Origin of the sequence: Spongiibacter thalassae (assembly GCF_012272835.1) — a bacterium.
GTDB classification, from domain to species: Bacteria; Pseudomonadota; Gammaproteobacteria; order Pseudomonadales; family Spongiibacteraceae; genus Spongiibacter; species Spongiibacter thalassae.
Window position 1 is genome coordinate 230,687 of sequence record NZ_JAAWWK010000003.1, and the last position, 57,671, is coordinate 288,357.

The 57,671-nt window shown below is 56.9% G+C and carries 38 protein-coding genes (2 of these 38 running past the window's edge); 25 read left to right on the plus strand and 13 right to left on the minus strand.

Features of this window, described 5'->3' with window-relative positions; genetic code table 11:
• Window positions 1-10,723 carry the 5' portion of a neutral/alkaline non-lysosomal ceramidase N-terminal domain-containing protein gene (locus tag HCU74_RS20000; protein ID WP_246864565.1) on the minus strand. Its footprint begins 347 nt before the window's first position, so 10,723 of the gene's 11,070 nt are visible here — the first part of the coding sequence; the start codon lies at window positions 10,721-10,723; its stop codon lies off the left edge, out of view.
• Window positions 10,724-11,081: 358 nt separating this feature from the next.
• Complete coding sequence (locus HCU74_RS09865) at window positions 11,082-12,590, minus strand: protein adenylyltransferase SelO (RefSeq protein ID WP_168450269.1); 1,509 nt, start codon at window positions 12,588-12,590, stop codon at window positions 11,082-11,084.
• Between the two features lie 197 nt (window positions 12,591-12,787).
• Here HCU74_RS09865 and plsB point away from each other — a divergent pair, with 197 nt between their 5' ends.
• The 5 genes from plsB (at window position 12,788) to olsF (ending at window position 20,466) form a co-directional block, all read left to right on the plus strand.
• Window positions 12,788-15,298, plus strand: a complete 2,511-nt coding sequence (plsB, locus tag HCU74_RS09870; RefSeq protein ID WP_168450270.1) for a glycerol-3-phosphate 1-O-acyltransferase PlsB — start codon at window positions 12,788-12,790, stop codon at window positions 15,296-15,298.
• Between the two features lie 79 nt (window positions 15,299-15,377).
• A complete protein-coding gene (locus HCU74_RS09875) occupies window positions 15,378-17,366 on the plus strand; it encodes a sensor histidine kinase (protein ID WP_168450271.1) in 1,989 nt (662 codons plus the stop codon).
• Complete coding sequence (locus HCU74_RS09880) at window positions 17,353-17,787, plus strand: response regulator (protein ID WP_168450272.1); 435 nt, start codon at window positions 17,353-17,355, stop codon at window positions 17,785-17,787. Before HCU74_RS09875 ends, HCU74_RS09880 begins: the two co-directional genes overlap by 14 nt.
• A 142-nt stretch (window positions 17,788-17,929) precedes the next feature.
• The gene (locus tag HCU74_RS09885; protein ID WP_168450273.1) at window positions 17,930-18,730 is read left to right on the plus strand and encodes a metallophosphoesterase; all 801 of its coding nucleotides are present in this window, start codon (window positions 17,930-17,932) and stop codon (window positions 18,728-18,730) included.
• 32 nt (window positions 18,731-18,762) lie between these two features.
• Window positions 18,763-20,466 (plus strand): bifunctional ornithine lipid synthase OlsF, encoded by a 1,704-nt coding sequence (gene olsF, locus HCU74_RS09890; RefSeq protein ID WP_168450274.1) that lies wholly within the window; start codon window positions 18,763-18,765, stop codon window positions 20,464-20,466.
• Window positions 20,467-20,602: 136 nt separating this feature from the next.
• Here the strand turns inward: olsF and HCU74_RS09895 are convergent, their stop codons facing one another.
• From HCU74_RS09895 to HCU74_RS09920, 6 genes are all read right to left on the minus strand, one after another.
• A complete protein-coding gene (locus HCU74_RS09895) occupies window positions 20,603-20,797 on the minus strand; it encodes a hypothetical protein (protein ID WP_168450080.1) in 195 nt (64 codons plus the stop codon).
• Window positions 20,761-21,513, minus strand: a complete 753-nt coding sequence (locus tag HCU74_RS09900) for an alpha/beta fold hydrolase (RefSeq protein WP_168450275.1) — start codon at window positions 21,511-21,513, stop codon at window positions 20,761-20,763. The genes HCU74_RS09895 and HCU74_RS09900 overlap by 37 nt, the downstream gene beginning before the upstream one ends.
• A gap of 6 nt (window positions 21,514-21,519) precedes the next feature.
• Window positions 21,520-22,677, minus strand: coding sequence for a DUF2817 domain-containing protein (locus tag HCU74_RS09905; RefSeq protein WP_168450276.1), 1,158 nt, complete (start codon window positions 22,675-22,677; stop codon window positions 21,520-21,522).
• A 9-nt stretch (window positions 22,678-22,686) separates the two neighbouring features.
• Window positions 22,687-23,742 carry an MJ1255/VC2487 family glycosyltransferase gene (locus HCU74_RS09910; RefSeq protein WP_168450277.1) on the minus strand — a complete coding sequence of 352 codons (1,056 nt, stop codon included), beginning with the start codon at window positions 23,740-23,742 and terminating at the stop codon, window positions 22,687-22,689.
• A 37-nt stretch (window positions 23,743-23,779) separates the two neighbouring features.
• Complete coding sequence (locus HCU74_RS09915; RefSeq protein WP_168450278.1) at window positions 23,780-24,310, minus strand: phosphatase PAP2 family protein; 531 nt, start codon at window positions 24,308-24,310, stop codon at window positions 23,780-23,782.
• A gap of 81 nt (window positions 24,311-24,391) precedes the next feature.
• Window positions 24,392-25,036 (minus strand): class I SAM-dependent methyltransferase, encoded by a 645-nt coding sequence (locus HCU74_RS09920; RefSeq protein ID WP_168450279.1) that lies wholly within the window; start codon window positions 25,034-25,036, stop codon window positions 24,392-24,394.
• Between the two features lie 91 nt (window positions 25,037-25,127).
• Between HCU74_RS09920 and sthA the strand changes: the two genes are divergently transcribed.
• The 3 genes from sthA (at window position 25,128) to HCU74_RS09935 (ending at window position 27,923) form a co-directional block, all read left to right on the plus strand.
• Window positions 25,128-26,567 carry a Si-specific NAD(P)(+) transhydrogenase gene (gene sthA, locus HCU74_RS09925; RefSeq protein ID WP_168450280.1) on the plus strand — a complete coding sequence of 480 codons (1,440 nt, stop codon included), beginning with the start codon at window positions 25,128-25,130 and terminating at the stop codon, window positions 26,565-26,567.
• Between the two features lie 166 nt (window positions 26,568-26,733).
• The gene (locus HCU74_RS09930) at window positions 26,734-26,928 is read left to right on the plus strand and encodes a hypothetical protein (RefSeq protein WP_168450281.1); all 195 of its coding nucleotides are present in this window, start codon (window positions 26,734-26,736) and stop codon (window positions 26,926-26,928) included.
• A 209-nt stretch (window positions 26,929-27,137) separates the two neighbouring features.
• Window positions 27,138-27,923 carry a DUF3014 domain-containing protein gene (locus HCU74_RS09935; RefSeq protein WP_168450282.1) on the plus strand — a complete coding sequence of 262 codons (786 nt, stop codon included), beginning with the start codon at window positions 27,138-27,140 and terminating at the stop codon, window positions 27,921-27,923.
• 99 nt (window positions 27,924-28,022) lie between these two features.
• Here the strand turns inward: HCU74_RS09935 and HCU74_RS09940 are convergent, their stop codons facing one another.
• Window positions 28,023-28,907: a MaoC/PaaZ C-terminal domain-containing protein gene (locus HCU74_RS09940; protein WP_168450283.1), complete on the minus strand. Its 885-nt coding sequence runs from the start codon at window positions 28,905-28,907 to the stop codon at window positions 28,023-28,025.
• A gap of 154 nt (window positions 28,908-29,061) precedes the next feature.
• On the opposite strand from HCU74_RS09940, the gene HCU74_RS09945 reads away from it, so the two are divergent.
• The gene (locus tag HCU74_RS09945) at window positions 29,062-30,099 is read left to right on the plus strand and encodes an AraC family transcriptional regulator (RefSeq protein ID WP_168450284.1); all 1,038 of its coding nucleotides are present in this window, start codon (window positions 29,062-29,064) and stop codon (window positions 30,097-30,099) included.
• 36 nt (window positions 30,100-30,135) lie between these two features.
• On the opposite strand, the gene HCU74_RS09950 is transcribed toward HCU74_RS09945, so the two are convergent.
• The gene (locus HCU74_RS09950; RefSeq protein ID WP_168450285.1) at window positions 30,136-31,521 is read right to left on the minus strand and encodes a 3-oxoacyl-ACP reductase; all 1,386 of its coding nucleotides are present in this window, start codon (window positions 31,519-31,521) and stop codon (window positions 30,136-30,138) included.
• 180 nt (window positions 31,522-31,701) lie between these two features.
• Between HCU74_RS09950 and HCU74_RS09955 the strand changes: the two genes are divergently transcribed.
• Window positions 31,702-33,000 carry an acetyl-CoA C-acetyltransferase gene (locus tag HCU74_RS09955; protein WP_168450286.1) on the plus strand — a complete coding sequence of 433 codons (1,299 nt, stop codon included), beginning with the start codon at window positions 31,702-31,704 and terminating at the stop codon, window positions 32,998-33,000.
• A 40-nt stretch (window positions 33,001-33,040) separates the two neighbouring features.
• Here the strand turns inward: HCU74_RS09955 and HCU74_RS09960 are convergent, their stop codons facing one another.
• On the minus strand, window positions 33,041-33,364 hold the full coding sequence (locus HCU74_RS09960) for a Kazal-type serine protease inhibitor family protein (RefSeq protein ID WP_168450287.1): 324 nt from the start codon (window positions 33,362-33,364) through the stop codon (window positions 33,041-33,043).
• A 244-nt stretch (window positions 33,365-33,608) separates the two neighbouring features.
• On the opposite strand from HCU74_RS09960, the gene HCU74_RS09965 reads away from it, so the two are divergent.
• Complete coding sequence (locus HCU74_RS09965; RefSeq protein WP_168450288.1) at window positions 33,609-34,079, plus strand: Dps family protein; 471 nt, start codon at window positions 33,609-33,611, stop codon at window positions 34,077-34,079.
• A 43-nt stretch (window positions 34,080-34,122) separates the two neighbouring features.
• Here the strand turns inward: HCU74_RS09965 and HCU74_RS09970 are convergent, their stop codons facing one another.
• Complete coding sequence (locus tag HCU74_RS09970) at window positions 34,123-35,262, minus strand: GGDEF domain-containing protein (protein WP_168450289.1); 1,140 nt, start codon at window positions 35,260-35,262, stop codon at window positions 34,123-34,125.
• A 246-nt stretch (window positions 35,263-35,508) separates the two neighbouring features.
• On the opposite strand from HCU74_RS09970, the gene HCU74_RS09975 reads away from it, so the two are divergent.
• The 6 genes from HCU74_RS09975 to nadA all read left to right on the plus strand — a co-directional run bounded on the left by HCU74_RS09975 (window position 35,509) and on the right by nadA (window position 41,814).
• Entirely contained in the window at window positions 35,509-37,662 is a 2,154-nt protein-coding gene (locus HCU74_RS09975) for an FAD-dependent oxidoreductase (RefSeq protein ID WP_168450290.1), read from the plus strand.
• Window positions 37,662-38,348: a TIGR04283 family arsenosugar biosynthesis glycosyltransferase gene (locus HCU74_RS09980; RefSeq protein WP_168450291.1), complete on the plus strand. Its 687-nt coding sequence runs from the start codon at window positions 37,662-37,664 to the stop codon at window positions 38,346-38,348. The genes HCU74_RS09975 and HCU74_RS09980 overlap by 1 nt, the downstream gene beginning before the upstream one ends.
• On the plus strand, window positions 38,348-39,037 hold the full coding sequence (locus HCU74_RS09985) for a TIGR04282 family arsenosugar biosynthesis glycosyltransferase (RefSeq protein ID WP_168450292.1): 690 nt from the start codon (window positions 38,348-38,350) through the stop codon (window positions 39,035-39,037). The genes HCU74_RS09980 and HCU74_RS09985 overlap by 1 nt, the downstream gene beginning before the upstream one ends.
• Window positions 39,037-39,846, plus strand: a complete 810-nt coding sequence (locus tag HCU74_RS09990; protein ID WP_168450293.1) for a sterol desaturase family protein — start codon at window positions 39,037-39,039, stop codon at window positions 39,844-39,846. The genes HCU74_RS09985 and HCU74_RS09990 overlap by 1 nt, the downstream gene beginning before the upstream one ends.
• A 164-nt stretch (window positions 39,847-40,010) precedes the next feature.
• Complete coding sequence (locus HCU74_RS09995) at window positions 40,011-40,637, plus strand: TetR family transcriptional regulator (protein ID WP_168450294.1); 627 nt, start codon at window positions 40,011-40,013, stop codon at window positions 40,635-40,637.
• Between the two features lie 136 nt (window positions 40,638-40,773).
• Window positions 40,774-41,814, plus strand: coding sequence for a quinolinate synthase NadA (gene nadA, locus HCU74_RS10000; RefSeq protein ID WP_168450295.1), 1,041 nt, complete (start codon window positions 40,774-40,776; stop codon window positions 41,812-41,814).
• Between the two features lie 58 nt (window positions 41,815-41,872).
• Here nadA and HCU74_RS10005 read toward each other — a convergent pair whose 3' ends face one another.
• A complete protein-coding gene (locus tag HCU74_RS10005; RefSeq protein WP_168450296.1) occupies window positions 41,873-43,327 on the minus strand; it encodes a M48 family metalloprotease in 1,455 nt (484 codons plus the stop codon).
• Window positions 43,328-43,533: 206 nt separating this feature from the next.
• Here HCU74_RS10005 and HCU74_RS10010 point away from each other — a divergent pair, with 206 nt between their 5' ends.
• From HCU74_RS10010 to HCU74_RS10045, 8 genes are all read left to right on the plus strand, one after another.
• Complete coding sequence (locus HCU74_RS10010; RefSeq protein ID WP_168450297.1) at window positions 43,534-43,764, plus strand: sulfurtransferase TusA family protein; 231 nt, start codon at window positions 43,534-43,536, stop codon at window positions 43,762-43,764.
• Window positions 43,765-43,787: 23 nt separating this feature from the next.
• Complete coding sequence (locus HCU74_RS10015; protein ID WP_168450298.1) at window positions 43,788-44,876, plus strand: AI-2E family transporter; 1,089 nt, start codon at window positions 43,788-43,790, stop codon at window positions 44,874-44,876.
• 25 nt (window positions 44,877-44,901) lie between these two features.
• Window positions 44,902-47,742, plus strand: coding sequence for an insulinase family protein (locus tag HCU74_RS10020; protein ID WP_168450299.1), 2,841 nt, complete (start codon window positions 44,902-44,904; stop codon window positions 47,740-47,742).
• 332 nt (window positions 47,743-48,074) lie between these two features.
• Complete coding sequence (gene aceE / locus HCU74_RS10025; RefSeq protein ID WP_168450300.1) at window positions 48,075-50,738, plus strand: pyruvate dehydrogenase (acetyl-transferring), homodimeric type; 2,664 nt, start codon at window positions 48,075-48,077, stop codon at window positions 50,736-50,738.
• A gap of 14 nt (window positions 50,739-50,752) precedes the next feature.
• On the plus strand, window positions 50,753-52,414 hold the full coding sequence (gene aceF, locus HCU74_RS10030) for a dihydrolipoyllysine-residue acetyltransferase (RefSeq protein ID WP_168450301.1): 1,662 nt from the start codon (window positions 50,753-50,755) through the stop codon (window positions 52,412-52,414).
• A gap of 357 nt (window positions 52,415-52,771) precedes the next feature.
• Window positions 52,772-54,250 carry a circularly permuted type 2 ATP-grasp protein gene (locus HCU74_RS10035; protein ID WP_168450302.1) on the plus strand — a complete coding sequence of 493 codons (1,479 nt, stop codon included), beginning with the start codon at window positions 52,772-52,774 and terminating at the stop codon, window positions 54,248-54,250.
• Entirely contained in the window at window positions 54,250-55,176 is a 927-nt protein-coding gene (locus HCU74_RS10040) for an alpha-E domain-containing protein (protein ID WP_168450303.1), read from the plus strand. The genes HCU74_RS10035 and HCU74_RS10040 overlap by 1 nt, the downstream gene beginning before the upstream one ends.
• Window positions 55,177-55,340: 164 nt before the next feature.
• Window positions 55,341-57,671 carry the 5' portion of a circularly permuted type 2 ATP-grasp protein gene (locus HCU74_RS10045; RefSeq protein ID WP_168450304.1) on the plus strand. It continues 189 nt past the right edge of the window, so only the first 2,331 of its 2,520 coding nucleotides appear in the window; its start codon is at window positions 55,341-55,343; its stop codon lies beyond the right edge, outside the window.

Below are 57,671 nucleotides of genomic sequence, written 5' to 3' on the forward strand. Positions count from 1 at the left end.
CGCGGTAGTAGGGGACAATCAAGGGGTTGCTCAATGCCTGGGCATTTTTCAGCTCAAAGATGTACACCAGCGAGCCAGTGTCGCCCTTGCCGGATACCTGCTCCCAATTATTGAATCCCAGTGCGAGATTAAACGTGGGGTCCGGCGCATCGAAGAAGGCCTGGCAGCGTTCCAGCTCCGCAGTGTCGGGAGCGCCGACGAAGGGTATTGGCAGGGCATCGAGACGCTCGATCACATCAAGAATGCCGTCGCGGATCTCAGGTGGCGTATCGCTGTAGAACTGCTCGCAACCAGGTAGCGAGTCAATCTGGCCGAGTTCGTCGTTAATACCGTCAATAGGCACCCCCTGGGGGCGGAACATGGTGTAGTAGCGCCCCTCGGCCACATTTTCATTGGCCTCGGGCACCATGGCCGAGCGGTTGTAATCCCACGAGGTGTACAAACCATCGGGCGGAATGGGGTGAACCCGGATTCGGTAACGGTAGGTAATCAACTCATTGTAAAAGGTCTCCGTCTTGGTCACGTTGGTGCCTGAGTCGGCGCCCCATACCTCACGAATGGCGCGGACTGCCCCCCGGCGCTCGCCGATCAGCGTGGAGTTAGCTTCCCAGTTCACCTGTTCGTCCTCAAAACCCACCAGAGACACTGTGGAGTCGGGGCTTTGCTGGAAGGCACGCCCTTTCCAGCGGTCGATCAGGTCGGGGCGAGCCGTCCAATAGTCGCTGTCGGTGGTGTTATCTCCCGGGGATTTAATGCGAATATCCCGCACCATCCATCGCCCACTGGCCTCCCAGCGGTAGGTGTCGGTGGTGACCACGGTGCCATCCCGGGGGAATCGGTCGCTGCTGGTGCGGCTGATATTTTCGCCGTCGTCACAAACGCTGCCACTGCGATTAGGGCCGTAGCCGGTGTTGCTGCTGCCGAGTTTTTCCGGGTCGTCGGCGGCGAAAAATCCGCGGTCTATCCACTGGTCGGCATCGGCGTTGCGCTGATAATTGACATAGCCGTTTGCACTGGCAAAGCTGGAGCCGCCATTTTTCTGTACCAGATACACCGCCCGGGGCGGTGCGGCCTCACCCTGCAAGGGGTCGAGTAGAGATACGACCTGTACCGCGTCCCAGTCGTTGGGGAAATTGTTGTCGGCTTTCAGGTCGCCGGCATCGCCGGCCATGAACACCACTTCATCGTCGTCGTCGAGACCACGCACCGGGTCAGGGGTTGCCGGTGCATATTCCGCGGTGCAGCCCTCGCCATAGGCATTCCACATTTCCCGATCCCAGACATAACTGAGCTCGGGGTCTGTCCCCGAATAAAACGAGAAGCTCGAATTGGCGTTGGCCAGGAAGTAGGGCATGCGCTCATCGACCTGAACCGGTATTTCTACAAAGCGGTCTGTGCTGCTGTCGTAGCGGTAGGCGGCGATGCGGTTGACGTCTGCGCCACTGGGGATCTGGTCTTCCATACCGGGGGCGGGATAAATCAAGGTGCCGTTGTGGGCACTGCGATTATCCAACTCGAAGGGGCCGGGAACCGCCCCCGCTTCGCTGACGCCGTCGGGGTAGGGTTTGGCGATTCCTTGAGCTGCTGGCACGCTCCAGCCGGGCAGCTGTGCACCAGTCAGTATTACCGGCTCAATGCGGCGCTCGGCGCTGGCGGCTTGCTGAACACTGCCACTGGCGCTGCTGCCCAGCCCCAGAGCGTTGCCCAGTTCCCTGTCGAAGTCTGCACTGTTGCCGGTGCTGGCGGCGGCAATAGCGGCGTTCACACTGTCAGTGTCGCCGCCCAGAACATTGCCAAGGTCGGCGGCAAATTGGGCAAAGGCTGCCTGAAAGCCGCTGTTAGCGGCGGCGGTGTCGCCAGTGATAAAGAGTTGTATCACTGTGGACATGCTGGCAAAGAAATCGGCGATAGCACCGGTCAGTCCCGTGCCTCGCCCCGCATTCGAAGGAGTCTCGGGTAGCGGTGTGTGATTGCCGTAGATATCGCTGCCGCTGACACTGATGCCGTTGCCAAGGTCGGTTATGTCAGCACGGTAGACCGCCACGGGCTGGCCGTTGCGCATGGTAATTACAGGTAAGTGGCTTTCTACGGTATCGCGACCATTACTGAACACCACTGAACCCGCCCTTACCGGTGCGGGAAGCTTTGGGTCAACATCCCGGTCGATCAGACGGTAGTTGTCGGGGTGCGGGGTATAGGACAGTGTCGCTTCGTAGCGGTGGTCGGCGTAGGCAACGGCCTCTCCGACCACAAGACTGTCACTGGCGGATACGGTAAAGCCGCTGGATTCAATCTTGTAACTGGCATTGCCGGTGTCGATATGTCGCCCGTGTACGACAAAGCGGTAGCGCCCGGTGGGCCAATTAACGGGGGCCTCAAAGGTGGCGCTCCACAGGTGGCTGCCGGCGCTCAAACGGTAGTCGAGATGTATTTCGTAAAGGCTTGCCAGTGCCTCGCCATTGCGCCGGACAACATTCTGCCACTCGCCGTTTTGCTTTTGCTGTTGCAGGGTTACCTTAGGGAGATCGAGCAGTGGGTCGCTACCCTCCCAGGTGAAATAGGTGGTAGCGAATCGCGGAATATCCCCCGGTTGCTGCTGGGCAATCGGGTTGCCGTTGAGGGGCAGGGCGGCCGGTTGGGGAACACTATTGTAGTAATCGCTGTACAGGTCGTAGTCGATACTAAGTTCATCGGTGGGGGCGGCGCTGCCGTCGCGCAGGGCGCGAACAAGGTCGAGTTGGGCGTTGAGCAAGCGTGCGCCTAACTTCCAGCCCCAGAAGGTAGTCGTGCCCTCGGTGCCGCCCAGTTCCCAGTCCGCTTTGATGTCGGGCAAGAGGTAGCCAATATGGTCCTGGGCGTAGCCCCAAATAAAGGTGTCGGTGGCTTGGTAGCCCTCGTTTGCTGCGGCCTCGATCAGGCGCAGGCCTTGCTCAACCAGTGCTTCGCCCGGTTGGGCGAGAAACAGGGCGCTGCCGATTTTAAATGCGGTCAAGCGGGTGTCCTGGGGGACAAAGGCACCGTTTTCGCCGACGCCGTTGTCGGCGAGATCCATGGGGTCAGGCATGGGGGCGGGAAGACAGGCGGGGATGCTTTCGCCGCTGTCCGGGCCGGTTACCGGTACGCCAAGCTCGGGGTTGCACTGGGCAGCACCCCATTCATAGGGAAACTCATCGCCGGAGTAGCCCAGGGTATCTCTGGACAGCACGATACGCTGCGAGACCACGCGAATGTCCGGCGCAAGGTCGAGGTTGTTCACCGAGTGATATATCGCCATGACCTGGGGAGCCATCAGTTTGCCATAGCGCTCCATGCCCTGGAGTTTGGGGCGCGCGACGTTGCGCGGGCTGACATCACCTGCGGCACTTTGCACCAGCATTGCCACTACGGGGCGGTCGAATTGCTGCTCGACTTCACGTTCGATTGCGGCGAGGACATCGCCTGAAAAATGGAGGTTTTCAACATCGAAGGCGATGCCGTGGGCGGAATAGTTCACCACAGTGGCCAGTGGCTCGCCCTGGGCGTCGTCGATGCGCAGTACGCCAATACGCTTGCGCAGCTGATCCTGTTGGGCAACCCGCTCGGCGGTGTAAATGCTGCGGCTGCGGCGAAAGCCGTTGAGCCCCTGTTCATCACTGCCAGTGGCGTAACCGAATTGGGCAGGCTGCTGGTTGCGTACCGATTCGGCTACCACTTCTGCCAATTGGCTTACGATGCGGCGGAACAGTTCGGGTTGATAAAGATCCATTGCCAGCCAGAAGTAGCGGGTGGAGTGATTGGCAATCGCACCGGGGCCATCGTGGGTGTGGGTTGCCGACATCACCAGGCCCTGTTGCAGGCTGCAACCGGCGGGCAGGTCATCACCCAGCAGTGCTTCGGCCTGTTCTGCAACCTTGACTACCACTTCGTCGAGCATACCGATGAAATCGGTTTTGACCATAACGACGCAGTCGCTGCCATCATACAGCGACACCGCTTTGGTAATCAGTGAATCGTAATAGCCCCTTGTGGGTGGTGAGTAGGTGGCGTAGGGGGCATGTACCGCGCGAAGTTCATCGGGAACGCTGGGCAGGGGGTGTCCGTCGTGATCCTGTGCGGGGAGGAAATCGGCAAATTCATCGACAAAGGCCTGGAAGCCTGTAGCGGGGTTTATGTCGGGGAAGTCCTCGAATTCCTGGGCGACTGGAATATAGTCGCCGCCCACGGGAGGGCGCGCGTAGCCACCCAGAGGTGTGCCCACCGGCACGCGCAATTCCCGGCGTGCGGTGCCCGCCATGAGCATAGACGGCGGCGTGCCGTTGTCGCCCTGTTGCGGTGACGGCTCGTCGAGAATGAGTCCGGCGGCAGTGCCGGCCTGCTGGGCGCCAGCGATAGCGATGTCTCCGGCGAAGGCACCGGAACTGCTCTGCAGGGTGTTAATCGCGCTGTTGAAGTCCCCGGCGGCAAAGGCCGCCATGGCATCCCCCAAGCCTGCAGAGAGTGCATTCAGGGCGGCGTCAAAGCCATCTTCGGGTGGCGTGGGCGAGGGCTCGCCAGAGGGTGGTGCCACCGGTGGTGTTCTCGGGCAGTCGCCCGGTGAGCGCACATATTGGGTATGGCGAGTGTCGATAACCCGGCCCTGACGATGCAGGAAGTGGGCTTTCTGACACATACCATGGGCGACGCCTCGGGGGTAACCGTGGGGGTCGTGCTCATCACCTCGCGGGGCAATATTGCCGATGGGCGGGGTGACCGTTTTGCCCTCGTCAAACTCGATAAAGGCCGACTTGTCGCTGCGGCAGCCACTGACGCAGAGACTGCCGGCAGGGCTGTCGTAGGCGGTATTGTCGCGGTCAATCAGCGGCAGTTGCCAGAAATATTCAACGTCGGGATCACGCTCGGTGAAGAAGTCGAATTTGTTGTTGTAGCTGAACGGCACACCATCGCCAGGTGCCCGCTGGTAGAGATCGGCAATCTCGACGCCCACGGTGCGGGCCATGACCTGGGCACTCCAGTGGGTCACCTGATGGTCGGCGAAGGCCGGTTGCAGCAATACCTGGTTATCTGGCCCTTTCAATACGCTGTTGTCGCTGATGTGGTGGGCATAGCCATTGTTTTCACTGCGGTCCCACAGCATCTGCATCAGCGCAAAGCCAACGTCGCGGTCAAGATCGTCGGGGTAGGACAAGTAGAGTGGCATGGCGTAGGGTGGCAGGCCAGGCTGTGTCGGGTTGAACTCACTGTCGAAGTCGACACTGCGGCGCAGCAGGGTGGAGTAGTTCATGCCCACCACACCGAGTACCGCCCGTTGTACGTCCTTGGACACCGCTGCCAGCGCACCGCCGACTATGCCTCCCTGGGAGTTGCTGTCATAGAACACTTCGCTGTTGTCGAATACCGGCTGGCCGTTAAGGCGGAAGGCCTCGTGGGCGCCAAAGCCGTCCTGGTGGCGTAAAGCCCGGGCCAGGAACATATAATTCAACAGGCCCTGTTGGGAGGCGTCGGGGATGACGGCGAAGTTGGACAGGTCGGCCAGTACGCTTAATACATTGGGAACATCGCCAGTAGAAAACCCGAAAAGGTCGACCGCACACAGCAGGAAGTTATAGTCGCGACTGAATTCCGGCACCCGCTCATAGGTCACGGCCTGGTGGCCATCGAGCAGTCCGTGACCATAGATGGCGGCTCTGGCCGGGTTGGTGGCGCTGGCTTGCTCGGGAATCTGGCAGGTAAAGCGTGTTGTCATTGTGCCGGTGCTATCGGGCAGACCGTCGCCGTATTGCTGGTCAGCGGTGCCATCAGCCGGGGAGTAAAACAGACGGTTGGGCGGCACGGAGCCACCATCGGCGATTCCGACGCCCTCGAACAGGGCCTCGCAGCCTGAGCGCATATTGTCTTCGGGAATTCCGGCACAGAGTGTTTCCGCTCGAGTGCTGACGTTGTCGGCTGGCGCAGGGTCAGTGGGGGTCACAAAACTGGGTACGATAATGGTGCCTTCGATGCGACGGGCAATCCCGCTGCGTGGGGCTTCGGTGACCTTGTCAACGGAGAATGTCGGGGCGTTGCCAAGGGCCAGAATATTGCCGTGAGGGTCTTCCTGCTGACCGAGAGACGAAAAGGCTGTGTCTCGCATATGGCGCAGCCGATTCACGGTGTTTTCGGCGCTGGCTACGGTAAAGTCCCAAGCCAGGTAGAGGTCACTGTGGTTTATCGCGATGCCGGCGTTTTCGAGCACGGGTCTTACGTTGGCGTCCCATTGGGCGCAGCGTTCGCCTAGCTGTGGTATCGCGGTAGTTTGCTGGTCACGGCAGGTACGAAATGAGGGCTGGGCGGCAAGGTAGTCGTCGCTGTTGGCGCTGGGGAGTCGTCTCAGCACGGCGACATAGCGTTTGCCGTGATCAAAATTGCGTGCGGGACGAATAATTACCGCCGCGCGCGGTGCTTTGCCTGGGTCGGGGTTGGCCAGGTTACTGCCGGGCAGCAGTAGTCCGGCGTTCAAATCAATTTCTGCCCAAATTGGGTGGGGCTCGCCGGTTTCCGCGTCGAGCACCAGAATTGACGAACCCTCGAGGTCGAGGGATTCGCTGAGATGGGTGAGTCGCGGAGCACCGGGAATGGTGCCGTCTTCATTGGCCGCAAGACCGGGTACGAAGGTCAGCAACATTTGGCCGGGGCTGAAGCCATCGTTGCGATTCCACTCGCTGGGGTCGATGGGTTTGCCGGCGCTATTGCGCGGCATGCCGAGAATATTGAAATTTACCCGGCGGTCACTGCCGCCACGGCTGGCCGATTGAATGCTGCCATCACTGGCGGCCACGGTGAAATGGTCGCTGGGAAACGGAAACAGACAGTGAGAGGGGTCGAGAATATCGCAGCCCTGAACCTGAGCCTGGGCCGCGTGCAACACCACTTCGCCATTGGCCGGCAGCGGTGCGCCGCCATCGACAAGGTTCGCGTAAATCTGGTCTGCGGCGCCCTGCAGCGGTGGCCCCAGTTCGGGAACGGTTGCAATGCAGCGGCTGTTATCCGGGGTACACACCGCAAAACCGGAGGCGTTGGCGAGCTGTTCGGCGCTGCAGCCCGTTTCATCAACGGCGGCACCCTCGGCGGTAGCCGGGCAGTTGTCGCTGTCGTTGGGCACGCCGTCACCATCGGTATCGGGGTCGGCGCCGGGCAAAACCGCGTCCGTCGATTTCGACGGATCCGGTTGCGCGGCGTCGTCTACCGCGTAAAGCGGCAGTGACACCATGCCATCGATGGTCACCGCAGGCAGGGTGACATCCCGTGATGCCGAGCTGGCGAATTGGGGATGCACCGCGTAGAACAGCACCGCAAGTTCATCGCCACTGTTCAGTCGCTCGGCAATGCCGACCAGGTCGATATCGTGTTCGCCGAGGCCACGCACGGGTTGCAGTTGGTCGTCGATCAACACGAAGTTGCCGCCGCCAGGGGCTTTCTTACCAATGCCGACAAAGGTGATGCTGTCGCAGCCGCTGTCGGTTGGCAGCGCCGGGACAGAGCAATCCTGCGCCTGTTCATTACCACCGGCAAGACTCGATACCGTTACCTTAAGGTGGGGTATTCCCGCCAGAACGGCACCATTTCCGGCCTCGATAGTGCCAATCGGAGCGGCCACGGGTAGATTGCCGGTTAAGTTGGCCACGCCACTGCCGCCATTGGGTACGATGGCAGCGCTGATGGCACGGCGGGTGTAGTTGCTGCTGCCCCGAGGGGCAATGACATCCGCAGCCGCCAACTTGACGGTGTCACCATTGGTGCCAAGAGCAAAGCAGGTGTCATTCTCCGGGGTACCCGGCAGCGTTGCGGGGCTGGCGTTCAGTGGCTTGAGTCGTGCGTTGAACCAGGCTTGCTGTTCATTGCTGGAGTAAAATCCGCAGCTCCCTGCGTCCTGGGTGGGTGAATCAGGAGACTGGGCAAAGGGCAGTACGTGGCCGCCGTTGTGGGTGTAAAGGGTGACATTGGCACCGGCGGCACTCAGACACTGGTAGTTCCACCAGGCGTGGTTGTAGTTAAACAGGGTGTCGGTCATGCCCTGGGTTATCAGTACGTCCAGTCCGCTGAATTCAGTCTGCGGATTCAGCGGTTCACGCAGATAGTCGCCATAGGATTCGCGGCCATCTTCACCCCGGGGCGGAACGTTATAGCTATTGCTTACATCCGCCATCGGGACGGTATCGGCACCATAGCTGAGGTAGGGCATTGTGGGCAGGTTGCTGGCTTTACACCAGTGGCCGAGGCCACCGCGGTATTCAAACCAGTCCAGCGACTGCCGGGGCCATTGGTTGACGGCCAGTGCGCGGGCAAAGGTTTCCTGAATAAACGGATCCTGGCCGTCGTCAAAGGCGACATTTTGCCCCGCCATCATTTTTTCGATGGTTTCCGGGCTGACGAGGCTGGCGCTGCCAGCGGCATTACCCAATCCTGACAAGGCCAGGCCCCACAGTGTTTTTACCGCATCGCCGGGGTTCAGCGCATCGCGCAGGTCGTGCCAGGTGATATCCGGTGCAATGGCGTCGAGGCGTTTTTTGGGGTCGGTGGTAAGCAGCAGAAGCTGATAACCGCCGCCGTAGCTGCCGCCCTGGGAGCCTACGAGCAGGTTGTCGCCACCCACAACGCTCGAGGCGTCAAGGGGGCGGCTGACAAACTCGCCGGTGGCTTCGTTGCGCCATGCCAGGTAGTCGAGATTCTGTTCCAGCCAGTCAAGGATGGCGATCAGGTAGCGGCCCTCGAACTCCGGGTCCATCACTCGAATCGAACCCGATGTGTCGCCGTAACCGCGGGGATCCCAGGACACAACGGTATAGCCGTCGCTACGGAAATTATTAAACCCGGAGGTTGAGCGAGAACTGCCATAGCCGGGCCCATGCAACATCAGGGGGTGGGCGCCACGGGCGATGTTGTTGCAGTCAAAGGTGGCGGGTTCAAGCACCTGGAAGCTGACTTGCTGGGTGACACCGGTGGTATCGACCACGGGAATGACCACCTGATAGCTGCGATTACCCGCCAGATTAAACTGATCCGCACAGGAAGCATGGTGAATCTGGTCGGCACTGCAACCGGTGTTATTAACCGGTGCGTCGCTGGCGGTGTTGGGGCAGCTGTCGCTGTTGTCACCCACGCCATCGGCGTCGCTGTCTGACTGTTCCGATTCATCGAAGGGGAAACTGTCGTCTTCATCGGGAGTGCCGTCGTTATCGTCGTCAGGATCGGCGTTGTCGCCGATACCGTCGCCATCGTTATCGGCGGTTTCACTATCATCAAAGGGGAAGGCGTCCTCCTCGTCATTGACGTTGTCATTGTCGTCGTCGGGGTCGGCGTTGTTGCCGATACCATCGCCGTCGTGATCGGCGGATTCACCACTGTCGAAGGGGAAGGCGTCGTCTTCGTCGTTCACGCCATCATTGTCGTCGTCGGGGTCGGCATTGTTGCCAATGCCATCGTCGTCGGAGTCAAGGGATTCGGTGTCGTCAAGGGGAAAGGCGTCATCCTCGTCATTCACGCCGTCATTGTCGTCGTCGGGATCGGCATTGTTGCCAATGCCATCGCCGTCGGTGTCGACGGATTCTGCAGCGTCGAGGGGAAAGGCGTCGTCTTCGTCGTTTACGCCGTCATTGTCGTCATCGGGGTCTGCATTGTTGCCGATGCCGTCGCCGTCGGTGTCTACTGATTCATTGGCGTCGGTGGGAAAGGCGTCGTCGTCATTGGCCACGCCGTCGTTATCACTGTCGATGTCACAGGCATCGCCTTCGCCGTCACCATCGGTGTCCTGTTGATCGCTGTTCGCGATCGTCGGGCAGTTATCGGCGCCATCACTACTGCCGTCGCTGTCGCTGTCGGCGTTAAGTGGGTCGGTTTCGCTCTCGTCGTCGTTGGGTATGCCGTCGCCATCGGCATCGGCATCACAGGCGTCACCGCGCAGATCCCGGTCGAGATCCTGTTGGCCGGGGTTGGCGATATCCGGGCAGTTGTCGTCGATATTCGCGATGCCGTCGTTGTCGGCGTCGCTCTGGCTGTCGGTGTTATCGACACAGCCGTTCTTGTCAACAACAGCGCCAGCGGCGGTGTCGGGACAGCGGTCAACGGCGTCATTGACGCCGTCGTTGTCACTGTCTTTACCGCCATCGTAGTCAAACTGGCCGTCTGCCAGGTCGGCCTCGCTGGCATCAAGGTGGGCTTTGGCGGTGGCTGCGTCGACAACGCTGCGCGGGCCATCATTGTTGGCTTCGGCAGCGAAGGCGGCGAGGGGGCCGTTATCAAAATCGGCAAAATCCACCGCTTCGGCAAAATTGTTCGCCGCGGTCAGCGCGGCGGGGCTGATCTCGATGCCATTTTCGGGGTTGCCATCGGCGTCGATGGTCATTAGAAAACGCGCAATATTGACCCGGATATCGTCGTTACCCCCCGCCAATGAGCTTGGTGTAACGAAGGGCGAATCGGGATCAGGGGTCAGGCTGCCAAGGGAGATGTTGCCCAGACTGAACGCGACGACTTCTCCCGGGATATAACCAAAGGCGCCATCGGCGGGCGTGCTCTGTGCCGGCGGGCGTTGGTTGCGAAGATAATGCAAACCTTTCACCGGACCGTCGATAAAGTAGCCCGTGTGGGTGGCCCGGGGTGAGCTCGGAGTGCTTGGGGTGGAGGAGCTGCTGCTGGAGCTGCCGCTGCCGCAGGCTGTAAGCAAGGTGCTGGTAATGATGAGCGACAGGGGCGCTTTCACGAATCTCATAGGCATTTTTCCGCTTGTGCAGGCTTATTGTTATGTCGCAGCGTCCTCCCGCTCGATGCCGGGACGACGCTGCGCTACAGGCACGAGATCCGATTTTTGGTCGGAATGGGTGCAGTGTTAGCGGTGAATATATTGATCCGCAACGCGCTTTGCAATCGTTGGGTTTAACGAGGAAGGTAGGTGTTTTTACGCCAAATTATCGGGAGTTAGCGCCAATATCCTTTAAAATCAGCGCTATAACACCGAGGGTAAGTTGTGTTTTGGTGTGTATGGATGACGATTAATTAATATTATTGTCTTAAAATAGCGATCAGTTCTCAAAACCCTGAGTGAGCTCAGTCTCGCTGTGTCAGCAAATTCAGGTGCCGCAGAAAGTCGCGGTAACCTGCTCGCCGGGTTGGGCGGACAGGGCATAGTCGCGGTCCCTGGGTCGGTAGGAAAACGGCGCACGCAAGACTTGATGCAAACGATGAAAGGGCTGCAGATCGCCGTTGTAGGCAGCTTGTATCACAGCTTCGACCAGATGGTTGCGGGGAATATACACCGGATTCGCCCGACACATTTGCTGGTAGCGCTGTTCGTCGCCCAAAGTGTCGGTAGCCAAGCGGTCGCGCCAGCGAGCCAGCCACGGGGCGAACGCCTCGGAAAATTCAAAGATGTCGGCGATGTCTGCGTTGCCTTGTTGATCCGGCAGTGCCTCGCCCGCCAGATCGCACAGCCGGCGGAAGCTCTGGGTGAAGTCACACTGATGGGTGGCCAGCAGATCAAGGAAGTCGCGGTAGAGCTGGTCGTCGTCATCGCCGCAGGTGGACAGCCCCAGTTTTTCCGCCATACGCCGACGGTAGGCCGCAGTCATCACTTCATTGAAGGCATCGAAGCGGGGTTGTACCCGTTCGACCGCCGGTTTCAGGTCTTCTTCGCCGGGCTTTGCAAAGAGGGGCAGCATGGCCTGAGCAAGCTGGGCCAGATTCCAATGGGCTATGGCGGGTTGATTGCCAAAGGCGTAACGACCCTGTTGGTCGATAGAGCTGAATACTGTGCCTGGGTGGTATTCTTCCATAAAGGCGCAGGGGCCATAGTCGATGGTCTCGCCGCACAACAGCATATTGTCGGTGTTCATGACGCCGTGGATAAATCCCAGTGCCTGCCATCGCGACACCAGGTCGGCCTGGGCACGAAGGATTTGATCGAACACGTCCAGATAGGGTTGTTCGGACTGTGCACACTCGGGGTAGTGCCGCTGGATTACATGGTCAACAAGGGCGCGCAACGCGTCGATATTTCGTTGGGCGGCAAAATATTGCACGGTGCCAATGCGCAGATGACTGCTGGCGACACGACAGAGAATACCGCCGGCAAGGGGGCCTGTGTCGCGCAGCACCTGCTCGCCGGTTGCCACGGCCGCCAGGGCGCGGGTGGAGGGAACGCCGAGACGGTGCATGGCTTCACTCACAATATACTCGCGGACAACGGGCCCCAGAGGAGACTTGCCGTCGCCGCCTCTGGAGTAGGGGGTGCGCCCCGAGCCCTTCAATTGAAGGTCGTAGCGCCGCCCATTCCGGGCGATGACTTCACCGAGCAGCAGGGCGCGGCCGTCGCCCAGCTGGGGGTTGTAGTTACCAAACTGGTGTCCGGCATACACCGTGGCTACCGGCTCTGCGCCGCTGGGCATTTGGTTGCCAGCGAGCATGGCCAGGCCTTCCTCGCTGGCCAACCACTCACTGTTGATATTGAGGTATTCAGCGAGTTCAGAATTTAGCTCAACAAGCTCGGGGGCGGGTGCGCCGGCGGGAAGCTGGTGCCTGGCGAAGGCTTCGTTGATCGCGGCGTAGCTATTGTTAAAGCGAATTGGCGGATTGTCGCCCATACTGACCCCTGTTGGATGAAGATACCGGTTGGCCATTGTAACGAAAAATGTTCGGCAGTCGCTCGGCAATTGCCGAAGATGCTTCGGGCAGATATATGTTCTCACGGCAGGCGACCTGCGGCAGCCAACGGGTTACCATTGCAACGGCCCGAATCAGGGGCGGGATTGTTTTACTTTGCAGGAGATTAGTTTCGGCCATGCGCTGGTTTACACGTCTGTATTTTTTGCTTTGCCGAATGCTGGCAAGTCCGTTGATTTCGCTGGTGCGGCCGAGTCTTGTGCAGTATCACGAGAACCTGCCTGAGGCCCTGTCCGACCGGCCGGTGTGCTATGTGCTGCGCCAATACAGCTGGACAGATCGCTTCTTGCTTGAAGGTATTTTGCGCAAGGAAGGCCTGCCGGTATTACGTGCCACACCGGGGCGTCTGCCTGAGGTTGGTAAAGCGAGTTGCCTGTATTTACCGGTGCTCACCGGTGCCAAGGGCGGTGAGCGGGGGCGGAAACTGATTACTTCGCTGATTGAGGAGCAGGAAGACGAAGCGTCCTCGGCGGTCGTTCAAGCCCTGCAGATTGTTCCCGTGTCGATATTCTGGGGGCGCGACCCAGGCTCCGAAACGTCGTTTTTACGGCTGCTACTCGGCGATGGCGAGCGCGGCGGGCGACTGCGCAAGTTGCTGGTGATTATTGCCCAGAGAAAGAATGTCATCCTGCATATTGCCGAGCCGGTAAGCTTCGACAAAATTGTCAGTCGCAGCGAAACACCGAGTGATGCGGCAAACCTGCTGTCACGGACCCTCGGTTTTTATTTCAGCCGACGCAAAACTGCCACGCTGGGGCCGAGCTTGCTGGGGCGTCAGCAAATTATGCGCTTGGTGTTGCGCAGGCCTGCAGTCAGAGATGCCATTGCCCAGCTGGCAGAAAGCGAAGGTGTGTCAGCGGCGGCTTTGCACAAGCAGGCAAAGAAAATGGCCGATGAGGTCGCCGCCAATTTCGATTCCCGTATGCTGCGTGTCCTGGACATGATTTTAAGTTGGGTGTTTCGCAAGATCTTCAGCGGAATCCAGTTATTCCACGTCGACCGCCTGAGTCGAGTGGCCAATGATTGCCAATTGATTTACATGCCCAGCCATCGCAGTCATCTCGATTATCTGCTGATTTCCTACAGTCTATACACCCGCGGGCTGGTGCCGCCCCATATTGCGGCGGGGGTCAATTTGAATTTTTGGCCGGTGGGTGGCCTGCTGCGTCGTGGCGGTGCTTTTTATATACGCCGAAGTTTCGCCGGTCAGGCCCTATATGCCGCGGTGTTTCGCAGCTACCTCGATGTGATTCTCGGTCGCGGCTATCCGGTGGAGTTTTTTCCCGAAGGCGGACGCTCGCGCACCGGTCGTCTGCTGCCGCCGAAAAAGGGCATGCTGAGCATGACCGTTGACAGTTTCCTTACCCAGCCCGCACGCAAGGTGGCGTTGGTACCTGTGTATGTTGGTTACGACAAGCTGGTGGAGGGAGCGAGTTACGTCAAGGAGTTGCGCGGCGCCGCCAAGACCAGTGAATCCGCCGGTGGCCTTATCAAGGCACGGAAGATATTCAAATCCTCCTATGGCAGTCCCTATGTCGCCTTTGGTGAGCCGATCAGCTTTGGCGAGTGCCTGAGCCGGGTCGAGCCCCAGTGGCGGGAGAAAGTGATGGCCGGAGATCGCAGCTTTGTCGCAAGAGCAGTGGACTATATCGCCTATGAGAATATGGAGCGAATCAATGCCGCCGCCGTGGTCAATCCGATTGGCCTGGTGTCGATGATACTGCTGTCGAGCCCCCAACGGGCGATGGCGGAAGAGGAGCTATTGGCGCAGATCGATTACTTCATTGTGTTACTCAAGCGGTTACCCTACAGCGCCGATATCAGTTTGCCCGAGGGCACCGCGCGGTCAATTCTGGACACTGCTGCCCGAACCGCCGGGCTGTCGCGCATCGACCACAGCTGGGGGCCGATTATCACTGCTACCGGTAAGGAAGCAGTGATGTTGACCTACTACCGGAACTCGGTAATGCATGTGTTGGCGATTCCAAGCCTGATAGCGCGGTTTTTCCGGCACAGCGCCAGCTGTTCCCGAGAAGAGGTGCTGGCATCCTGTGTGCGCTTGTATCCCTTTCTCAAGCGCGAATTGTTTTTGCGGGTCAGTATTGCGCAAAGTCGCGCGGTGCTGGAGGAGCATATCGACAACCTGATTGAACTCGGGCTGTTGGAGGTCGATGGGCAGGGGCGGTTGTGTCGTGCGGAAGTGGGCACAAAGGCGTATTCAGTGCTGATTGGCCTGGGTCGAATACTGCGCGAAACCTTTGAACGTTACACAATGACGAGCCTTCTGTTGGATTATGAGCTGCGCGATAAAGTCGCACCAAGGGAAAGCATTGAGGCCCATATCATTGAAATGGCGCAGCGGCTGGCCATTGTGAGTGGGCGCGAAGCGCCTGAATACTTTGATAAAAACCTGTTCCGGGTTTATCTTGATACATTAATAGCCGAGGGTTTGCTCAGTGAACAGCAAAACGGTGAGACGCGGGAGTTGAGCAGCAGCCCGGCACTTGGAGAATTTGCCCAGAGCTGGGTCAGTTTGCTCGGCCCGGATGTTCAGCAGAGTATGTTGCAGCTTATTCGCCGGCCGCAACCGTCCCCGAAGGCGCAAGTCAGTGCGGTGGGCAACGGTTAATGAATACAATGGCAGTTACCTGGCGTCACTAACGCTATTAATATAGCATTGCTACATTTATCGCATTGGGCGGGGTCAAATGCCATTCATCACAAGACAAAGGAAGTCTATAGGCTCAAGGATTCTCGCCAGTCTCGTGCTGATGGTGGTGGTGAGTGCCTCGCTGTCGGTGGCCATCACCGTGGCGGAGCTGGATAAGCAATTATTGCGTACCAGCGAGCAGAAGCTCCGCGACGAGGCCTATTTACTCGGTGTGCAATTTCGCGCGCACATTGACGAATTGATGAGAGACGTTGCCTTTGTAAAAGGTATGCCTCCGGTGCAAGGGATGATTCGTGCTGAGCGCCATAAGGGAGTTGACCCGGAAGACGGTTCTACGGAGGCGTTATGGCGGGCGCGGCTGGCAGAGATTTTTTCGCAAATGTTGCTGGCCAAGCCGACGATGGTCCAGGTTCGCTATATACGAGCCAACGGACAGGAATTGGTGCGTGTAGATCGCTACGGCGACAACGGGCAGATTCGCGTTGTCGCAGAGGGGGCCTTGCAGGACAAGTCACTGCGGGATTACGTCAAAAAAACGGTTGCGCTGTCCAGCGGAGAAATCTACCTGTCGAAAATCAGCCTTAACCGGGAAAACGGCGTGGTCATGTTGCCGCGGCAACCGGTGATTCGGGCCGCGACGCCAATCTACACTTCCGGTGGCGAGCTGTTCGGCTTGATCGTAATCAATTACAGCCTCGACACCATCTTTGACACCCTGCGCCAGATCGCCGATTCCGGCCACCAGGCGTATATCGCCGCGGCGAACGGCGAATACCTGATGCACCCTGACGAGAGCAAAACGTTCCGCTTTGAAGAGGGTGAGCAGAGTAATATCGGTGCTGATTTTCCCGCCGCGGTATCGCTACTCGGCAAGGCCGGTAACGGCGATGTGCGCAGTGGCTTTGCGCAGTCGCATGAGGGAGAGCGGGTGTTTGCCCTCCACAGTCTCAATTACAATCCCGACGACCCCAACGCTTCTATAATTATTGCTGTAGCAGACGATTTTGCCGACAGCCTGAAAGTCCGCGATGCCTTGCTGAATCGGATTTTTTATTTCTTGTTATTGATCCTGGCGTGTACTGTGGTGCTGGGACTGGCGGTGTCGCGAAGAATTGCGGCGCCCTTGGAAAAAATGCGCGAAGTCATACAGAGCAAGGGTCGAAATGCGACAGTGGCCGACCTCCCGGTGGATGCCGCCGGGGAAGCGGGTGAACTTGCGCGTGCGTTTAACTCCCTGTTGCGCGACCTGGAGCGGCAGAGGGAAGTACTGGTGAAAGAAGTCAGCGAGCGCCGTCAGGCACAGAGTTTGCTCGAGCAAAATCTCGGGAAAATCGCCCAGGCCAATCTGGAATTGGAGCAATTTACCAATATCGCCTCCCACGATTTACAGGAGCCTCTGCGCACGGTACGCAGTTTTATCGAACTGTTTGAAGACCGTTATGCTGGTCAGTTAGACGAGCAAGCGTCGCTGTTTCTGAGTTATATGAACCAATCTGCCGCGCGTATGGAAGAACTGATCAACGGTCTGCTGGAATACAGCCGCATTGGTAAGGAAGCGCCGATTGTTGATGTAGACTGTGAACTGCTGGTGAGCGACGTTTGCGATGACTTGGCCAGCCTGATTCGTGAAAGCGGCGCAGACATTCAATTCCGCGGCTTGCCGGAAATTCGCGCGAGGGCGATGGGGATGCGTATGCTGTTCCAGAATTTGATCAGCAACGCGATTAAATTCCAGCGGCCCGGCGTGGTCCCTCAGGTGCGTATTCAGTGTGAAAAGCTGTCCTGGGAGTGGAAGTTTAGCGTTCAGGACAATGGTATTGGCATACCGCCGGAGTTTCACGAACGCATTTTCCTGATTTTTCAGCGGCTACACGGGCGTGCTGAATACTCAGGCACCGGGATCGGTTTGGCTCACTGCAAAAAAATTGTGGAGCAACACCACGGAAAAATATGGGTAGAATCACTGCCCCAGCACGGTAGTCGCTTCTACTTCACGATTGCGGAACCAAAAGATGAAAAAGCTTAAAACCATATTGTTAGTCGATGATTGCGAAGCCACCAATCTGATACACCGCTTGATTATCGAGAAATACGGTTGTGTCGAAGAGGTGGTGGAAACACTGAACGGCGCTGAGGCCATGGCCTTTCTAAAAACCAAGCGCAATGGTGCCTACCCTCAGCCGGAGCTGGTATTTCTCGACGTCAATATGCCGGTAATGAACGGTTGGGAGTTTCTTGACGCGTATAGAGAGCTGCCGGAGAGCCAGTTGGCGGGGGTTGTCGTTGTGATGCTGACAACGTCAACCAACCCGGATGATCGCACTCGCGCGCAGGAGCTTAATGAAATCAGCCTGTTTGCGTCAAAACCCTTAAGCATTGATACCATCGATAAGGTGCTGGCGCAGCACTACCCGGATTCGCTGCGCGAAGACTATCCCGCCCGGTAAGGTTCTCTACGTTTTCCCCCAGCCTTTTTATGCTTACGGGAGCGCTTGGCTCTCGCTGTAACAATAGTGTCTTCAAAACGTCCAGCCACTGTCACCTGCCTTCGCTAGTATTGCCCCAATTGACTATTGGGAGAAACGATGGGTGCGATACAAAACGGTATGGTTGTCTGATATTCACCTCGGCTTCAAGGATTGTCGTGCAGAGTATTTGCTCGATTTTTTAGCCAAAGTCGAGTGTGACTCGATTTACCTGATCGGCGATGTAATCGATCTTTGGGCGATGAAACGGAGTCTGTTCTGGCCTTCCTCCCACTACGACGTGCTGCGCAGTCTGTTTAACAAAGCCAATGCCGGCACCCGCATCGTTTATATACCAGGCAATCACGACGAGCCTTTTCGAGACTATGTCGGCAACATCTTCGGCCCCATCGAAATTCGCAAGGACGCCGTTTATACCACCGTCAAAGGCAAACGCCTCCTTATGTTCCACGGCGATTGCCTGGACGAACATATTCAACTGCGCAAGTGGGAAAACCTGATCGGCGATGCCGCCTACGATTTGCTGCTGTTTTTGAATCGCTGGGCAAACTTTTTCCGCCGTCGCTCCGGTCGGCACTATTGGTCACTCGCGACCTATATCAAACAACGCATTCCAAACGCACGACAGGTCATCGAGGTGTTCGAGCAGGCGGCGGTACAAGAGGCTGCAGCGCGAAATCTCGACGGCGTAATTTGCGGCCATATTCACCAGCCCGCGCTGAAAGAAATCGACGGGCTGTTGTACTGCAACGACGGCGATTGGATTGAGAACTGTACGGTGCTTACGGAGGACGACGCCGGAAATATGGAATTGCTGCAGTGGACGGAAAAGCAAACCAGTCTGGATAAATGGTTGGTGAACGAGACCCCGGCCCAAGTGCTGCCGTTGCGGCAGGCCAGTTAGACAACGAAGTTGGTTACAGAGGTAATATTACGATGATCTCGGTGGATTCGGTCATTGACGAACGGTTCCCGCGTATTGCGCAGGGAAATCCGAAAATAAGAAGCACCCTGTCGGCACTGTTGAAGTACCTGTTTCACGAAGCGGAGTTCAAACAGTTCGAACGGGACTACCCCCATTTGCAGGGGCTGGATTTTGTAGAACAGGCGCTGGATTACTTCGATTTTGGCTATGCGATAAGTGCGCTGGACAAGGAGCGGATTCCTGTGAGTGGCAGAGTGGTGATTATTTCCAACCACCCCATAGGTAGCCTGGACGGATTGGCGCTGCTTAAACTGGTCTCGGAGGTGCGCTCGGACGTGAAGGTGGTGGCCAACGAGCTGCTGTATGCTCTCAAGCCTCTGCGCTCCATGCTGCTGCCCGTAGACAATATGAGTGGCAAACGCAATCGCCGGGAGAACCTGCAGGCCATTCATCAGCATATCGAAGGTGAGGGCGCCGTGATCATCTTTCCGGCCGGAGAAGTTTCCCGGGTAAGCCCCAGTGGCATTCGCGATGGTCGCTGGCGCAACGGGTTTATCAAATTTGCCGAGCGCGCCAATGCCCCGATCCTGCCGGTGCATATCAGTGCGCGCAATTCGGTATTTTTCTACGCCTTGTCGCTGCTCGCCAAGCCGCTATCGACCCTATGGTTGATACGGGAAATGTTCAAGCAGAACAACCGCACGGTCAGGGTCAGTATTGGCCCGATGATTGACGCCAATATTTACAAGCAGCTTCCCCTCACCGCTCCGGCAAAGGTGAGATTATTCAAGAAACATGTGTACAAATTGGGCAAACGCAAGCGCAGTGGCGAACCCTGTTTTATGCCTGCGGCCCAGGCGGTCGCTCACCCGGAGGATCGCCAGGAATTACGCCGGGCGATACGCGCCTGTGAGCGTATTGGTGAAACCCGCGACGGTATGGAAATCTACTGCTATCACTACAGCGGTGACTGCACCATCATGCGGGAAATTGGCAGACTGCGGGAGGCGAGCTTTCGAGCGGTGGGCGAGGGTACCGGCCACCGTCGCGATGTCGATGCCTACGACGCGCATTACGACCATATTGTATTGTGGGATGAAACCCAGCTAGAGCTGGTCGGCGCCTACCGTTTGAAGCGTCTGTCGTCGTTGGGGGAGGGCGAGAGCCTCTATAGCGCTACTCTGTTCAACTATAATGACAGTGTCGCCGGTGAGATATTTGCACAGGGTGTGGAGCTGGGCCGCAGCTTTATTCAGCCCCGCTATTGGGGCCGAAATTCCCTTGACTACCTGTGGCAGGGTGTCGGCATGTACCTGTCTCGCTACCCCGAGGTGCGCTACCTGTTTGGCCCGGTAAGCCTGAGTGACAAATTGCCCAAAGCTGCCAAAGACCTGTTATTGCAGTTCTATCAAACGTACTTTTCCGCTAAAGAGCCATGGGCAGTGGCTAAAATGCCCTATAGCCTGGACGAGGGGAAAGGGCGTTTTTCCGGTGATGACTACCGCGCTGAATTCACTCGGTTGAAAACGGAACTGGGTGACATGGGCTGCTCTGTGCCTACCCTGTACAAGCAGTACACGGAATTGTGTGAGCCCGGTGGGGTAAGCTTTGCCGACTTTAATGTTGACCCGGATTTCGCCGATTGTATTGATGGCCTGGTGCTGGTTGATATAGAAAAAATGAAACCAGCGCGTAAAAAGCGCTATTTTAACTAGAGCTTGTTAAAGCTAATTGCATCGCCGCAACCTGCAGGGCTGCGGCGCTTTTATGTCCTGCGAGTACCCCAAGTACTTCGCCGCACACACGGGGCAGGCTCTCAGTCACTTTTGTGCACCCACCACATCACACCCATTACGTCTGGCCGAGCGCCAAAAGCCCCTCCGGCATCGACGATTCATTTAGTATTAACAGGCTCTGGTTTTTTTGTTCGCGGACAATGTCCAGTTGCCCCGCAAATTGTGAGTCCGTCACAGCAAGCAAGAGTTTGCGCAGCGCTGTGAATGTGCTGTTTAGCTCAGCACCAGGGAAAACTGTCGAAGCAGCCATTCAGGCTCGTCGAGCACCAGGTCATGCCCGCCGCTGTCGTGTTTTATATGCTGGCTGCTGTATTTTTTGGCGAGAAAGTCGCTACACCGGGAAGACACCATGCGATCGGCAGTACTGCTTATCAGCAGGGGCGGCGTCGGCAAGGCTGAGGCCGAAGGTGAGGAAAATGCTGCGGCTGCCAATAACTGACGCACGACATTGATTTTTCTCAATGGATGACGGTGACGTATTTGACAATATTGTTCGAGAACGTCGTCGGCGACAGAATGCCGGTTACTGACCAATTGCAGAATATGGCGCTCCTGTACCTTGACACTGCTACTGCCCAGGCTGTGTATCACCGGCCACAGCGAAGCGATTTTTAAGCGGTGATAGAACGGGCAATCCCTGCTGCTGCTATTTATCAGTACACATTTAACGATTTGCTCCGGCGCCGCACGTTGCCAGTCCAGTGCCACCATTCCACCGAGTGAAAGAGCGATAATACCGAAGGGTTTGTCACCGAAGGGGTGTCGCTGCTGTAAATCTGCGCGGATAGCGTGGATGCGGGTCGGCGACAGGCGACGGTGCTCACTGCCAAAACCGGGCAGGTCCAATGCCCTGCAGTCCCAGCCAAGTTCTTCGCTACAACGGTTGATAAAGGCTTGCCAGTGTGCCTGTTCTCGAGACAGGCCTCGTAGAAACAACCAGCGGGTGGGTGCTTGTGGTGACGTCATTTGCTATCAGTTTTCCAGATTGCGATACCAAAGGGTTTGGGCGACCTGCGCCATCTGACGGTCGCGTTCTCCTTCGCTTATCCATTGCTCGCTACTGCGTGTCGCTGCCAGAAAAAAGTCCAGTAGTATCAGGTGGCCCCGCAGCACGCGAGCGTGGCGATGGGGAACCGTTGGGTTGAAGAGTCCGGCAAAGCTGAATACCTGTGCCGGATGCTTTTTTACCCACAACCAGGAACCCATTTCCAGGGTCAGGGGCAGCAAGCGACTGCCATGGTCGCGGCATTGCAGATAGAAATAGTCCCACATGTCGCCGTGACTGAGATAGTGCATGGCCTGTGGCCCAAAAGAGTAATTATGATGGGGAAAATTGCGCTCCCACAGCAGCTTCAGCGCGGTGTAGTTGCCAATGTCATCTATGGGCTCCTTGCGGTAGGCGAAGGGTATCCATATGTGGTCCTGAAGGCCGAAGCCGGAGTGAAAGTCGATCGCTACAGATAAACGCCCTGGGCGGCAATAACGGTAAATGATGTTTTGCAGAGCACTGAATTCGGGCTCAATGTAGTTTGCCCAGTCGCCGCGATACCACGGTAGTTTGCGCCACAGCCGCTGGCCGCCCAACAAAAAGGGTGCTCCGTCCTCGGCATCTATCGGGGCGTGACGATTCAGGTCGACGCCGTTGGGGTTGCAGCGGGAGTCCATTAACATGCCGCCCGGATTAACCAGCGGTATGGCCACGATGGCAATGTCTTCCTCGAATTGCATGTGCCAATGGGCGTCCCAGCGACAGCGTTCGACAACACTTTCCAGCCAGGCAAGCAGCACCTGGGTGCCGATACGTTCTACACCGTGTACCCCTGCGGTGAGAATCAGGCAGGACTTTGCCCTGTCCGGGTTGCCGATAGTGAGGGACACCACCGGCAGTCGAAATTCATCAACGTCGACAATTGCCTCGGTGCGGCTTTGAATAAGCGCGCCCGCATTGCGACACAGTTGCTCAACGGATAACAGTTCACCAAGGCGTCGATGCAAGGCGCCTCGGCATTCATCCATCAACTCGGTAAAGGTGGGAAGGGTGGGGCCGATAAAACCATCGTTATCGGCGGTTTCGCTGGTGTGGGGTAGACAGAAAGGTGCTTGACCGGGCTGAGATGATAATGCGCTCATAAGTCCCTGTCAGGTGCTGAATACACGGTGGCCGGCCGGTAGTGCCAATTGCCAGGTTGACTCGACAAGCTCGCTGGTATCGTGCCAGTTGCCGGACAACAGCCAATCGCAAATCGCCGCGGCCACATCGGGGTAGCGCTGAGGGCGAGGCGCTTCAGGGTGGCTTAGCCAATCGGCGATAATTGCCGGATCGTATTCATACATGATTCGCGCATGGCCAAGGGCCTGCAGCGCAGCGGCATTACCCAGTTGCTCTGATTGGCCTGCCACAGGTTTGGCCAGTACCGGAACCCCCATATGCAGGCATTCGCTGATTAACTCGAAACCGGCGTTACACATAACCGCCCGCGCACTGCACAGGTCGCGCTTGAAGCCGTGAAGACTTGTTTTACGCAGGCTGATATTGCCGTCCTGGCTATCGACCAGTTCAGGCGAATACTGGATAAAACGCGTGTCCGGGAAACTCTTGAGGCTCTCGGTGATGCGCTGCTGATTCTCAAAGGGCAGGTAAACCACCACGTGGTTACCAACAACGCCGGCGCGTTTTTCTGCGGGGTTGATAATCGGCGGCACGATAGGTGCGTTGAAGTGATTCCAGTGGAGGCCGAGACGGTGGGTCACCGGCGCGAACATTTTCATAATAAGGCGGTTGCGCAGGTTTACCCCAGCCTGGGGCACATTGCGATAGCCAAAGGCATATTGGTGACCAACGCCGATGACTGTTTTACCGCGAAGCCGACCAGCCCACGCGGTGACCGGTTCAAAGTCGGTAACGATCAAGTCATAGCCGTCGAGGTCGAGGCCCCTAACATCGCGAACAAATTGAAGCGGCTGTGCTTCGAGCAGGGTTTTAAAAGAGTTTACGGCACCGTTCACCGTGGCAAAGGTCAGGCCCTTTCGCAGCTGATAATCGCCGAAGCACTCCATATCGAAGTATTTATCCGCAGGGCGACCGGAAAATAAAAACTGAACATCAACCTTGCGGCGCGCGAAGTGGCTGGCCATCATGCGAGCGCGGGCAATGTGCCCGTTCCCGGTGCCCTGTACACCATATAAGATTTTCATTGGCTTTGACTCGTTTTCCAAAAAAATGGCGCGCTGACTAGAGGGTGACGACCAGCGCGTGACTGAGGTGGGCAATGCCTATGCCCAGAGCGGCGCCGGCCAGAGTGTCGGTGGGAAAGTGAACGCCAAGCAGAATGCGCGAGGCGCCAACAGCGGTGGCCCAGAGAAACAGCGGTGCACCGGCGGCGCCGTAGAACAGCACGCACAGGGTGGCAAGCAGAAAGGCGGCAGCAGTGTGTCCTGATGGAAAACTAAATTCATCAGAGGCGATAATCGCGGCGTTAAAGCGGGGAATTGCGGCCGGGGGACGACGTCGCCGGCAGGTGTTTTTCAGCACCCAGTATAGGGGTAGCCAGATGGCAAAAGCCGCCGCAACACTCGCAGCGAAAAGCTCGCTATGGTGCAGCCCAAGTGCGTACAGTGCCGCCGGGAGTAACACCTGGGAATAACCGTCGCCGGTTTTGGAGACACCATAGGCAAGGCGACAGAGCTGGCGCTGGTGGCGGGTGTTGACGCAGGCGAGAAACATGCGAACGTCAAACTGATTAATAGACTGTATTAAACGCATAATTTAATCCTCTCAGATCAAAACATACGCCTTGGTGTTTGCAGTTGCGTGACGGTGGTATTGCAGAAATGCGACAGCGAGCTAGCGGTTTTCGATATTTAATATCCAGCCTCGGTGTTGGCGCTGGCTATTGGCGGTGATGGGGTGAATGTCAGCGTAAAAATCCTCGACGCAGGCCTCCGCGACATCGAGAAAGGGCGGCCGACCAGGGTCGGCGATGATAATACGACCACATCCGCCGTGTATTGCCCGCTCGATCATACGGTAGACTTCTTCGGCCATATCGTCCCAGAAGCAAATATCACTGGCGATCAAGGTGTCAAACCGCCCCAATTCCTCAGTGGGAAAAGACTCGAAACGACGCGGTTCTGTCGTCAGCGTGAGGCCGTTTGCGGCAGCCTGGGCGTTCAGAAAGGGAAACACCGCTGGGTCGCCGTCGGTGGCGAGGGCGTCGCAATGGAAGTGTTTAACGCAAAACAGGCTGCCCAACCCCCAGCCGCAGCCGACTTCCAATATTTTACTGGCCTGCTCCAGGGGCGCCGTTTGCAAATACTCCATCAGCAGAAATGCTGCGCCCCAGTTTTTATTGCCGTGTAGCTGGCTGGGTTGTTTTCGCTTGAGCCGACGCATGGTGGGGTGGGAGGCCAATAAATAGCGCAGGCCGTAGTGTTCACGGGCAAATTTATCGGCTATTTCCCTGCTTTGTTGGGTGTCCGCTGGTGGCATTGGCATGACTTCTGCGTCTCGATGATGTGGTCCACGGCAAAGGTACGGGCTTAGCTATGCCGGCACAAGGGGTATCGGCCCGTGGCTGCATATGGGCGAGAATTCACATAGAATTCCGTCGGGCATACTCATCGGAGCGGGAAGTCTAGTGAATTACGACGTATTGGTTATCGGCAGTGGGCCAGCGGGAGAAAGCGCGGCACTCAACGCCATCAAACACGGGCAGACTGTAGCTGTCATTGAAGCTCAGGAGCAGGTCGGCGGTGCCTGTACCCACCAGGGAACGATACCGTCCAAGGCCCTGCGGCATATGGTGCGCTCGGCAATTGCCTTCAACAATACGCCGATTTTTCGTGACATTGGCGATCCGCGCACGTTGACATACCCTCGGTTGCTCAGCCATACCAATGAGGTGATTTCCCGCCAGGTCAGTATGCGCAGTCGTTTTTACTACCGAAACAATATTCGGGTACTTCGGGGGCAGGCGTCGTTTCTGGATGAGCGGGCGGTCAGCGTCCAGACCCACGACGGTAAGGTTGAGCGTCTCACCGCAGAAAAAGTGGTGATTGCGACAGGGTCGCGCCCCTACCGCCCGGACAACATCGACTTCGATCATCCCCGGGTATACGACAGCGACAGCATTCTGAAGATGACCAATACACCGAAGAAGGTCATTGTGTACGGCGCGGGGGTTATTGGTTGTGAGTATGCGTCGATTTTCTCCGGGATAGGCATCAAGGTGGAATTGATAAACACCCGCGACCGTCTGCTGGAGTTTCTCGACGACGAGATTTCCGACGCCCTCAGCTACCACCTGCGACACCTTGGGGTGATGATCCGCCATCGGGAAAGTTACAGCGAGGTGGAGTGCAGCGATCGTCAGGTGCTTCTGAAGCTGGAGAGCGGCAAGCGCCTGCATGCGGATGCCCTATTGTGGTGCAATGGGCGAAGTGGAAATACCGAAGCACTGAATCTCGATGCCGTTGGTCTGAAGACCGACCACCGGGGGCAGCTGCTGGTCGATGAGCACTATCAGACCAGCGTGCCAGGGATTTACGCCGCCGGTGATGTAATCGGCTGGCCCAGCCTCGCCAGTGCGGCCTACGACCAGGGCAGGGCGGCCTCAGCCTCGGCGCGAGGCAAGGAGCAGTGTCGTTTCGTCAATGATGTGCCCACGGGAATCTACACGATACCGGAGATCAGTTCAGTGGGGCAGACCGAAACCGAGCTGACCGAGGCGAAAATTCCCTACGAGGTCGGGCGAGCCTTTTTCAAAGATACCGCCAGGGGCCAGATCAGCGGCGAGACCGTCGGTATGCTCAAGCTACTCTTTCATGTCGAGACCATGGAAATACTCGGTATTCACTGCTTCGGTGCCGAGGCGGCGGAAATCATCCATATCGGCCAAGCCATTATGAAGCAGACCAACGGGGGCAACAGCCTGCGTTATTTTATCAATACCACATTTAACTACCCCACGATGGCCGAGGCCTACCGCACCGCGGCCCTGAACGGCTTAAATCGGCTGTAGGGGCCAGAAATGACAAAGTTGGGCTCAAGGCTGAGGGCAAAAAGGCAGTGGTAGGTATAAATTTTTATTGACACAGGCGGTGTCAAGGAATAAATAGTGGCCTTGACAGCCGCTCTTTGAATTGGCGGGTGTGCTTCCATAATTAGTCGTGCAGGAGTGTGCAAAAATGGCTAAAGAATTGGCGGTATCCGATACTTCAGATGACCTCGACGATGATTTTTTCGAGGACAATAGCGTCAGCTTTGACGATCATCCGGCACACGGTGGTCGGGACAACAGCATTCGCCGAAAAATTGAAGAGCGGCTGGAACGGCGGCGGCTGATGGAAGAGCTGGACATGCTCGACGACCTGGATTGGTAAGCGGGGCCTTACGGGCCCTCAGCTTTTGTTAAAAATGTCTTTGCTGGCACATCTTTAGCAGTTTATCTGCCGAATTCCCTTTATCTTCTTTCCGTCTGTTGCCGCGGGCCTGCGGCAAGGCTACCATTGCTGACTATGTAATCATTTCGTGTGGTGTGTCATAGCTTGGCCGCCGCGTGCGTGTGTTGGCAAACAGACAGGAAAGACAGATGAACTGGAAAATGTTATCAGCAATTGTCGCGGTAGGCGTGCTCGCCGGCGTCGTATGGTTTGTTGTCGAGCGAGCAGGTAACAGCCCGTACAATGACACGAACCTTGCTGAAGCAACGGACCTGGATGACCAGCCGCCGAAAAAACAGGTGAAAGAGACCCTTGCCGTTGAGTCGGAACCCGATTATCAGCAAGAGGCTGCAAAAGCCCCCGAGCCACCCAAGGCCATCGACGGAAGCGATACTCAGCTGCGCGAGGCCGCCGCGGCCTTGTCACCAAAACTTGCCGAATGGGTAAGCCCGGATCATCAAGTGCGCAAATGGGTCGCCCTGATCGATCAGATGGCCGCCTACCGCCTGCCCAGCAAACACCTGCCCGTGGTGTTTAACAAAGAGCCCTTTCTGGCAATCAAAACTGAGCGCGGCCTGATAAACGATCCTGGCAATTTTCGCCGCTGGGACCCGGTGGTGAATACGGTAACCGGCATCGAGCCGAAAAAGCTCGCGATTTATTACAAAAAATGGTCTCCCTTTCTGGAGTCCAGCTATAACGAACTGGGCAACCCCCAGTCATTTGATAACCAGCTTAGAACCACTATTGAGCATTTGTTGATCGTTGAACCCATTCCTGCAGACACCGAGTTGAAACGCCCGAAAGTATTCTACGAATACGCTGACCCGGTGCTGGAGGGGGCAGATCCCCTCAGCAAGTGGTTGTGGCGTCTCGGGCCTGAGAATATGAAGAAATTACAGGCTTGGTTGAAGGAGCTGCAGTCTTACCTCTAGCAGGCGGTGAGTTTCCATTGGCACTGCTCTTTGGCATTAAAAACCGGCATTTATCCTGTAAATGCTGGTTTTTGCGTTGCGAGCAGATAAGTCAACAGCTTACCCGGCCGCCGGTTCAAGAGCCGTAGTGAGACGGCCACTGAGATGGGGCTTGCCCGACGCTTCGTCGCGCAACTCAAAGGAGGTCGCGTCGCCATCGCGCTGGTAGCACAGCAACGTGCGTGCAGGCAGGAACACTGGCGTCTTGAATTCAGCTGTACAGTCGACCTGGTCGGCCTGATCGTGGTCGAGCAGCTTGGCAATACACAGTGCCTTGCTCCACATGCCGTGCACGACCATGCGGCGGAAGCCCAGTAATTTTGCGCTGGGGTTGCTCAGATGAATCGGGTTGAAGTCGCCCGAGGCCACGGCGTATCTGCGAGCGGTAAATTTACTGATGGCTACCGGGTCGCACTGGGCGTATTGGATAGGCGTTGGGCGTTGCCCGGCTTTTTTTCCGCTGCTGCCCTTGCGCCGGGACAGATAACAGCTGATATCTTCCCAGACAAGCTCCTGGTTGATGAACGCCCGGCAAATAAACGTAAATTCCGTGCCGCGGTCGGTGTCGTCGTGGGATTGCAGCTCGGCCTCCATGCGCAGTGTTTCCCCGGCGGTAATACCGCGGTGCTGAATGATGCGGTTACTGAGGTGGACGCAGCCCATTGCCGGAACCGGAAAGTCAGAGGCGGTCATCAGTACCATTTGCAATCTGAATGCTAGAATATGCAAAAAACTGGGAGGCAGGGTATCCCTTTGCGGGTCGAAGCCACAGGCCTTGGCATAGCGCCGCTGTTGATGGCGAGAAACCTGAAAGGTGTCGACCACTACCCGTCGATGGGGAAAGTGGCGATTTCCGCCAGGTACACCTTTGGCGAGTGCGGCTTTGGCCAGCAACGGTGCAAGTGCGGGCATACGCTTGAGTTTTAGTTCCTGAGCTTGGCTCATGCTACTCTATCTCCTTATCGTGGCTGCCCCGCAGTATAATGAACTGTGGCACAAGAGAAATTCGCTGCAGTAACAGGTGGTAACCTGCGCTGCGGCCAACTGGCATCATCGACGGCCAATCACAATTCACTGGTAACAGCAGATAGCGAGTGTAATGAGCGAAACCACGGATAGACCTGTTTCAGAATTAAGCGACTCCAGCTTCCTCGTTCAGCTGGTTTATCCTGCAATTAAGGAAATGGGGCTGGACGTTGAACGCATTGTCAACGAATGCAAAATTTCGCCCACCCTGTTGCAAGATCGCACAGCGCGCTTTCCACACGCGGCCCAGGCTCAGTTCTGGCGGGTGCTTGAAACGGTTTCCGAAGATCCGAACATTGGGCTGCATCTGGCTAATCACGTGCCGGTCTACCGCGGTCAGGTACTGGAGTATTTGTTTCTCAGTAGCCCTAATTTTGGTGAGGGGTTACGGCGCTCGCAAAATTACCAGCGGCTGGTTACCGACGCCATGCAATTCCACCTTCAAACCGGTGAGGAATACTCCCGTTTGATGCTGGATTTTGTCGGTGAGGACTTGCCGGAACAGCGTCATCGTAACGAGTGTTTTCTGCGCTTTCTGCAACGCTATTTTGAGGCGGTGACCGATGGCGCGTTCGCCGCCCACGAGGTCAAGTTTCGGCACGAACTCGTCGGCGATATTGCGGAATACGAGGCGGTGTTTAACTGCCCGGTGAGTTTCGAGCAGGACGAACAGTGCCTGGTCTTTGCCAGTGAAATTCTTGCGACGCCGTCAACCCACGCGGAGCCCGACCTGCTTAAACTGCACGAAAAGGTCGCAAGTAAACAGCTTGAGCGCTTGTCTCGTCAGGATGTGGTGAACGACGTCAAACAGGTTATTGCGGAAATGCTCGAACTGGGACAGCCCAGCCTGGAGAGTGTGTCCGAGCGGCTGAATATGAACGAAAGGGTGCTTCGCTCCAGGTTGACCGAAGCGGGCACCAGTTTTAACCAGGTGCTGGCAGATTACCGTTGCATTCTCGCCAAACGCCTGCTGGCTCGCACGGAAGAAAGTATCAGTGATGTGGTCTACCTAACCGGCTTCTCCGAGCCCAGTACCTTCTACCGGGCATTCAAGCGCTGGACGGGCCTGACGCCGGTAGAGTACCGCCAGAACAAGCAGCAAGGTGATTAGGGCCTGTGAAGAACAGGCCCTGGTTACCAGCGGGGCTTAGGCCCCGAACCACGACTGGCCGCACACCCTCAGGGTATTGCCATTAACACCCCGGGCAGCGGGGTTGCCAAAGAAGGCGATGGCCTCGGCAACATCGAGGGGCAGGCCGCCTTGAGACAGGGAATTGAGGCGACGACCAAACATGCGGGTCATTAACGGAATCGCCGCCGTCATTGCGGTTTCGATAAATCCGGGCGCCACCGCGTTAACCGTAATGCCCTTGGCCTTTAAGGTCTCATCGCGACTCATAAAGTCGACGTAGCCAATAACGCCAGCCTTTGACGCCGCATAGTTGGTTTGCCCGCGCTGGCCGCCTATACCATTCATAGACGACACTCCAACAATGCTGCCGCCATTGCGGATCAGGTCCTGTTGCAGCAGGGCTGAGGTCACCTGCTGGGCGGCGGCGAGATTGATGTTCAGGGTTAATTGCCATTGCTGCTCGCTCATATTGGCAATGGTCTTGTCCCGGGTGACACCGGCGTTGTGTACGATCATATCGATACCGCCGAGGGCCGTTACCGCGTCGCAAATTTTCTGTGTTGCATCCTCACTGGTAATATCGGCGACCAGAGGCTTGCCATTGATTCGCGCCATCACCCTGGCCAGATCTACCTCCATTGGGGCGACGTCGAGACCGACCACTGTGGCACCGTCGCGGGCGAGGGTTTCGGCAATGGCTTCGCCAATCCCCCGAGAAACACCGGTCACCAGGGCGATTTTGCCCGCCAGCGGCTTGTGCCAGTCTACCGTGTCGGTATTGCCAGCAACGCTGATGTTAACCACCTGGCCTGTGATATAGGCTGATTTCGGAGACAGGAAAAAACGCAGTGCAGCGGCCATGTTGGCCTCGGCGCCCTCTGCAACTGTCAACAGTTGGGCGGTGCTGCCCCGGGCGCCGCATTCCTTGGCGAGGGAGCGGCTAAGCCCCTCCAGGGCGCGCTGACTGGCGGCCTGTTCGGCTGTGGCAGCGTGAAGATGGGGGCGACCGAGAATGATAATTCTGCCGCACGGGGCCAATTTCCGAATATTGTTGTGAAAAAAATGATAGGCCTGAACAAGTTGCCTGGCTTCGCTGAAACCGCTGCCGTCAAACACCAGTGCATCGTAGCGCTCGCTGTCGGCTGCGCTGCTGACGCCGTCTCCCAGCTGGGCCTTGGCGGAGTCGGTCAGGCTGCATTGTGCTTCGCCCTGTGCAATGACCGTCGCGGCGCTGTCAAGCAGTTGCGCATTGTCGCTGGCACCCAGCAAGAGCTTGCCAGCGAAAAAAGTATTTTGCTCAGGGCTATAGCGGCGCAACTCGGTGGGCGCGTTGACACCCAGCGCGCCGAGCACTTTTTTGCCGGCATTTGAGTTGATTGCAGCCTCGATTCGATCTGTCACCTTGATTTCTCCTGGTTATAGTGGGCATGGGGAACGGGGAGTGGCCCGGATTGTCCCTATACTACCCGTTACACTGCGACAGGCTATTGACGCGGCAGACGCGGAATCACTGTCGTCTCAGCCAATGTGACAACTACAAGGCTTGCTACACTGGCGCGGCTTATTCATAGAGGAACCATCATGGCGCAATCAATTCAACGCGTAGCAATTATTGGCGGCAACCGCATTCCATTCTGTCGCTCCAATACGGCGTACTTTGGCGCCAGCAACCAGGATATGCTCGGTGCGGCGATAGAAGGGCTGGTGCAACGCTATCAGCTGCAAGGGCTGCAGCTGGGCGAGGTCGCTGCTGGAGCAGTGATGAAACACAGCCGTGATTTTAACCTCACTCGAGAGTCGGTATTGAGCACGTCGTTGAACCCGGCCACACCCTGTTTCGATGTTCAGCAGGCCTGTGGCACCGGCTTGCAGGCCATCAACCTCGTCGCCAATAAAATTGCCCTTGGTCAAATTGACGCCGGAATCGCCGGCGGCGTCGATACCACCTCTGATGCGCCTATTGGGGTCAGTGAGGGATTGCGCAAGATATTGTTGCAGGTCAATAAGGCCCGCAGTCTGGGTGAGCGAGTGAAGCCCTTTGCCAAATTGCGTCCGCGGGATCTCGGCGTGCAAATACCCGTCAATTCCGAGCCGCGCACCGGGTTGTCCATGGGTGAACACACAGAGGTTACCGCGAAACAGTGGCAAATCCCCCGCAACGAGCAGGATGAGCTGGCCTATTTAAGTCATCGCAACCTTGCTGCTGCCTATGACCGCGGCTTTTTCAATGACCTGGTTAGTCCATTTCGCGGCATCAGCAAGGATAATATTCTGCGTCCCGAAACTACCCTTGAAAAGCTGGCGACGCTGAAGCCGGCTTTTGATCGCGACAGCGGGCAGGGCACTCTGACCGCGGGCAATTCGTCTACCCTGACTGATGGCGCCTCAGTGGTGTTGTTGGCCAGCGAAGAGTGGGCAAAGTCCCGTGGCTTGCCGGTGACGGCCTACTTGAGCTTCGTCGAGACCGCCGCTGTAGATTTCTACGGCAAGGACAATGCCGCGTACAAAGAAGGCTTGCTGCTGGCACCGGCCTACGCCGTGCCACGTATGCTGGAGCGCTCGGGCTTGTCGCTGCAGGATTTCGATTTTTACGAAATTCACGAGGCCTTTGCCGCCCAGGTACTAGCTACGCTAAAAGCCTGGGAAGACGAGAGTTTCTGCAAGGACCGGCTCGGTTTGGATCGCCCACTGGGCGCGATTGACCGCACGAAGCTGAATGTCAACGGTAGCTCCCTTGCGGCGGGTCACCCCTTTGCGGCCACCGGTGGCCGCATTGTGGCGACTCTGGCGAAAATGCTTGAAGAAAAGGGCAGTGGCCGAGGGCTGATTTCCATCTGTGCGGCAGGTGGACAGGGGGTCACGGCAATCGTTGAGCGCTAAAGCACGCTCTTGATTCAATCTGCAAACGGTGGCTGAGTGATCAGTCGCCGTTTTTTTGTACCTTGATTTCCCCTTTTCCATATGAGGCACAGTCGCCCTTCTCAAAACCGATTACCTTGCTGTCTGAACAGGCTGAACAGGCGTTGCTGTAGGTTTTGTGATTTGTTGAATTGCAGGGGCTGCGAACGCAGCGTGTGCCGTTGTCAATGTGGCCGCAGACAGGGCGATATTCCCGAGTGCAAAACTCTGGTCGCGGCGTTTCGCAACTGATAAATCCCTCTTCAACCGGGGCCGGTTCGGGGGGTGTTGTACTACAGGCCACGGTCAATAGTGTGAACAGGGCGACAATATACAGGTTCTTCATGGTGTGTCCGGTTTGGGTTTGCTTGGCATCCTACGCCAATTGGGTGCTCTAGCAGAAGTTTTCTGCCATAGCTTTGGTTGATCGTTACGAGCGGTATAATCGATTTTAACTACCTTTTTGGAATCTTTACTCTTATGTCTGTCTACCCCATAGCGGTAAGACGCCGCTCGGTGTGGCCCAGTCCACCCCGCGGCGAAAATAGCAACGCTGGAATTCTATTTAGAACAGCTCCAAGGAGAGACGTATGCAGAAGATAGATATAGGTATCAACGAAGAAAACAGGAACACCATTGCCGACGGCTTGGCTCGTTTGCTGGCGGACTCCTATACCCTGTATCTGCAAACCCACAACTTTCACTGGAATGTCGTCGGGCCGCGCTTTCGCGACCTGCACTTGATGTTTGAAGAGCAGTATACCGAGTTGGCCGCGGCGGTGGACGATATCGCAGAGCGTATTCGAACCCTCGATGTGCCGGCACCCGGTACCTACAAGGCCTTCGCCCAACTGAGTAAAATCGAGGAAGTTGACGGCGTACCTGACGCCGAGGCGATGGTGGATATTCTTACTGTGGGTCACGAGCAGGTGGTGAAGACCTGCCGGGAAGTATTGAAGGTCGCCGGTGACGCGGGCGACGAGTCAACCACCGCTCTGGTGGGAGATCGAATGCGGATACACGAGAAAGCCGCGTGGATGCTGCGGGCGATTAACAAGTGATCCCCGTGTGTCCCGGTGCAGAATTGAGGCCGGGACATATTCGCTATCCGGTCTCGGGCGAGTCGTTGTTCCGATTGAGGCGTTTCGCCCGGTACATATTGTTATCGGCTTTCTTGAGCAGAGTTTCGTAATCGCTGCCATGTTGCGGGTAAATTGCGTAACCGAAGCTTGCGCTCGGCGAATAACGGATACCTTCCAGAATAATCTCGGCGGATAGTGTCCGTTCAAATTCTTCTATTTTTGCCTCGATCACTGCCTCGTCGGCCAGCCCCGGTAGTAATACAGCGAACTCATCGCCGCCAAGGCGGGCAACAATGTCCCGTTGTCGAGTGATGGCCGCAAGTCGTTGCGCAAACCGGGCGAGAACTTCGTCGCCAAAGTGGTGGCCATACTGATCGTTGGCTTGCTTGAATCGATTTAAATCGGAATACAGTACGCAGAATTGTCCGCCTGCAGGGGCCGCATGCTTAATCGCTGAGTTGATGGCGTCGATAAAATAACGGCGGTTCGCCAGTTGAGTGAGACTGTCGTGGTGGGCCTGATAAAAATACCGTTGTTGTTCTTCCAGCACCTGTCCGCGTAGTCGCCGCTGACTGATGTCGTAATACAGTGCAATAAATGCGACGAAGGCATTGGCGGTAAACAGGCTGCCAAATACTACTATATTAAAGCGTTCACCTGGCTGTATTGTCGGTATAGGGTAGTCATGGATGTCGATCCACAGCAGTCCGCTGCCGATGAGGGCGATGATTGTGGTCCAGATGATTCCGCCAAGGGGCCCCAGGCTCAGGGTAGCGAGGGCCGGTATGATGACTGAGCAGACATTAACCGGGGAAAAAATCCCGCCGGTGTGCAGCGACACATAGGTGAGGGTGGCGGTAATTGTCGCAATAAAAATATTGAGTGAAATCTGCCGGCTTCCCAGCAATCGCAGGCTCAGTAACGACGCGGCAACACCTGAAGAGACGCCAAGGGTCAGCGCGGACATCAGGGTGTTCTCGAAGGTGCTCAGTTGCAGCACAAAGGTGTTCAGTAGCAGCACGCAGAGCATGTACAAAAACGTGCCAAGTAGAATGCTCACCAGAAACCGGTGGGTGTAGCGGGTATTTTGCTGTTGTCGCGCGTGGGGAGGAATCCACGTGTCGATGGGAACCAACAGGATTCGTCGTAATATTTCCAGCATCTTGGCCCTGTTCCTTGCCCTCATAATGGCCACCGGAAAAGTAAACCAAGGTGAACCGTGTGTGACTCCCGCCGTGATCCATTGCAGTGCGGGATCATAATACGCTGCCTAAACTGAACATGCTATATACGTAATACTACGGGCTATTTAGCCGCAGACTTTGTAACATTTGCGCAGCATATCCATCCTATTGTAGCCCCGTTTTAGGGCAGCTTCCGGGAAATACTCGACTCAGGTGTACAGACTATGGCGAAAAAATGGGGACTTGTTGCGGCGCTGGTACTGCTTGTCGCGTTGTTTTTTTTCTCCGGCGCAGCGCAATTTCTCGACCTATCGTCACTAAAGGCCCTTCGTGGCGAATTTGCGCAGTGGCAATTGGCTCATCCCGGTTTATTTCTGGCGGCTTTTTTCCTGTGTTATGTCGCGGTTACCGCGCTGTCTCTGCCCGGAGCGGTAATACTTACACTGGGGGCCGGCGCCTTTTTTGGTCTGTCCCAGGGGTTTTTGGTGGCGTCTTTCGCGTCGACTCTCGGTGCGTGTTGCGCCTTTCTGTGCGCCCGCTTTATTGCTCGCGACTGGGTCGCCCAGCGGTTTTCCTCCAGCTTGAAGAAGATTGATCAGGGCATAGCTCGGGAGGGAGCGCTGTATCTGTTCTCGTTGCGCCTCGTGCCGCTGTTCCCGTTTTTCCTTATCAACCTTGTGATGGGCTTGACCAATATGCCGCTGCGTCGGTTTTATTGGGTGAGCCAACTGGGCATGGTGCCTGGGACACTGGTGTATGTTAACGCCGGACGGAGCCTGTCTGAAATTGATGGTCTGTCCGGCATTTTGTCGCCGGGTTTGATTGCTTCCTTCGTTATGCTCGGCATTTTTCCTTTGCTGGCCAAGCGTATTGTCGAGGCATTAAAGCGTCGCCGTGTCTACAAAGGGTGGTCGCGGCCTCAACGCTTTGACCGTAATTTGCTGGTGATTGGCGGCGGTGCGGCGGGATTGGTCAGTGCCTACATTGGGGCAACAGTGCGCGCGAAGGTCACCCTCGTCGAAGCCGGCGCAATGGGAGGCGATTGCCTCAATACCGGCTGTGTGCCCAGCAAGGCGTTGATAAAAGCCGCCAGCGTAGTTCATCAATACCGCCGGGCCGAGCGCTACGGATTACAGGTCGGTGGCAGCGTTGATCTACCCCGGGTGATGGAGCGGGTAAGGCGGGCCATTGCCGACATCGAGCCCCATGATAGCGTCGAGCGGTATACCGGGCTGGGGGTGGATGTTGTACAAGGGTACGCACGCTTGGTCGATCCGTGGACGGTTGAGATTCGACGGCAGAATGGCGAGCTGCAACGCTTGACGGCGGCCTCTGTGGTGATAGCCAGTGGAGCTGAGCCTGTCGTGCCGCCGCTGCCGGGGCTGGAAACGGCGCCTTTTGTCACCAGCGAAACCCTGTGGCAGCGCCTGGAGAGTTATGCCAAAGCGCCGGAAAGGGTAGTGGTGCTCGGTGGCGGCCCGATTGGCTGTGAACTGTCGCAGGCGCTGCAACGGTTGGGCAGCGCGGTGGTTCAGGTGGAAATGGCACCCCGGCTGCTGCTCAGGGAGGATGCCGAGGTGTCGGCGTTTGCCGAACACTGTTTGCGCCGGGAAGGGGTCGAAGTTCTGACCAACACCCCGGCGTTGCGCTGCGAATTTAATGACGCCGAGCACTGCCTGGTGGTGGACGACTCAGTGGCGGGTGAGCGGACGATCCCCTTTGACTTACTGGTGTGCGCCGTGGGCCGACGTCCTCGGCTACGTGGTTTCGGTCTGGAAGAGCTGGGGGTGCCTGCGCACAGTGCTCTGGAAACCAATCAATATTTGCAAACCCGCTTTCCCCATATCTATGCGGCCGGTGATGTGGCCGGACCCTATCAGTTCACCCACGTCGCCGCCCACCAGGCGTGGTATGCCAGTGTGAATGCACTGTTCGGGCGGTTTAAACGCTTTGCTGTGGACTACCGGGTCATTCCTGCGGTGACCTATCTCGACCCTGAAATTGCGCGGGTTGGCCTGAACGAGGCCGAGGCTGGCGAGCAGGGCATTGCTTATGATGTGACGCGCTATGATATCGCCGACCTGGATAGAGCGCTGTGTGATGATCGGGCAGAGGGCTTTGTTAAAATCCTTACTTCGCCGGGGCGCGATCGCATACTGGGTGTGACCATTGTCGGCGCCAATGCAGGGGAGCTGCTGGCTGAATATGTGCTGGCGATGAAGCACGGCCTTGGGCTGGGCAAGGTGCTGGCGACCATTCACAGCTACCCCACCTACAGCGAGGCCAATAAATATGCGGCGGGGGAATGGCGTAAAGCCCGGCAGCCCGAGCGACTACTGGGATGGTTGCAGCGTTACTTTAGCTGGCGATTGAAGTAATGCTGTCGCCACAGCTGAGTATCGTTATCCCGGTCCGCAATGAAATCGTTCTGCTTGGCGAGATGCTCGAACACTATCGCGACCTTGCTTCCTGCCCGGCGCAGGTGGAGTTGTTGTTCGTCGATGGTGAAAGCCGGGATGGCAGTCATGAATACTTACAGGACCGGGGTTTTCGTGTGCTGAGCTCGACCCCGGGGCGAGCGCGCCAAATGAATGCCGGGGCGGCGGCCGCGAAGGGAAAAATGCTGCTCTTTCTGCATGCGGATACCGTGTTGCCCGAGACTGCGGTACCGGCGCTGCTCAATATTGCCCGCAGTTCGACACTCTGGGGGCGCTTTGATGTTATTGTCGAAGGCACAGGGGTAATGTTCAGTATTATCGGTGCAATGATGAACCTGCGTTCCCGGCTTAGCGGCGTCGCGACGGGGGATATGGGCATGTTTGTCAGGCGTGAGTTGTTTCTTCAGTTGGGTGGCTTTCCCGACCTGCCACTGATGGAAGATATTGCACTGTCAAAAATACTTCGCCGCCAGGCCCGGCCACATTGCCTCAAACCGCCGCTGACTACCTCCGGGCGGCGCTGGCAGCAAAGGGGGATTTGGCGGACGATTTTCCTGATGTGGCGGTTGCGCTTTTATTATTTTATCGGTGTTTCCCCTGCGCGACTGGCTGAGTGGTACCGCTGATGCCGCGCCCAGAGCCAGACTCGCCTCTTTCCTGTGCGTTGTGTGTTATGGCCAAGGCGCCGCTGCCAGGGTTGGCGAAAACCCGTCTGGCGCCGGTGCTGGGTAGTACAGGCGCTGCAGAGTTCGCCAAACACCTGGTGTTGCATACTCAGGAGATTTGCCGGCAACTAGCGGGAGAGATCGATACGCAGTGGTGCCTCAGCCCTGAGCCTTATGATCCGTCGTGGAGAGCGAGTGGTCTGGTATTCACCGTCAGTCGTGGTCAGGGCGACGGCGACCTCGGTCAGCGTATGGGCCGGATCGCCAGGGACATCCTCGAGGGATACGATGCGGTCATGCTAATCGGCTGCGATTGCCCATCGTTAAGCCCCGACCACCTTCGCCAGGCGGTGGCGGCGCTGCAACAGTACGACAGTGTCATGATTCCCGCGTTGGACGGCGGTTATGTCCTGCTGGGGCTGCGGAAATACACCGCTGAAGTATTCCGTGACATTAATTGGGGAAGTGAGCACGTCGCAGCGCAAACGCGCACCGCCCTGCACAAAGCGGGCCTGGAGTGGGTCGAGCTGCCACCTTTGCGGGACATCGACGATGCCGGCGATCTTCCTCACCTGCCGGAGTCTTTGATCCAACAGCTCCCGCCAGCGCAGCAGCAGACTATTCAACGGCTTGAAAGCAAGGGGGGCTGATGCCGGATTACGGGGTTGATGGTCTCGACAGTGATACGCTGCGGGCGCTTATATTTTCTGCAACCTTGGCAGTGCTGGTGGCCGCCGAGTATGTGGCGCCGCATCGTCCACAGCAGCGACGGCAACGCTGGCGGGTCAACAGTTTGATGCTACTGGCTGGCAATCTGTTAGCGCGGCTTGCTCTACCGCTAACGGCGGTGGGCGCGGCGGCGCTGGCCGCAGAGAACCAGTGGGGCATGTTGACACTGACGTCATTCCCCGACTACCTTGTAATTATGGCAAGTGTTGCAGTGCTTGATATTACGATTTACTGGCAGCATCGCTTGTTTCATCAGTTACCCGTACTGTGGCGTCTACACCGCGTCCATCACGGTGACAGGGAGGTCGACGTAACCACGGGGATACGGTTTCATCCCGCTGAGATTGTGTTGTCAATGGTGGTAAAAATTGCGGTGATTATCGCGCTGGGTGTACCGGTTGTCGCGGTAATGATATTTGAGGTGTTGCTGAGCAGCTGTGCGCTGTTCAATCACAGCAATATTCGGCTGCCTGACTCGATTGAGTCACTATTGAGGAAAATACTGATTACACCAAGCTTGCACCGGGTTCACCATTCCTGTGTTCGCGTAGAAACCAACAGCAACTATGGCTTCAGTGTGCCGTGGTGGGATCGCCTGTTTGGCAGTTATTGTGGTACGCCAGGGGCGGGTGAAGAGGGCTTGGTGCTGGGGTTGGGTGCCGATGAGCGCCGCCTGCCCGTGACCTTGTTTGGATTGCTATGCGATCCATTCAGTCGGAGTCAGGAATAGGCCAGACACAGGGCTGCTTGCCAGCCAGGAGACTTTGCACGACGGCAGAGAACGATTTTTAGGCAATGCCTTGAGGCGAGGCCCGACACCCGGTTTCACTAACTCGGTGGCGGCGGCGACACAGGGATTACTGGCAGGACATGGAACTCAGGGAGAGTAATACAGTGGCAAGACCGCGCGTTAGAGGACGATTACTGGATGCTGCCTACGAACTGTTGTGCGAAGGTGGTGTATCGCTTTTAACCACCCGGGGAGTCGCGGCAAAGGCCGGCACCACCGAAGCCAGTGTATTTAACAATTTTGGTGACAAGAATGGTTTGCTCAAGGCCTTGATCGCCGAGCGCCTGCCCCAGGTCATCGCCGTACACAATGAGGTCAATCGCCCGGACACCAGTGATTTGACGAGCTGGGTCAGCGATGTTCTGAGCGCGGCTGAAGATTTCTATATCGTGGTCGTGCCGCTGTCCGCGCCAATCTGGGCGACGGGACATCGCTTGCTAAGCGACGAAAATGAGCGGGAAAGTCTGTTTCCACTTCACGCTGCACTGACACTTCGCTTGCGGGTGTTGCAACATTCAGGCGTAGTGAGCGAAGGCTTCCAGGCGGAATCTACCGCGACACTGCTGCTGGGTGCGGCACTGCACAATGCCTTGAACTATATCGCGCTGTTCGGTGGAGAAGGGCGCTATATGGCGGAGGATGATCTGGCAGTGATTCATAACGACCCTGTGCGCAGCCTGCACAAGCGTGCACTGGTGGAGTCTTTGGTGCGTTTGATTCGAGCTGAATAAGCCGCTTGCCGGGTTACCGCTGCCGTTTTGTCACTCGCCGCAGGGGAAATTTCGACGGGCTGCCGGTTTTTCTGGCCGAAAACCGCATTTTTTTGTAAAATTGCCGCCCTTTTCCTCTCGATATGGAGCCGTAGTTTTGACTGAACAGGTCATCGCTCAAGAGCTGGTGCGCGAACATCTCGCGAAATTACATTCCCCGACTCAGCGCCCCGCCGAAGAACGGGAGGCCCTCCGCGAACGCATTAAAGCCTTGTTAAAGGCGAAAAATGCGGTGCTGGTCGCCCATTACTATACCGACCCCGAATTACAGGCGCTGGCGGAAGAAACAGGCGGTTGCGTCTCTGATTCGCTGGAAATGGCCCGCTTCGGCCGGGATCATCCCGCATCGACACTGGTTGTAGCCGGGGTTAAATTCATGGGCGAAACCGCCAAGATCCTGTCGCCGGAAAAGACTGTGCATATGCCCACCCTGGAGGCAACCTGCTCGTTGGATATTGGCTGTCCGGCGGATGAGTTTGCCGCTTTTTGCGATCAGCACCCCGACCGCACAGTAGTGGTGTATGCCAATACCTCTGCGGCGGTAAAAGCCCGCGCCGACTGGGTGGTGACCTCCAGCATTGCCCTTGATGTGGTGGATTACCTGGACAGCGAGGGGCAGAAAATTCTCTGGGCACCCGACAAACATCTGGGTGACTATGTTCGCCGCGAGACCGGTGCTGATGTTCTGCTGTGGGACGGTGCCTGTATCGTTCATGAGGAATTCAAGGCGCAGGGGATTCTCGATCTGAAAAAGGTCTATCCCGATGCCGCAGTACTGGTCCACCCGGAATCGCCTGAAAGCGTTGTTGCCTTGGCCGATGTGGTGGGTTCAACCACGCAGATTATCAATGCCGCCAGAGATCTTCCCAATAAGCAGATGATTGTGGCGACTGACCAGGGCATATTCTACAAGCTGCAACAGACCGTGCCCGACAAGGAGTTTTTGATTGCACCTACGGCGGGTAGCGGCGCGACCTGCCGCAGCTGTGCGAACTGTCCGTGGATGGCAATGAACGCATTGGAAAATCTGGCTGAAGTTCTGGAGCATGGTGGCAACGAAATTGTCGTCGATCCTGATCTTGGCGAGAAGGCGATGAAACCTCTTGTTCGAATGCTGGACTTCGCCGCTCGGCGTTAACTCCCCCGCCTCCTGCAGTACCCGCTGATGCGGGCACTGCAGCGATGGCTTCACGGGCCTACTTGAATTCTTCCAGTTTTTTGCGCATATCGTCGATCTCACGCAGGCGCTGCTTGATCTTGCCCTGTAAAAACGCGTTGTTCCCGGTGAGGGGGTAGGCGTACTGCAACTGGCTTTTCGCTCGATCAAATTGGGCGTTCAAGTAGAAATATTCCGCTCTCGCCATATGGACGCCGAGGATATTCCCCGCCAGCCCCCTGATCTCCGCCAGCTGATACCACAGCGCGGGGTCGGTGGGGCGCCGCTCACTGTGGGCACTGAGCACGGTGTCGGCTTCTTTATAGCGACCACTTTTCTCCAGCACATAGGCCAGTTGCATGGTGAGGGGATGGTTGCCAGGGCTAAGATCCAGCTCTTCCCGAAGCACCGCAATGGCCTGGGCGGTTTTTTTCTGGCCCAATAAAATATCGGAATGGGCAATGGTGTAGGCGATGCGGCCCGGGTCTTCGCGCAGCAGGTCAGCGAGCTGCTTTTCCGCTTCGTCCCAGCGCTCCAGTTCAATCAGCGCAATCACAATACCGTAGCGGCGCGCCTCGCCGTTGGCGCCTGTCGCCCGCTGCCATTTGATCAGCTGGTTTTCCGGCTCTTTGGCATGGTGCAGTTCCGCTCGCATTTTCATCAGCTGAAAGTTCAGGCTGTCGGTGTAGACCTTGCGCTGGTACTGGCGAGCCCGGTTTTTGCTGTCGCTGATGCGGCTTTCCGTCAGTGGGTGAGTCAGCAGGAATTCCGGTGGTTTCGACCGCGCATAACGCAGGTTTTTGTTCATGTTCTCAAACATGGCGGGAATGCCCGCGGGATCCATATCGGCCCGGGCAAGGGTTTCCATGCCAACGCGGTCGGCTTCCTTTTCGTGCTCACGACTGAAACGCAAACGGTTATCCAATGCCGCGGCCTGGGTCGCGGTAATGGCGGCGATTCCGGCATCTGCCCCGGCGGTGGCGGCGATAATAATCCCGGCGAGCATACCCGCAAGGCTGGGAATGGCGCTTTCCCTGGCTTTGTCGATGGAACGATTGAAGTGACGCTGGCTCAGGTGTCCCAGTTCGTGGGCCAGCACACCGGCAAATTGTGCCTCGTTGTCGCTGAACAGGAACAGACCACTGTGAATGCCTATCACCCCGCCGGGCACAGCAAAGGCGTTTATGGTTTCATTATCGACGATAACGGTGTCCAGACGATGATCTTTCAGGTCGCTGTGCACTGCCAGATTGTACAGGGTCGATTCCAGGTAGGACTGCAGCAGTGGATCGCTGAGTGTTTGTACCTGGGTGCGGAACATTTTCAGCCACATACGCCCCAGCTCATATTCCTGTTGGCTGGAGTAGTGTGAGGCACTGACTTCGCCCAACTCAGGCAGATTGACCTCGGCATTGCGAGGCGCTGCGCTGATAAAAGGGGAGGCTGCGGCACACAGCAATGTGAATGTTATTGCAAAACGGGAACGTCCTAACACCTTGGGTCCTTTTATTTCTGCCGAACTGAGCCGCCATCAGCGGGGGTTCGCAATTATGGGCCGTGGATTATCATACAAGACCTCGCAGTCTAAGACCTAGTAAAGCCCAAAAAGTGCGGCTGTGGCCGCTGACATTGCGCGTTCGGCATTCCAGTGTCGTCGCGCAGCGCGATATACTGCGCCCATCGGTTGTTAATGGATGGCTTATGAGTGATATTGATGTGCGTGTGGACGCCTGCGGGTTGGATTGTCCGCTGCCGTTGTTAAAAGCGAAACAGGCGTTGAACCGGATGGCCAAGGGAGAGGTCTTAGAGCTGCTGGCCACGGATGCGGGCTCCCAACGCGACTTTACGGTGTTTGCTCAGCAAAGCGGCAACCCCTTGTTGCTGCAGGAAGAAAGCGACGGAGTATTCCGTTACCTGCTCAAAAAAAACTAGGCAACTCAATCAGGAACAGCAGCATGCTGGGAATTCTTCGCAAATGGTTCGACCGGGTCTTCGCTGAAGAAGAAACGGTGGTTTTGCTATTGCTTATCGCAGGGTGCCTGTTGCTCCTGCTTACCATAGGTAATGTTCTGATCCCGCTGATGGCCAGTGTGGTACTGGCATTCATGATGCAGGGCATCGTCGTGCGCCTGGAAAACCTCGGAGCGCGGCGCTGGGTGGGAATTGCCGTGGGCTATGGGGTCTTCCTGTTCTTCTTCCTGGGGTTTCTGGTACTGCTGATGCCGCTGGTGTGGCAACAGCTTATCAACCTGATCCAGGAACTGCCCATTATGCTGCGCAAGCTTCAGCATGCGCTGCTGGTATTGCCGGAGCGTTCGGAATTCTTTACCGAAACCCAGATCAGAGAGTGGATGGCCCTGGCCAGCAAGGAGCTTGGCTCATTGGGTCAATACCTGCTCTCATTCTCACTGGCCCAACTGCCCAATTTGCTCGGCGTGCTGATTAATATCGTGCTGATTCCGATATTGGTGTTTTTCTTCCTGAAGGACAAAGAGAAAATCCTTGGCTGGCTGGCGAGCTTTCTGCCCCGTCGACGCAAGCTGCTTACCTCCGTGTGGCTGGAGATGAACGACCAGGTGGCCAATTATGTGCGCGGCAAGGCAATAGAAATCGTGATTGTCGGCGCCGGGTCCTACATCGCGTTTTCCATTATGTCCCTCAACTATGCCGCGCTGTTAGCCCTGGCCGTCGGCTTGTCGGTGGTCATTCCCTTTATCGGCGCGGCGGTGGTAACGGTGCCGGTATTGCTGGTGGGTTTTCTTCAGTGGGGCTGGGGCGGTGAGTTTTTTACCCTGTTTATCGTTTACAGCATTATCCAGGCCCTGGACGGCAACGTGCTGGTGCCTCTGCTGTTTTCGGAAGCCGTGAATATGCACCCGGTTGCGATAATTGCCGCAGTGTTGGTATTTGGTGGTATATGGGGCTTGTGGGGTGTGTTCTTCGCGATTCCCCTGGCTACCCTGGTCAAGGCGATACTTTATGCCTGGCCGCGCCCGCCCCTCGATGGCGTGGGTGACGACGACAGCCTGGCAGAGCAGGGCTGATAATTTCTGTAAAAAAGGATTGGATGTGCAGTATTTGAAATCGTGTTCGGTGGTGGTGACCCTGTGCTTGCTGGTGGCTTGTGCCTCGGTCACTGGTGGCTCAGGTGGCAGCGTAATTGTCTCGGAAACGGACCCCCGGGCTTTCAGATATCTACAATTGGACAATGGCCTGAAAGTGCTGCTGGTGTCAGACCCCGGCGCAGACAAGGCGGGGGCCTCGCTGGATGTCCACGTTGGCAGCCGCCAGGACCCCAAAAACTACCAGGGCCTTGCTCATTTCCTTGAGCACATGTTGTTCCTGGGTACAGAAAAATACCCCAATGCCGGTGATTACCAGGCTTTTATCAGCGCTAATGGTGGACAGCATAACGCCTTCACCAGCTTTGAACACACCAATTATTTTTTCGATATCAGCGCCGGAGCGCTGGAGCCCGCGCTGGACCAGTTTGCCCAGTTCTTTATTGCCCCCCTGTTCAATGCCGAATACGTGCAGCGGGAAGTCAATGCGGTGAACTCAGAGTATTTGTCGCGGCTGCGGGATGATCCTCGCAGAGAGCTGGCCGTCGTCAAGTCCCAGATTAACCCCCAACATCCCTTCAGCAAATTCTCAGTAGGCAATCTTGAAACCTTGCAGGCTGATCGCGAGGCGGAATTACGTGCCCAGTTGGTTGAGTTTTACCAGCGTTATTACTCGGCGAATATTATGGCGCTTACGGTAGTGGGGCGCGAGTCCCTCGATGACCTGCAGGATATGGTCGCCAGCCGATTCGGAGAGATCACGAACCGCGGCACCCGTCTCGAACCGATCAGCACCGAGATTTTCAGTGCAGACAGCCTGCCGCGCTGGGTCAATATTGACCCCATTCAACAGCAGCGCAGCTTGTCGATTCAGTTCGCCGTGCCGGACGCCACCAGCCACTGGCGCAGCAAGCCACTGGCCTATATCGGTAATCTTCTGGGTCACGAAGGGCACGGTAGCCTGCTGTCCGAGTTGAAGTCCCGGGGTTGGGCCGAGGGGCTGAGTGCGGGGCAAAGTCTGGACTTTCAGGGACAGGCAATGTTCGGTGTCGATATTCAGTTAACCGAGCAAGGTGTCGCGCAGGTTGATGACGTGGTCGCCCTGTTATTTGAGGCGATTGAGCTGATTCGACGCGAGGGCGTGGAACAATGGCGGTTTGATGAGCAGAGCCAGCTCGCGGCGCAGCAGTTCCGTTTTCGTACCCAGCGCGGCCTGACCCAGGAGCTGATACATATGTCTTCAGCACTGCAAAAATACCCACCGGCTGAAGTGTTGCGCGGCGATTATCGAATGGACGTGTACCAGCCTGAGCTGTTGCTCACCTATTTGTCATTGATGACCATCGATCGCGCTTTTATGACCCTTACCGCACCGGGCCTCAAGGTAGATCAGCACATCGCGCGCTATAACGTGGATTATGGTTTGCGGCCAGTCAGTGCCGAACTTCGCAGGCGCTGGCAAAGTGCGGATGAACACGGTTTGGCACTCCCTGCGGCCAATGGTTTTATCGCCAGTGATTTCAGTCTGGTAGCGGCAGAGAACGATGACGGCAAGCCGCGACGCCTTGATAGCGTTGACGGTGTGGAGTTGTGGCTGCACACGGACGACCGTTTTGAGGTGCCCAAGGCGCGCAGCTACATTCTTCTGGCCAGCCCCAGCGCGGTAGACGGTGCCTACAATCGCGCAAAAACAGAATTATGGCTAAGCATGGTCAAGGACCAGCTTAACGAATTGACCTATACCGCCCAACTGGCCGGATTGAGCTACAGCTTGCGCAGCAACTGGCGCGGGATTGAAATAAGCTTGGGTGGCTATAATCAGACTCAGGCGAAGTTGTTAAGGGAAGTGCTGACTGTCTTGCGCGCGCCGGAGTGGGATGAAGAGCGATTTTCACGCCTGCAAAACCAGGCAATTCGCGAGTTGGAAAACCACAACAAAAAGGCACCCTACCAGCAGTTGTATGCGGAATTACCTCGTCTGTTGCAGCGCGCGGAGCCGGGCGTGGAAGACAGCATCGAAGCGCTGAGGCAAGTGGTACTGAGCGATCTGTCGAGCCATGTTGCCAAGGTTGTTGGCGACTTCCGCTATCAGATCCTCGTTGACGGTAACGTCAATGAGGCAGACGCCCAGGGCTTGACGGCAATCGCGGTGGCGGCATTGGCACCCGCTAAGTCGGGGTCACTCGCCGATCAGGAGATTGTCAAGCTGACGCCCCGGCAACGTCGCTTTCCGCTGCAGGCCGAACACGATGATGCCGCCGCGCTGTGGTATATCCAGGCCCCGAAGCAGGGAAAGCTCGACCGGGTTGCCCTCGGCCTCGCGGGACAAATAATGAGCGCGGATTTTTACCACCAACTCCGCACCGAAAAACAACTGGGCTATATTGTTAATGCGGGGGTTTACCCTATCCGCGATGTGGGTGGCCTGGTGTTTATTGTGCAGTCGCCGGTGTTGGATGCTGCGGGCTTGCAGCGGGAAATCAACGGTTACCTCGAAAATTGGCTTGCGCAGGGAGTGAGCGAAGACAGTTTCGCCATGCACAAGGCCAGCTTGTTGGCCAAGTTGGCAGAACAGCCGGAAAATCTGTGGGACGCGGCCGATCGTCACTGGCGGGACCTGCTTGAAGGCTATGACCGTTTCGATAGTCGGGAGCAATTAAGTGCGGCGTTGGAGTCGCTGGACCTTGCCACCTGGCAGTCGAGGGTGAATGAGACATTAGAACCGTCGCAGCGGCGGGGGGTGTTTGTTTACCACACCGGGCGCTGGCCCGAAGCCCAGCCGACGGGGGTGCTGGTACGCAGCCATGGAGAATTCAAGGCAACGCTCCCGGTTTATCGCTTTCAGTAGCAGGGTGTCGTTGCTAAGCCCCTGTTTTTATAGGGATGCCTTGTTTTATTTATTATAAAAATAGTAGGATTTTCTTGATTTATAGTGGCGGCGCTGCGAGAATCTACCCGCCGCTATCGACCGCAAACCGGAGGAGGCGGCGAATAACCCATAATCGCTCACCGCATTGCTCACAAGGCTGTGTGGCGAGCTCTCGGCCAGGTGATCACCGTCACATACAGGCAATCAACGTGAGTCGGTCAGTTACGCCGACAGCGCCAGTTGACAGCGGTACACATTCGAGCGCAAAGCTCGCTGGTCCAGGCAGCCCACGAAAAGACTAAGGACTGTGTATGTACCAAGACCCTGATTTTCGCGAAGATCTCGACCCCCAGGAAACCCAGGAATGGCTTGAAGCCCTCGACGGCGTGTTAAGCAACGCCGGGCGAGCTCGCGCGGCCTTCCTGATGAAGCGGCTGGCAAAACACGCTACTCGCCACGGCACTGAGCTTCCCGCCGCTATCACCACCTCATTTCGCAATACCATTGAACCCCGCGACGAAAAACGGATGCCGGGTGATTTGTTTATGGAGCGTAAAATTCGCTCCCTGATCCGCTGGAACGCACTGGCAATGGTGATGCGGGCAAACGACAACGACGATGCGTTGGGTGGGCACATTTCGAGTTTTTCTTCCTCGGCCACGCTCTACGATGTCGGGTTCAACTATTTTTTCCGCGGCGGTGACAAAGCCGATCTGATTTACTACCAGGGACACAGCTCGCCGGGAATGTATGCCAGGTCTTACCTGGAAGGGCGTCTGGACGAAAACCAATTGGATAGCTTCCGCCGCGAAGTCGATGGCGACGGTCTGTCGTCCTACCCTCATCCCTGGCTGATGCCCGACTACTGGCAGTTCCCCACCGTGAGCATGGGGCTGGGGCCGATACAGGCGATATACCAGGCCCACGTGATGAAATATCAGCAAAGCCGCGGCCTGGTCGATCACGGTGACCGTAAAGTGTGGTGCTTTATGGGCGACGGCGAGTGCGATGAGCCTGAATCGCTGGGCTCCATTGCGCTGGCCGGACGTGAAGAACTCGATAACCTGATTTTTGTTATTAACTGTAACCTGCAACGGCTGGATGGGCCGGTGCGCGGTAACGGCAAAATTATCCAGGAGCTGGAAGGCGTGTTCCGTGGTGCCGGCTGGAACGTCGTCAAGGTGGTCTGGGGGCGGCACTGGGACCAGTTACTGGAAAAAGACAAAACCGGCCTTCTGCGCCGCCGCATGAATGAAGTCGTGGATGGTGAGCTGCAAAATTACAAGGCCAATGGTGGGGCTTACACTCGCAAACACTTCTTTGGGAAGTACCCGGAGCTGCTTGAGCTGGTCAAAGACCTGTCCGACGACGACATTATGTATCTCAACCGTGGCGGGCACGATCCCTATAAGGTCTACGCGGCTTACGCCAACGCGGTGGAAACCAAGGGGCGCCCTACAGTGGTGCTGGCGATGACCGTCAAGGGCTATGGCCTGGGTGAGGGCGGCGAGGCGCAAAATGAAGCGCACTCGGTGAAGAAGCTCGACCTGGATGAATTGAAAAAATTCCGTGACCGCTTTGGCGTGCCGATTACCGACGATGAATTGAAGTCGGTTCCCTACTATCGTCCACCCGCCGATAGTCCGGAAATGGTGTATATGCGCAAGCGTCGGGAAAGCCTCGGCGGTTACCTTCCCGCCAGACAGGCGGACTTCGATGCACTGGCAGTGCCGCCCCTGTCCAAATTCGACGCCCAGCTGAAAAATACCGGCAAGCGGGAAATTTCCACCACCATGGCTTTTGTGCGAATGTTATCGACTCTGGTCAAGGACAAGGAAATTGGGCAACGTATCGTCCCTATCGTGCCGGATGAGGCGCGCACCTTTGGCATGGAGGGCATGTTCCGTCAGTTGGGTATCTATTCCTCCCAGGGCCAGCGTTACACTCCCCATGACTCCGACCAGATCATGTATTACAAGGAGGAAAAGGACGGGCAGATTCTGGAAGAGGGCATTACTGAGTCAGGCGCCTTTTCCGCCTGGTTGGCTGCAGCAACTTCCTACGCCAACCACCGCTACCCGATGGTGCCTTTCTATATTTTCTATTCCATGTTTGGATTCCAGCGTGTCATGGATCTCACCTGGGCAGCGGGTGACTCCCAGGCGCGAGGATTTTTGCTGGGGGCGACCTCAGGTCGTACTACCCTCAACGGTGAGGGCCTGCAACATCAGGACGGCCACAGCCACCTGATGGCAAATATGATTCCCAACTGTGTGTCCTATGACCCCACTTATTCCTACGAATTGGCGGTCATTATTCAGGACGGTATGCGCCGGATGTACGACGAGAAGGAGAATGTCTTTTACTACGTGACGGTGATGAATGAAAACTACTATCACCCGGACATGCCGGAAGGCTGCGAAGAGGGGATTATCAAAGGGCTATACTGCCTGCGCCCCAGTGCTGTGAAAAAGCCGAAGCTGAAAGTGCAGCTATTGGGCAGCGGCACCATTCTCAGAGAAGTGGAAGCCGCCGCCGAATTACTGAAAGCCGATTTCAAGGTCGAGGCCGATATCTGGAGCGCAACCAGTATCAACCAGCTGCGCCGCGAGGGTATGGAATGCGATCGCTGGAATCTGCTGCACCCTGAAGACGAGCCCCGCCAGCCCTATGTGAGTGAAATGCTTAACACTCAGGACGTGCCGGTGATCTGCGCGACTGACTATGTGAAGGGATACGGCGAGCAGCTGCGTCCTCATATCAATGCGCGTTACGTGGTTTTGGGCACCGACGGCTATGGGCGCTCGGATACCCGCAGCAAACTGCGCTCTCACTTTGAAGTCGATCGTTTTTATATTGCACTGGCAGCGCTGAAGGCACTGGCTGATGACGGCAAAATCGCCGCCAGCGAGGTGAGCAAGGCGTTGACACAATATGATATCGATCCCGAAAAAATCAGCCCACTGTATCGTTAAGCAAGGAGTTTTTTGTGGCTAAAGAAACGATAAAAATTCCTGATCTTGGCGGTGGTGATGACGTTGAGGTCATAGAAATCTGTGTCGCCGTCGGCGATGTCGTTGCCGAAGAGGATTCCCTTTTGGTATTGGAATCTGACAAGGCGTCTATGGAAGTTCCGTCACCCAAGTCGGGCAAGGTCGTGTCTATCAGTGTCAGTGTCGGGGATACCGTCGCAGAAGGGGCGGCCATTCTTGAGCTGGAGACAGAGGCGGAAGAGCAAAGCGCCGCCTCCGCAGAGAAGACGACGCCGGCAGAGACAAAGGACGAAGCGGCGCCAGAGCCAGAACAAAGCAACAATACCGGTGACACAGACTCTGCGGCCCAATCTTCACCGGCAAGCTCGTCGGCACCTCGTGTTGAAACTGCCAGCGTGCCGGATATCGGCGGCGGCAGCGTCGAGGTTATCGAGGTATGTGTGAGCGAAGGCGACGAGGTTGCCGAGGGCGACTCACTGGTGGTGCTGGAGTCAGACAAGGCATCGATGGAAGTTCCTGCGCCCTTCGCCGGGCGGGTCAGAAAATTGCTGATTACGGTTGGCGCAACGGCGGAGCAGGGAACGGCTCTGGCCGAGATCGAGACCGATGCGGCTGATAGCCACGACGCTGAATCCGAACCTGCCAACTCCGACTCTGCAAGTGCGCCATCTGCCCCTGCGCCTGCGACGCAAAAGGCGGAAACACCTGAGGTTGCTGCGGACACCACCGAACCAACCGTAGTCAGTCACGCCGATGTCTACGCCGGCCCGGCAGTGCGCAAGCTGGCCAGGGAATTCGGTATTACTTTGGAAGACGTCAAAGGCACCGGCCCCAAGGATCGTATTCTCAAGGAAGACCTTCACGCCTATGTGAAGCAATTGGCGGCTGCGAAACCGGCCAGTGGTTCGGTGAGCAGTGGCAGTGGCATTCCACCGATCCCCGATGTGGACTTCAGCCAATTTGGCGATATCGACACCCAGCCACTTAGCAAAATGGCGAAGCTGACCGCGGCCAATATGCACCGCAGTTGGGTAAATCTGCCCCATGTCACCCAGTTTGACGAGGTGGATATCAGCGACCTCGAAGACTTCCGCGCACAGATGAAGAAAGAGGCAGAGCAGCGGGGTGTCAAACTTACGCCATTGCCCTTCCTGCTCAAGGCCGCCGCTGCCGCGCTTCGTGCCAACCCTCGGTTCAACGCCTCGCTGACCAGCGACGGTGAGTCCATCGTCTACAAGCAATATGTGCATATCGGCATTGCGGTAGACACCCCGGCGGGGCTGGTTGTGCCGGTGATTCGCGATGTCGATAAAAAATCCCTGTGGACCCTGGCGGAAGAAAGTGCCGAATTGGCCGCCAAAGCCAAGGAGCGCAAACTCAAGCCCGCCGATATGCAGGGCGGCTGCTTTACTATCTCTAGTCTCGGCAATATCGGCGGCACTGGCTTTACCCCGATCATCAACGCGCCCGAGGTGGCGATTATGGGAGTGTCGAAACTGGCAGTTAAACCCCAGTGGAACGGCAGTGAATTTGTGCCGCGAAAAATGTTGCCAGTGTCGCTGTCCTACGACCATCGCGCTATTAACGGTGCCGATGCCGGACAGTTCTTCACCTTCCTTGGGCGGATGTTGGCGGATATTCGTCAACTTCTGTTGTAGCAGTGACGCTCCCGGCAACGCCGTTGCTGGGCAGCGAAACGTTAATTAATTGCTCCATTTGCGCTACCCACCAAGCCGCTGCCTTTGCAGCGGCTTTTTTGTTTTCCGGGTGCCAGTCATAAACATGTCATGGGCAGGAGCCTACCATCGACAATTTTACAACGGTTTTCCGCAGCTTGGCGCGCACATTGCTTTGTTAGAGATGAGTCGCAGGGTTTTATTGTCCCGGTGGCGGAGGAATAAAATTTAGTCAGTGACAGCAGTGCTGGACCGAGAAACAGCTACACTGCAAACGTGTACAGAGTGTTGACCACAGGCAGTCTCGCTGCGGGTTTTTATGCTGGATGTGAGAACTACATGAAAAGAAGCAAGGACAGCAGTATCGGTATTGATTGGTCGGCCTATCCGGCGGATCAGTTCTTCGACGAAATGATTACCCCCAAGGGAAACGCGCGGCGAGCGAGTCGCGAGGTGGTTCGCCACTTTTCCGGGTTGAGCCGGGAAGAGCTGGAACAGCGGCGCATCGCCGCCGAGCGCACGGTGCGAGATATGGGGGTCAGTTTTACGGTGTACTCCGATGGCGAAAATATCGACAGGGTGTGGCCCTTCGATTTAATCCCGAGGGTTATTGATGCCGAGGAATGGCAGCGCACCGCCGAGGGGCTTAAACAGCGGGTGCGTGCACTGAATATGTTCATCAATGATGTCTACCACGAGCAGCAGATTTTTGCTGATGGTGTGGTGCCGTCCTACCTTATCAAGGATTCAAAGAATTTCCGTCCTGAGTGTGTGGGTATCACGCCCCCTGAGGGGGTCTGGGCACACATTTGCGGCTGCGATTTGGTGCGCGACAGCGATGGCAAGTTCTACGTGCTGGAGGACAATCTGCGGGTGCCCTCGGGAGTTGCCTATATGCTGGAAAACCGCGAGGTCAGCAAACGGGTGCTACCGGAATTTTTTGAAAGTAACAGCATTCTGCCGGTGGATAATTACCCCAGCATGTTGTGGCAAACCCTGGCGTCGGTGTCACCACAAAAGCGGCGGCAGCCGGTAATCGTTATTCTGACTCCCGGGGTATATAACTCTGCGTACTTCGAACACGCCTTTCTCGCCCAGCAATTGGGGGTGGAATTGGTAGAAGGTGCCGACCTGGTCGTCGATGATGACGACATCGTCTATATGAAAACAATTGATGGCCTTGAACGCATCGACGTTATCTATCGTCGCATCGACGATATGTTCCTCGACCCCGAGGTCTTCCATGAGGATTCGATCCTGGGGGTGGCGGGGTTGATGCGGGCCTGGAAGAGCGGCAATGTCGCCATCGTAAATGCCCCCGGCGCCGGCGTGGCCGACGACAAGGTGGTGTACGCCTATGTGCCGCAAATGATCGAATACTACCTGAAGGAAAAAGCCATTCTGCCGAATGTGAAAACCTGGTTGTGCGATGTGCCCGAGCACCTGGAATATGTGCTGGAGAACATCGAACAACTGGTGGTTAAACCGGCCAATGAGTCGGGAGGCTACGGCATGATGGTGGGCCCCCACGCCAGCAAAAAAGACCACGAGGCCTTTCGCAAATTAGTGACAGAAAACCCCCGTAACTATATCGCCCAACCCACCTTGCAGTTGTCTACAACTCCGGTGATTACCGGGATCGGTGAGGCAGAGCCACGGCATCTTGATCTGCGTCCCTTTGTCCTGCAGGGCAAGGAGCTGCAGGTTACCACCGGTGGTCTAACCCGAGTGGCACTGAAAAAGGGTTCGCTGGTGGTCAATTCTTCCCAGGGCGGTGGCAGTAAGGACACCTGGATTGTGCAGAGGGAGAAAGACTGATGCTGTCGCGTGTTGCAGAACGAGTTTATTGGTTTTCCCGCTATCTAGAGCGGGTAGAAAGTATTGCGCGGCTGATACAGGTGTATACCTCGCTGTTGTCGGATTTACCCAAGGACACCGGCATCAGCTGGCACAACCTGGTGTTGGCCAGCGGCAGTCACGCGGAATTTGAGCGACGCTTTCAGGTCAAGGATGAAAAGCGGGTTGTGCGTTTTTTACTGGAGGATCAGAGCAATACCAGTTCGCTGGCGTTTTCGCTGAAAATGGTCAGGGAAAATATCCGCACCAGCCGGGACACACTGCCCCCGGAAAGCTGGGAGCTTATCAACGAATTCCAGATTTTTGTGTCGGAGAATATTCAGCAGGGGATCAATCGGCGCAATCGCCATGAATTTCTCGAGCAGGTGATTCGCACCTGCCAGGGGATTAATGGTTTGATTGCCGACACCATGCGCCGGGATGGCGCCTGGCACTTTCTGCGTCTGGGCAAAAATCTGGAGCGGGCAGACATGAGCCTGCGTACTATCGAAGCGGGTGCCAGCATGTCAGCAGAATTCGCGGCGGCGGATATGCCCGAGGCAGCTGAGGTCGTATGGAGCAGCGTTTTGCATACCCTCGACGCCATGACGCCCTACAAGCGCACCATGCGGGTGGCCGTCAGTGGCGAAGACGCCGCCGCTTTTTTGCTGGAAGACGCCCTGTTTCCCCGTTCGGTGGCCTGCTGTGTGCGGCAGATGCAGGAATCTCTGGATATGCTGCCGGACGGCGTTGAGGTGAAGAAGACCCTGGCCAAGATCGCCAAACCCCTGGGCGGCAAGATCGACTATGTCGACCTGCAAAAGCTATTGGTATTCATCGACTCGATGGAGCTGCATTTCAGGAGCTTGCACTCCGCGGTGGATCAGGCGTGGTTTCAGCCAAGATAGGCGGCGCAACTGGGCGGGTAATCAGGCGGTGACGACGATAAGTACATACGCCTGTTTACCGCCAGTATATACTTGCGGTAGTCTCCATGCTCCCACCCCCATCGTCCGTATCGATGGGCATAGACGATTAGTGCGAGGCTTGCCGCGCACTCGGCGTGAGTACTATGTCTACAACACCGTTTTCATATAGCGTTCAGCACGCCCAGTACGACGAAGTTCTGCGCCCGGATGGCAAGGTTCGCGATCACTGGCACTATCCGATGCAGGTTCTCCAGGCAATGGGGCCAGATGCCCTGTTGGAGCGGCAGCGCACGGCCAAACGTATTTTGCGTGACGACGGCGCCAGCTATAGCCCCGGCGATCAACTGAACATCAGTCATACATGGAATCTTGACCTGGTGCCGATGATTCTGTCGAGCGCCGAGTGGAGCACCATAGAAAATGCCCTGCGCGAGCGCGCCGAGCTGCTCAACCTGATTCTGGCGGATCTCTACGGCCCCAGAACGTTGATTTTCAATCGCGTTATTCCACCGTCGCTGATTTTTGGCAACCCGGAGTTTCTCCGGGCCTGCGATGGCATGAAATTGCAGGGGGATCATCAGCTGATCTTCCACGCCGCCGACCTGATTCGGGATAAAAGCGGTGAGTGGATGATTATCGGTGACCGCAGTCAGGCTCCCTCGGGAACCGGCTATGTGCTGGAAAACCGCACGGTGTTGCGACGGGTGATGCCAAGCCTGTTCCGCGACGCCCATGTTCATCGGCTGGCCAATTTTTTCCTGCAGTGGCGACGCAAGCTCACCGCACTGGCGGGGGGGAAGGACTCACCGCTTATCGTGTATCTCACCCGTGGTGCCTATCAGGAAAACTCCTTTGAAGACGCCTACCTGGCGAACTACCTGGGCTATCCATTGGTCCAGAGCCGCGACCTCACGGTGCGCAAGGGCGGTTTGTGGTTAAAGTCCCTCGATGGCCTGCGCCGGGTAGACGTGGTGCTGCGCCGTATTGACGACTGTTTCACCGACCCGGTGGTGTCGCGCTACAGCGCGGGGCAGGGGGTGCCTGGGCTGCTTGAGGTGGCGCGCAATGGCGGCGTTGTCATTGCCAATCCCATTGGCAGCGGTATTCTGGAAAACCCTGCCTTTGCCAAATACATGCCGGCGATCGCCCGACATTTCCTCGGTCGTGAACTGCGCATGAACTCAGTGCCAACCTGGTGGTGTGGTGACCGTGAAGACATGGCCTACGTTCGTGCCCATTTTGACGATTTGCTTATTCGCCACTGTAGCCGTTTGGCGGGTGGTCACAGTGTGTTCGTTAACGAGCTGGACAAGGCCGCGCGAGAGAAGTTGCTGCACAGCGTGCTGGCCGACCCTGAGTCCTATGTCGCCCAGCAGGTTATCCCCCCTTCACAGACGCCGGTGCTGGAGGGTAAACAACTCAGTAGTCGGCCATTAGTGCTGCGTGGCTACGCGGTGGCATCAGATGCGTCCTACAGCGTGATGCCCGGTGGGCTAACCCACGTGGGGGCCAATGCCGATACGCGTCACATTGTCAGCCAGTATGGTGGCGGCAGCAAGGATACCTGGATATTGGCCTCTGAACCCGAGGCGCAGGTCAGCATTTACGAGAGCGAGCAAAGTCGGGGCGCCGACCGCAGTTTCAGTCTGCCGAGCAGGATAATCGATAATCTGTTCTGGTTCGGACGCTACGCCGAGCGCGCCGAGTCCGGGCTGCGTCTGGTGAGAACCGTATTCGAGGAACTGAACAGTATTGAACCCTTACCCCGGGATATGCGCTGTCGCCTGCTGGAATCGGTGACCCATGTCACCGCAACTTACCCGGGTTTTGTCGCCGCCGACGCCAATATCGACAGCCCGGAGCAGGAACTTCTCGATGTCGTTGCCAATCGCGGCCGCTTTGGCAGTATTGCCCATTGCCTTGAGGCGATACTGCATTCCGCGGACGGGGTTAAGGAATTGCTGTCCAACGATATGCTCCGGTTGATAAACGATGTGCGCGACGGCATGGATTATCTGAATGCCCATCTGGCGGAAAAGCTGCAATCCGCACCGGAAGAGCTGTTTGACCCACTGATTACCACCCTGTTAGCCCTGTGTGGTTTGAGTCAGGAAAGCATGGTGCGCAGTCGCGCCTGGCGGTTTATGGAAATGGGGCGTCGTCTGGAGCGGGCGCAGCAGACCATTGAGCTGCTGCGGCACACTTTGGTTGAGGGTGGCGTCGAATCCGGGCCGGTGTCCCTGTTGAAACCGGTCTTGGCCAGTCTGGAGTCGCGCATCGTCTACAAGCGTTACTACCGCAGTGGTTATCGTCTGGAGAAGGGCCTGGAGCTGCTGCTGTTCGACCGGGAAAATCCCCGCTCCCTTGCGTTTCAGCTGGAATCGCTACGGATACATCTGGAAGAGCTGAATGGCCCGCGCAAAAGCGTGCAGGTGGGTGAGGATCTGCGCTGCCTGCTCAAGGCCAATAATGCG

Excerpts from the sequence above, each read along its gene's own strand:
- HCU74_RS09865 (WP_168450269.1), bottom strand. The coding sequence starts at position 12,590 with ATGGGCGACAATCCGCCAATTCGCTTTAACAATAGCTACGCCGCGATC.
- plsB (WP_168450270.1), top strand. The coding sequence starts at position 12,788 with ATGCGCTGGTTTACACGTCTGTATTTTTTGCTTTGCCGAATGCTGGCA.
- HCU74_RS09875 (WP_168450271.1), top strand. The coding sequence starts at position 15,378 with ATGCCATTCATCACAAGACAAAGGAAGTCTATAGGCTCAAGGATTCTC.
- HCU74_RS09880 (WP_168450272.1), top strand. The coding sequence starts at position 17,353 with ATGAAAAAGCTTAAAACCATATTGTTAGTCGATGATTGCGAAGCCACC.
- olsF (WP_168450274.1), top strand. The coding sequence starts at position 18,763 with ATGATCTCGGTGGATTCGGTCATTGACGAACGGTTCCCGCGTATTGCG.
- HCU74_RS09895 (WP_168450080.1), bottom strand. The coding sequence starts at position 20,797 with ATGGCTGCTTCGACAGTTTTCCCTGGTGCTGAGCTAAACAGCACATTC.
- HCU74_RS09900 (WP_168450275.1), bottom strand. The coding sequence starts at position 21,513 with ATGACGTCACCACAAGCACCCACCCGCTGGTTGTTTCTACGAGGCCTG.
- HCU74_RS09905 (WP_168450276.1), bottom strand. The coding sequence starts at position 22,677 with ATGAGCGCATTATCATCTCAGCCCGGTCAAGCACCTTTCTGTCTACCC.
- HCU74_RS09910 (WP_168450277.1), bottom strand. The coding sequence starts at position 23,742 with ATGAAAATCTTATATGGTGTACAGGGCACCGGGAACGGGCACATTGCC.
- HCU74_RS09915 (WP_168450278.1), bottom strand. The coding sequence starts at position 24,310 with ATGCGTTTAATACAGTCTATTAATCAGTTTGACGTTCGCATGTTTCTC.
- HCU74_RS09920 (WP_168450279.1), bottom strand. The coding sequence starts at position 25,036 with ATGCCACCAGCGGACACCCAACAAAGCAGGGAAATAGCCGATAAATTT.
- sthA (WP_168450280.1), top strand. The coding sequence starts at position 25,128 with ATGGGCGAGAATTCACATAGAATTCCGTCGGGCATACTCATCGGAGCG.
- HCU74_RS09930 (WP_168450281.1), top strand. The coding sequence starts at position 26,734 with ATGGCTAAAGAATTGGCGGTATCCGATACTTCAGATGACCTCGACGAT.
- HCU74_RS09935 (WP_168450282.1), top strand. The coding sequence starts at position 27,138 with ATGAACTGGAAAATGTTATCAGCAATTGTCGCGGTAGGCGTGCTCGCC.
- HCU74_RS09940 (WP_168450283.1), bottom strand. The coding sequence starts at position 28,907 with ATGAGCCAAGCTCAGGAACTAAAACTCAAGCGTATGCCCGCACTTGCA.
- HCU74_RS09945 (WP_168450284.1), top strand. The coding sequence starts at position 29,062 with ATGAGCGAAACCACGGATAGACCTGTTTCAGAATTAAGCGACTCCAGC.
- HCU74_RS09955 (WP_168450286.1), top strand. The coding sequence starts at position 31,702 with ATGGCGCAATCAATTCAACGCGTAGCAATTATTGGCGGCAACCGCATT.
- HCU74_RS09960 (WP_168450287.1), bottom strand. The coding sequence starts at position 33,364 with ATGAAGAACCTGTATATTGTCGCCCTGTTCACACTATTGACCGTGGCC.
- HCU74_RS09965 (WP_168450288.1), top strand. The coding sequence starts at position 33,609 with ATGCAGAAGATAGATATAGGTATCAACGAAGAAAACAGGAACACCATT.
- HCU74_RS09970 (WP_168450289.1), bottom strand. The coding sequence starts at position 35,262 with ATGCTGGAAATATTACGACGAATCCTGTTGGTTCCCATCGACACGTGG.
- HCU74_RS09975 (WP_168450290.1), top strand. The coding sequence starts at position 35,509 with ATGGCGAAAAAATGGGGACTTGTTGCGGCGCTGGTACTGCTTGTCGCG.
- HCU74_RS09980 (WP_168450291.1), top strand. The coding sequence starts at position 37,662 with ATGCTGTCGCCACAGCTGAGTATCGTTATCCCGGTCCGCAATGAAATC.
- HCU74_RS09985 (WP_168450292.1), top strand. The coding sequence starts at position 38,348 with ATGCCGCGCCCAGAGCCAGACTCGCCTCTTTCCTGTGCGTTGTGTGTT.
- HCU74_RS09990 (WP_168450293.1), top strand. The coding sequence starts at position 39,037 with ATGCCGGATTACGGGGTTGATGGTCTCGACAGTGATACGCTGCGGGCG.
- HCU74_RS10010 (WP_168450297.1), top strand. The coding sequence starts at position 43,534 with ATGAGTGATATTGATGTGCGTGTGGACGCCTGCGGGTTGGATTGTCCG.
- HCU74_RS10015 (WP_168450298.1), top strand. The coding sequence starts at position 43,788 with ATGCTGGGAATTCTTCGCAAATGGTTCGACCGGGTCTTCGCTGAAGAA.
- aceE (WP_168450300.1), top strand. The coding sequence starts at position 48,075 with ATGTACCAAGACCCTGATTTTCGCGAAGATCTCGACCCCCAGGAAACC.
- HCU74_RS10035 (WP_168450302.1), top strand. The coding sequence starts at position 52,772 with ATGAAAAGAAGCAAGGACAGCAGTATCGGTATTGATTGGTCGGCCTAT.
- HCU74_RS10040 (WP_168450303.1), top strand. The coding sequence starts at position 54,250 with ATGCTGTCGCGTGTTGCAGAACGAGTTTATTGGTTTTCCCGCTATCTA.